Source organism: Aeromonas sp. 95A, from assembly GCF_051919235.1.
In the GTDB taxonomy this organism is placed as follows: domain Bacteria; phylum Pseudomonadota; class Gammaproteobacteria; order Enterobacterales; family Aeromonadaceae; genus Aeromonas; species Aeromonas veronii.
Genome location: NZ_JBQBFC010000001.1, coordinates 1,890,901 through 1,948,571, shown reverse-complemented (window position 1 = coordinate 1,948,571; position 57,671 = coordinate 1,890,901). Strand labels below are relative to the sequence as shown.

The 57,671-nt window shown below is 58.5% G+C and carries 45 protein-coding genes and 2 tRNA genes (2 of these 47 only partly in view); 23 read left to right on the top strand and 24 right to left on the bottom strand.

The features are described from left to right. On the top strand, positions 1-10,577 hold the 3' portion of the coding sequence (locus ACTG2U_RS08615; RefSeq protein WP_439974356.1) for an Ig-like domain-containing protein. Its footprint begins 5,824 nt before the window's first position; only the last 10,577 of its 16,401 coding nucleotides appear in the window; the start codon falls outside the window, past its left edge; its stop codon occupies positions 10,575-10,577. 72 nt (positions 10,578-10,649) lie between these two features. Here ACTG2U_RS08615 and ACTG2U_RS08610 read toward each other — a convergent pair whose 3' ends face one another. Beyond that, positions 10,650-11,144, bottom strand: coding sequence for a hypothetical protein (locus ACTG2U_RS08610; RefSeq protein ID WP_429014204.1), 495 nt, complete (start codon positions 11,142-11,144; stop codon positions 10,650-10,652). A 185-nt stretch (positions 11,145-11,329) separates the two neighbouring features. Between ACTG2U_RS08610 and ACTG2U_RS08605 the strand changes: the two genes are divergently transcribed. After that, positions 11,330-13,285, top strand: a complete 1,956-nt coding sequence (locus ACTG2U_RS08605) for a sensor domain-containing protein (protein ID WP_194495545.1) — start codon at positions 11,330-11,332, stop codon at positions 13,283-13,285. Between the two features lie 63 nt (positions 13,286-13,348). Here the strand turns inward: ACTG2U_RS08605 and rraB are convergent, their stop codons facing one another. Continuing rightward, the gene (gene rraB, locus ACTG2U_RS08600) at positions 13,349-13,684 is read right to left on the bottom strand and encodes a ribonuclease E inhibitor RraB (RefSeq protein WP_026034893.1); all 336 of its coding nucleotides are present in this window, start codon (positions 13,682-13,684) and stop codon (positions 13,349-13,351) included. A gap of 727 nt (positions 13,685-14,411) precedes the next feature. Here rraB and ACTG2U_RS08595 point away from each other — a divergent pair. From ACTG2U_RS08595 to ACTG2U_RS08580, 4 genes are all read left to right on the top strand, one after another. After that, positions 14,412-14,828, top strand: a complete 417-nt coding sequence (locus tag ACTG2U_RS08595; RefSeq protein ID WP_225511056.1) for a hypothetical protein — start codon at positions 14,412-14,414, stop codon at positions 14,826-14,828. Positions 14,829-14,840: 12 nt separating this feature from the next. Next, positions 14,841-15,707 (top strand): glycine zipper domain-containing protein, encoded by an 867-nt coding sequence (locus tag ACTG2U_RS08590; protein ID WP_225511055.1) that lies wholly within the window; start codon positions 14,841-14,843, stop codon positions 15,705-15,707. Positions 15,708-15,955: 248 nt separating this feature from the next. Next, a complete protein-coding gene (locus ACTG2U_RS08585) occupies positions 15,956-16,990 on the top strand; it encodes an IS110 family transposase (protein ID WP_201035198.1) in 1,035 nt (344 codons plus the stop codon). Between the two features lie 296 nt (positions 16,991-17,286). Then, a protein-coding gene (locus tag ACTG2U_RS08580; protein WP_429070639.1) for an IS3 family transposase occupies positions 17,287-18,449 on the top strand; the annotation gives its coding sequence in 2 pieces (ribosomal slippage) (positions 17,287-17,542 and positions 17,542-18,449; 1,164 coding nt in all). A 3-nt stretch (positions 18,450-18,452) separates the two neighbouring features. On the opposite strand, the gene ACTG2U_RS08575 is transcribed toward ACTG2U_RS08580, so the two are convergent. Next, positions 18,453-18,797, bottom strand: coding sequence for a hypothetical protein (locus ACTG2U_RS08575; RefSeq protein ID WP_429012695.1), 345 nt, complete (start codon positions 18,795-18,797; stop codon positions 18,453-18,455). Between the two features lie 725 nt (positions 18,798-19,522). Between ACTG2U_RS08575 and ACTG2U_RS08570 the strand changes: the two genes are divergently transcribed. From ACTG2U_RS08570 to ACTG2U_RS08555, 4 genes are all read left to right on the top strand, one after another. Further along, a tRNA-Phe gene (locus ACTG2U_RS08570) sits at positions 19,523-19,598 on the top strand. A gap of 4 nt (positions 19,599-19,602) precedes the next feature. Continuing rightward, positions 19,603-19,678, top strand: a tRNA-Asn gene (locus ACTG2U_RS08565). Positions 19,679-20,103: 425 nt separating this feature from the next. Beyond that, entirely contained in the window at positions 20,104-21,378 is a 1,275-nt protein-coding gene (locus tag ACTG2U_RS08560; protein WP_439974355.1) for an alpha/beta hydrolase, read from the top strand. A gap of 350 nt (positions 21,379-21,728) precedes the next feature. Further along, positions 21,729-22,454, top strand: coding sequence for a carbonic anhydrase (locus tag ACTG2U_RS08555; protein WP_439975115.1), 726 nt, complete (start codon positions 21,729-21,731; stop codon positions 22,452-22,454). Between the two features lie 86 nt (positions 22,455-22,540). Here the strand turns inward: ACTG2U_RS08555 and ACTG2U_RS08550 are convergent, their stop codons facing one another. Together ACTG2U_RS08550 and ACTG2U_RS08545 are read right to left on the bottom strand one after the other, a co-directional pair. Beyond that, positions 22,541-23,449 carry a pseudouridine-5'-phosphate glycosidase gene (locus tag ACTG2U_RS08550; RefSeq protein WP_139708067.1) on the bottom strand — a complete coding sequence of 303 codons (909 nt, stop codon included), beginning with the start codon at positions 23,447-23,449 and terminating at the stop codon, positions 22,541-22,543. Next, positions 23,443-24,534, bottom strand: a complete 1,092-nt coding sequence (locus ACTG2U_RS08545; RefSeq protein ID WP_335812998.1) for a PfkB family carbohydrate kinase — start codon at positions 24,532-24,534, stop codon at positions 23,443-23,445. Before ACTG2U_RS08545 ends, ACTG2U_RS08550 begins: the two co-directional genes overlap by 7 nt. 204 nt (positions 24,535-24,738) lie before the next feature. Here ACTG2U_RS08545 and ACTG2U_RS08540 point away from each other — a divergent pair, with 204 nt between their 5' ends. Next, the gene (locus tag ACTG2U_RS08540) at positions 24,739-25,191 is read left to right on the top strand and encodes an RNA methyltransferase (protein WP_005335311.1); all 453 of its coding nucleotides are present in this window, start codon (positions 24,739-24,741) and stop codon (positions 25,189-25,191) included. A 119-nt stretch (positions 25,192-25,310) separates the two neighbouring features. Here ACTG2U_RS08540 and ACTG2U_RS08535 read toward each other — a convergent pair whose 3' ends face one another. The 3 genes from ACTG2U_RS08535 to ACTG2U_RS08525 all read right to left on the bottom strand — a co-directional run bounded on the left by ACTG2U_RS08535 (position 25,311) and on the right by ACTG2U_RS08525 (position 27,679). Next, positions 25,311-26,054, bottom strand: a complete 744-nt coding sequence (locus ACTG2U_RS08535; protein ID WP_335813018.1) for a hypothetical protein — start codon at positions 26,052-26,054, stop codon at positions 25,311-25,313. Positions 26,055-26,480: 426 nt separating this feature from the next. Further along, complete coding sequence (locus ACTG2U_RS08530; protein ID WP_255912903.1) at positions 26,481-26,696, bottom strand: SlyX family protein; 216 nt, start codon at positions 26,694-26,696, stop codon at positions 26,481-26,483. 14 nt (positions 26,697-26,710) lie between these two features. Further along, the gene (locus ACTG2U_RS08525; protein ID WP_043820853.1) at positions 26,711-27,679 is read right to left on the bottom strand and encodes a vegetatible incompatibility protein HET-E-1; all 969 of its coding nucleotides are present in this window, start codon (positions 27,677-27,679) and stop codon (positions 26,711-26,713) included. A 118-nt stretch (positions 27,680-27,797) separates the two neighbouring features. On the opposite strand from ACTG2U_RS08525, the gene fkpA reads away from it, so the two are divergent. Together fkpA and ACTG2U_RS08515 are read left to right on the top strand one after the other, a co-directional pair. Beyond that, positions 27,798-28,601 (top strand): FKBP-type peptidyl-prolyl cis-trans isomerase, encoded by an 804-nt coding sequence (fkpA, locus tag ACTG2U_RS08520; protein WP_005335283.1) that lies wholly within the window; start codon positions 27,798-27,800, stop codon positions 28,599-28,601. Positions 28,602-28,752: 151 nt separating this feature from the next. Continuing rightward, entirely contained in the window at positions 28,753-30,159 is a 1,407-nt protein-coding gene (locus ACTG2U_RS08515; RefSeq protein WP_421323027.1) for a sigma-54-dependent transcriptional regulator, read from the top strand. Between the two features lie 54 nt (positions 30,160-30,213). On the opposite strand, the gene ACTG2U_RS08510 is transcribed toward ACTG2U_RS08515, so the two are convergent. The 3 genes from ACTG2U_RS08510 to ACTG2U_RS08500 all read right to left on the bottom strand — a co-directional run bounded on the left by ACTG2U_RS08510 (position 30,214) and on the right by ACTG2U_RS08500 (position 32,020). Continuing rightward, positions 30,214-31,083 carry a hypothetical protein gene (locus ACTG2U_RS08510; RefSeq protein WP_421323026.1) on the bottom strand — a complete coding sequence of 290 codons (870 nt, stop codon included), beginning with the start codon at positions 31,081-31,083 and terminating at the stop codon, positions 30,214-30,216. Positions 31,084-31,196: 113 nt separating this feature from the next. Continuing rightward, positions 31,197-31,532 carry a hypothetical protein gene (locus ACTG2U_RS08505; protein ID WP_005335280.1) on the bottom strand — a complete coding sequence of 112 codons (336 nt, stop codon included), beginning with the start codon at positions 31,530-31,532 and terminating at the stop codon, positions 31,197-31,199. Between the two features lie 143 nt (positions 31,533-31,675). Next, the gene (locus tag ACTG2U_RS08500; protein ID WP_421323025.1) at positions 31,676-32,020 is read right to left on the bottom strand and encodes a DUF2956 domain-containing protein; all 345 of its coding nucleotides are present in this window, start codon (positions 32,018-32,020) and stop codon (positions 31,676-31,678) included. Positions 32,021-32,288: 268 nt separating this feature from the next. On the opposite strand from ACTG2U_RS08500, the gene ushA reads away from it, so the two are divergent. Continuing rightward, entirely contained in the window at positions 32,289-34,013 is a 1,725-nt protein-coding gene (gene ushA / locus ACTG2U_RS08495) for a bifunctional UDP-sugar hydrolase/5'-nucleotidase UshA (protein WP_429012686.1), read from the top strand. Positions 34,014-34,227: 214 nt separating this feature from the next. Here ushA and ACTG2U_RS08490 read toward each other — a convergent pair whose 3' ends face one another. After that, a complete protein-coding gene (locus ACTG2U_RS08490; RefSeq protein WP_005335275.1) occupies positions 34,228-35,088 on the bottom strand; it encodes a Tim44 domain-containing protein in 861 nt (286 codons plus the stop codon). A gap of 363 nt (positions 35,089-35,451) precedes the next feature. Between ACTG2U_RS08490 and dnaB the strand changes: the two genes are divergently transcribed. The 4 genes from dnaB to ACTG2U_RS08470 are packed head-to-tail and all read left to right on the top strand — an operon-like array spanning position 35,452 to position 38,529. After that, on the top strand, positions 35,452-36,846 hold the full coding sequence (dnaB, locus tag ACTG2U_RS08485; protein ID WP_026035132.1) for a replicative DNA helicase: 1,395 nt from the start codon (positions 35,452-35,454) through the stop codon (positions 36,844-36,846). Then, positions 36,830-36,979, top strand: coding sequence for a hypothetical protein (locus tag ACTG2U_RS08480; protein WP_439974354.1), 150 nt, complete (start codon positions 36,830-36,832; stop codon positions 36,977-36,979). Before dnaB ends, ACTG2U_RS08480 begins: the two co-directional genes overlap by 17 nt. Positions 36,980-37,036: 57 nt before the next feature. Then, a complete protein-coding gene (gene alr / locus ACTG2U_RS08475) occupies positions 37,037-38,110 on the top strand; it encodes an alanine racemase (RefSeq protein WP_021230808.1) in 1,074 nt (357 codons plus the stop codon). Next, a complete protein-coding gene (locus ACTG2U_RS08470) occupies positions 38,110-38,529 on the top strand; it encodes a secondary thiamine-phosphate synthase enzyme YjbQ (RefSeq protein WP_033114624.1) in 420 nt (139 codons plus the stop codon). Before alr ends, ACTG2U_RS08470 begins: the two co-directional genes overlap by 1 nt. A 119-nt stretch (positions 38,530-38,648) precedes the next feature. Here the strand turns inward: ACTG2U_RS08470 and pepE are convergent, their stop codons facing one another. From pepE to ACTG2U_RS08445, 5 genes are all read right to left on the bottom strand, one after another. Then, positions 38,649-39,374, bottom strand: a complete 726-nt coding sequence (pepE, locus tag ACTG2U_RS08465; RefSeq protein ID WP_439974353.1) for a dipeptidase PepE — start codon at positions 39,372-39,374, stop codon at positions 38,649-38,651. Between the two features lie 243 nt (positions 39,375-39,617). Further along, a complete protein-coding gene (locus tag ACTG2U_RS08460; protein WP_429012677.1) occupies positions 39,618-40,979 on the bottom strand; it encodes an endonuclease/exonuclease/phosphatase family protein in 1,362 nt (453 codons plus the stop codon). Between the two features lie 230 nt (positions 40,980-41,209). Further along, positions 41,210-42,034: a heme ABC transporter ATP-binding protein gene (locus ACTG2U_RS08455; protein ID WP_439974352.1), complete on the bottom strand. Its 825-nt coding sequence runs from the start codon at positions 42,032-42,034 to the stop codon at positions 41,210-41,212. An 11-nt stretch (positions 42,035-42,045) separates the two neighbouring features. Further along, positions 42,046-43,077, bottom strand: a complete 1,032-nt coding sequence (locus tag ACTG2U_RS08450; protein WP_439974351.1) for a FecCD family ABC transporter permease — start codon at positions 43,075-43,077, stop codon at positions 42,046-42,048. Then, positions 43,074-43,925 carry a heme/hemin ABC transporter substrate-binding protein gene (locus tag ACTG2U_RS08445; RefSeq protein WP_042080088.1) on the bottom strand — a complete coding sequence of 284 codons (852 nt, stop codon included), beginning with the start codon at positions 43,923-43,925 and terminating at the stop codon, positions 43,074-43,076. Before ACTG2U_RS08445 ends, ACTG2U_RS08450 begins: the two co-directional genes overlap by 4 nt. A gap of 170 nt (positions 43,926-44,095) precedes the next feature. On the opposite strand from ACTG2U_RS08445, the gene hutX reads away from it, so the two are divergent. Both hutX and hutZ read left to right on the top strand, forming a co-directional pair. Further along, the gene (gene hutX / locus ACTG2U_RS08440) at positions 44,096-44,608 is read left to right on the top strand and encodes a heme utilization cystosolic carrier protein HutX (protein WP_252657238.1); all 513 of its coding nucleotides are present in this window, start codon (positions 44,096-44,098) and stop codon (positions 44,606-44,608) included. Continuing rightward, the gene (gene hutZ, locus ACTG2U_RS08435; protein WP_005335257.1) at positions 44,605-45,162 is read left to right on the top strand and encodes a heme utilization protein HutZ; all 558 of its coding nucleotides are present in this window, start codon (positions 44,605-44,607) and stop codon (positions 45,160-45,162) included. The genes hutX and hutZ overlap by 4 nt, the downstream gene beginning before the upstream one ends. A gap of 87 nt (positions 45,163-45,249) precedes the next feature. Here the strand turns inward: hutZ and ACTG2U_RS08430 are convergent, their stop codons facing one another. Genes ACTG2U_RS08430 through ACTG2U_RS08420 form a run of 3 tightly spaced genes read right to left on the bottom strand, consistent with a single transcriptional unit; the run spans position 45,250 to position 47,222 of the window. After that, positions 45,250-45,633 (bottom strand): hypothetical protein, encoded by a 384-nt coding sequence (locus ACTG2U_RS08430; protein WP_439974350.1) that lies wholly within the window; start codon positions 45,631-45,633, stop codon positions 45,250-45,252. A gap of 37 nt (positions 45,634-45,670) precedes the next feature. Further along, a complete protein-coding gene (locus ACTG2U_RS08425; RefSeq protein WP_421301559.1) occupies positions 45,671-46,225 on the bottom strand; it encodes a cysteine hydrolase family protein in 555 nt (184 codons plus the stop codon). A gap of 25 nt (positions 46,226-46,250) precedes the next feature. Beyond that, complete coding sequence (locus ACTG2U_RS08420; protein WP_439974349.1) at positions 46,251-47,222, bottom strand: ChaN family lipoprotein; 972 nt, start codon at positions 47,220-47,222, stop codon at positions 46,251-46,253. A 193-nt stretch (positions 47,223-47,415) separates the two neighbouring features. Between ACTG2U_RS08420 and ACTG2U_RS08415 the strand changes: the two genes are divergently transcribed. Further along, entirely contained in the window at positions 47,416-49,521 is a 2,106-nt protein-coding gene (locus tag ACTG2U_RS08415) for a TonB-dependent hemoglobin/transferrin/lactoferrin family receptor (RefSeq protein WP_139442008.1), read from the top strand. 347 nt (positions 49,522-49,868) lie between these two features. On the opposite strand, the gene sppA is transcribed toward ACTG2U_RS08415, so the two are convergent. After that, entirely contained in the window at positions 49,869-51,713 is a 1,845-nt protein-coding gene (gene sppA / locus ACTG2U_RS08410; RefSeq protein ID WP_439974348.1) for a signal peptide peptidase SppA, read from the bottom strand. Between the two features lie 208 nt (positions 51,714-51,921). Here sppA and ACTG2U_RS08405 point away from each other — a divergent pair, with 208 nt between their 5' ends. Next, entirely contained in the window at positions 51,922-53,961 is a 2,040-nt protein-coding gene (locus tag ACTG2U_RS08405; RefSeq protein WP_439974347.1) for an oxidoreductase, read from the top strand. Between the two features lie 114 nt (positions 53,962-54,075). Further along, positions 54,076-54,624, top strand: coding sequence for an NAD(P)H nitroreductase (locus ACTG2U_RS08400; protein WP_439974346.1), 549 nt, complete (start codon positions 54,076-54,078; stop codon positions 54,622-54,624). Positions 54,625-55,004: 380 nt separating this feature from the next. On the opposite strand, the gene ACTG2U_RS08395 is transcribed toward ACTG2U_RS08400, so the two are convergent. From ACTG2U_RS08395 to ACTG2U_RS08385, 3 genes are all read right to left on the bottom strand, one after another. Further along, entirely contained in the window at positions 55,005-55,559 is a 555-nt protein-coding gene (locus ACTG2U_RS08395; protein ID WP_439974345.1) for a sugar O-acetyltransferase, read from the bottom strand. A gap of 163 nt (positions 55,560-55,722) precedes the next feature. Further along, positions 55,723-56,601 (bottom strand): 50S ribosomal protein L11 methyltransferase, encoded by an 879-nt coding sequence (gene prmA, locus ACTG2U_RS08390; protein ID WP_005338919.1) that lies wholly within the window; start codon positions 56,599-56,601, stop codon positions 55,723-55,725. Positions 56,602-57,138: 537 nt separating this feature from the next. Beyond that, positions 57,139-57,671 carry the 3' portion of a zinc-binding alcohol dehydrogenase family protein gene (locus tag ACTG2U_RS08385; protein ID WP_075115402.1) on the bottom strand. The gene runs 484 nt beyond the window's last position, so only the last 533 of its 1,017 coding nucleotides appear in the window; its start codon lies beyond the right edge, outside the window; its stop codon occupies positions 57,139-57,141.

Here is a 57,671-nt window from a genome sequence, read left to right as displayed (position 1 = left end):
TGACGGTGACCGATCCGGATGGCCTGACTGGCAATGGCAGCGATACCCCGGCCATCACCGCGACCAATGACGCGCCCACCATCGACGTGGTGGCCAACGACTTCGTTGAAAATGAGGCTGCGGCTGGTGATGTGGCGGCGACCTACACCACCCGGGATGAAGACGGTGACACCCTCACGGTCGACTTCACGGCGGGTACCAATGACAAGGGCTATTACGCCATCGTCAATGGCGTCGTGGTGCTGACCCAGGCTGGCGCGGACTTCGTCAATAACGGCGGCACCTTGCCGGCGGTCGAACTGACGGTGACCGATCCGGATGGCCTGACTGGCAATGGCAGCGATACGCCGGCCATCACCGCGACCAATGACGCGCCCACCATCGACGTGGTGGCCAACGACTTCGTTGAAAATGAGGCTGCGGCTGGTGATGTGGCGGCGACCTACACCACCCGGGATGAAGACGGTGACACCCTCACGGTCGACTTCACGGCGGGTACCAATGACAAGGGCTATTACGCCATCGTCAATGGCGTCGTGGTGCTGACCCAGGCTGGCGCGGACTTCGTCAATAACGGCGGCACCTTGCCGGCGGTCGAACTGACGGTGACCGATCCGGATGGCCTGACTGGCAATGGCAGCGATACGCCGGCCATCACCGCGACCAATGACGCACCCACCATCGACGTGGTGGCCAACGACTTCGTTGAAAATGAGGCTGCGGCTGGTGATGTGGCGGCGACCTACACCACCCGGGATGAAGACGGTGACACCCTCACGGTCGACTTCACGGCGGGTACCAATGACAAGGGCTATTACGCCATCGTCAATGGCGTCGTGGTGCTGACCCAGGCTGGCGCGGACTTCGTCAATAACGGCGGCACCTTGCCGGCGGTCGAACTGACGGTGACCGATCCGGATGGCCTGACTGGCAATGGCAGCGATACGCCGGCCATCACCGCGACCAATGACGCGCCCACCATCGACGTGGTGGCCAACGACTTCGTTGAAAATGAGGCTGCGGCTGGTGATGTGGCGGCGACCTACACCACCCGGGATGAAGACGGTGACACCCTCACGGTCGACTTCACGGCGGGTACCAATGACAAGGGCTATTACGCCATCGTCAATGGCGTCGTGGTGCTGACCCAGGCTGGCGCGGACTTCGTCAATAACGGCGGCACCTTGCCGGCGGTCGAACTGACGGTGACCGATCCGGATGGCCTGACTGGCAATGGCAGCGATACGCCGGCCATCACCGCGACCAATGACGCGCCCACCATCGACGTGGTGGCCAACGACTTCGTTGAAAATGAGGCTGCGGCTGGTGATGTGGCGGCGACCTACACCACCCGGGATGAAGACGGTGACACCCTCACGGTCGACTTCACGGCGGGTACCAATGACAAGGGCTATTACGCCATCGTCAATGGCGTCGTGGTGCTGACCCAGGCTGGCGCGGACTTCGTCAATAACGGCGGCACCTTGCCGGCGGTCGAACTGACGGTGACCGATCCGGATGGCCTGACTGGCAATGGCAGCGATACCCCGGCCATCACCGCGACCAATGACGCGCCCACCATCGACGTGGTGGCCAACGACTTCGTTGAAAATGAGGCTGCGGCTGGTGATGTGGCGGCGACCTACACCACCCGGGATGAAGACGGTGACACCCTCACGGTCGACTTCACGGCGGGTACCAATGACAAGGGCTATTACGCCATCGTCAATGGCGTCGTGGTGCTGACCCAGGCTGGCGCGGACTTTGTCAATAACGGCGGCACCTTGCCGGCGGTCGAACTGACGGTGACCGATCCGGATGGCCTGACTGGCAATGGCAGCGATACGCCGGCCATCACCGCGACCAATGACGCGCCCACCATCGACGTGGTGGCCAACGACTTCGTTGAAAATGAGGCTGCGGCTGGTGATGTGGCGGCGACCTACACCACCCGGGATGAAGACGGTGACACCCTCACGGTCGACTTCACGGCGGGTACCAATGACAAGGGCTATTACGCCATCGTCAATGGCGTCGTGGTGCTGACCCAGGCTGGCGCGGACTTCGTCAATAACGGCGGCACCTTGCCGGCGGTCGAACTGACGGTGACCGATCCGGATGGCCTGACTGGCAATGGCAGCGATACGCCGGCCATCACCGCGACCAATGACGCGCCCACCATCGACGTGGTGGCCAACGACTTCGTTGAAAATGAGGCTGCGGCTGGTGATGTGGCGGCGACCTACACCACCCGGGATGAAGACGGTGACACCCTCACGGTCGACTTCACGGCGGGTACCAATGACAAGGGCTATTACGCCATCGTCAATGGCGTCGTGGTGCTGACCCAGGCTGGCGCGGACTTCGTCAATAACGGCGGCACCTTGCCGGCGGTCGAACTGACGGTGACCGATCCGGATGGCCTGACTGGCAATGGCAGCGATACGCCGGCCATCACCGCGACCAATGACGCGCCCACCATCGACGTGGTGGCCAACGACTTCGTTGAAAATGAGGCTGCGGCTGGTGATGTGGCGGCGACCTACACCACCCGGGATGAAGACGGTGACACCCTCACGGTCGACTTCACGGCGGGTACCAATGACAAGGGCTATTACGCCATCGTCAATGGCGTCGTGGTGCTGACCCAGGCTGGCGCGGACTTCGTCAATAACGGCGGCACCTTGCCGGCGGTCGAACTGACGGTGACCGATCCGGATGGCCTGACTGGCAATGGCAGCGATACGCCGGCCATCACCGCGACCAATGACGCGCCCACCATCGACGTGGTGGCCAACGACTTCGTTGAAAATGAGGCTGCGGCTGGTGATGTGGCGGCGACCTACACCACCCGGGATGAAGACGGTGACACCCTCACGGTCGACTTCACGGCGGGTACCAATGACAAGGGCTATTACGCCATCGTCAATGGCGTCGTGGTGCTGACCCAGGCTGGCGCGGACTTCGTCAATAACGGCGGCACCTTGCCGGCGGTCGAACTGACGGTGACCGATCCGGATGGCCTGACTGGCAATGGCAGCGATACGCCGGCCATCACCGCGACCAATGACGCGCCCACCATCGACGTGGTGGCCAACGACTTCGTTGAAAATGAGGCTGCGGCTGGTGATGTGGCGGCGACCTACACCACCCGGGATGAAGACGGTGACACCCTCACGGTCGACTTCACGGCGGGTACCAATGACAAGGGCTATTACGCCATCGTCAATGGCGTCGTGGTGCTGACCCAGGCTGGCGCGGACTTCGTCAATAACGGCGGCACCTTGCCGGCGGTCGAACTGACGGTGACCGATCCGGATGGCCTGACTGGCAATGGCAGCGATACCCCGGCCATCACCGCGACCAATGACGCGCCCACCATCGACGTGGTGGCCAACGACTTCGTTGAAAATGAGGCTGCGGCTGGTGATGTGGCGGCGACCTACACCACCCGGGATGAAGACGGTGACACCCTCACGGTCGACTTCACGGCGGGTACCAATGACAAGGGCTATTACGCCATCGTCAATGGCGTCGTGGTGCTGACCCAGGCTGGCGCGGACTTCGTCAATAACGGCGGCACCTTGCCGGCGGTCGAACTGACGGTGACCGATCCGGATGGCCTGACTGGCAATGGCAGCGATACGCCGGCCATCACCGCGACCAATGACGCGCCCACCATCGACGTGGTGGCCAACGACTTCGTTGAAAATGAGGCTGCGGCTGGTGATGTGGCGGCGACCTACACCACCCGGGATGAAGACGGTGACACCCTCACGGTCGACTTCACGGCGGGTACCAATGACAAGGGCTATTACGCCATCGTCAATGGCGTCGTGGTGCTGACCCAGGCTGGCGCGGACTTCGTCAATAACGGCGGCACCTTGCCGGCGGTCGAACTGACGGTGACCGATCCGGATGGCCTGACTGGCAATGGCAGCGATACGCCGGCCATCACCGCGACCAATGACGCACCCACCATCGACGTGGTGGCCAACGACTTCGTTGAAAATGAGGCTGCGGCTGGTGATGTGGCGGCGACCTACACCACCCGGGATGAAGACGGTGACACCCTCACGGTCGACTTCACGGCGGGTACCAATGACAAGGGCTATTACGCCATCGTCAATGGCGTCGTGGTGCTGACCCAGGCTGGCGCGGACTTCGTCAATAACGGCGGCACCTTGCCGGCGGTCGAACTGACGGTGACCGATCCGGATGGCCTGACTGGCAATGGCAGCGATACGCCGGCCATCACCGCGACCAATGACGCGCCCACCATCGACGTGGTGGCCAACGACTTCGTTGAAAATGAGGCTGCGGCTGGTGATGTGGCGGCGACCTACACCACCCGGGATGAAGACGGTGACACCCTCACGGTCGACTTCACGGCGGGTACCAATGACAAGGGCTATTACGCCATCGTCAATGGCGTCGTGGTGCTGACCCAGGCTGGCGCGGACTTCGTCAATAACGGCGGCACCTTGCCGGCGGTCGAACTGACGGTGACCGATCCGGATGGCCTGACTGGCAATGGCAGCGATACGCCGGCCATCACCGCGACCAATGACGCACCCACCATCGACGTGGTGGCCAACGACTTCGTTGAAAATGAGGCTGCGGCTGGTGATGTGGCGGCGACCTACACCACCCGGGATGAAGACGGTGACACCCTCACGGTCGACTTCACGGCGGGTACCAATGACAAGGGCTATTACGCCATCGTCAATGGCGTCGTGGTGCTGACCCAGGCTGGCGCGGACTTCGTCAATAACGGCGGCACCTTGCCGGCGGTCGAACTGACGGTGACCGATCCGGATGGCCTGACTGGCAATGGCAGCGATACGCCGGCCATCACCGCGACCAATGACGCGCCCACCATCGACGTGGTGGCCAACGACTTCGTTGAAAATGAGGCTGCGGCTGGTGATGTGGCGGCGACCTACACCACCCGGGATGAAGACGGTGACACCCTCACGGTCGACTTCACGGCGGGTACCAATGACAAGGGCTATTACGCCATCGTCAATGGCGTCGTGGTGCTGACCCAGGCTGGCGCGGACTTCGTCAATAACGGCGGCACCTTGCCGGCGGTCGAACTGACGGTGACCGATCCGGATGGCCTGACTGGCAATGGCAGCGATACGCCGGCCATCACCGCGACCAATGACGCACCCACCATCGACGTGGTGGCCAACGACTTCGTTGAAAATGAGGCTGCGGCTGGTGATGTGGCGGCGACCTACACCACCCGGGATGAAGACGGTGACACCCTCACGGTCGACTTCACGGCGGGTACCAATGACAAGGGCTATTACGCCATCGTCAATGGCGTCGTGGTGCTGACCCAGGCTGGCGCGGACTTCGTCAATAACGGCGGCACCTTGCCGGCGGTCGAACTGACGGTGACCGATCCGGATGGCCTGACTGGCAATGGCAGCGATACGCCGGCCATCACCGCGACCAATGACGCACCCACCATCGACGTGGTGGCCAACGACTTCGTTGAAAATGAGGCTGCGGCTGGTGATGTGGCGGCGACCTACACCACCCGGGATGAAGACGGTGACACCCTCACGGTCGACTTCACGGCGGGTACCAATGACAAGGGCTATTACGCCATCGTCAATGGCGTCGTGGTGCTGACCCAGGCTGGCGCGGACTTCGTCAATAACGGCGGCACCTTGCCGGCGGTCGAACTGACGGTGACCGATCCGGATGGCCTGACTGGCAATGGCAGCGATACGCCGGCCATCACCGCGACCAATGACGCACCCACCATCGACGTGGTGGCCAACGACTTCGTTGAAAATGAGGCTGCGGCTGGTGATGTGGCGGCGACCTACACCACCCGGGATGAAGACGGTGACACCCTCACGGTCGACTTCACGGCGGGTACCAATGACAAGGGCTATTACGCCATCGTCAATGGCGTCGTGGTGCTGACCCAGGCTGGCGCGGACTTCGTCAATAACGGCGGCACCTTGCCGGCGGTCGAACTGACGGTGACCGATCCGGATGGCCTGACTGGCAATGGCAGCGATACGCCGGCCATCACCGCGACCAATGACGCGCCCACCATCGACGTGGTGGCCAACGACTTCGTTGAAAATGAGGCTGCGGCTGGTGATGTGGCGGCGACCTACACCACCCGGGATGAAGACGGTGACACCCTCACGGTCGACTTCACGGCGGGTACCAATGACAAGGGCTATTACGCCATCGTCAATGGCGTCGTGGTGCTGACCCAGGCTGGCGCGGACTTCGTCAATAACGGCGGCACCTTGCCGGCGGTCGAACTGACGGTGACCGATCCGGATGGCCTGACTGGCAATGGCAGCGATACGCCGGCCATCACCGCGACCAATGACGCGCCCACCATCGACGTGGTGGCCAACGACTTCGTTGAAAATGAGGCTGCGGCTGGTGATGTGGCGGCGACCTACACCACCCGGGATGAAGACGGTGACACCCTCACGGTCGACTTCACGGCGGGTACCAATGACAAGGGCTATTACGCCATCGTCAATGGCGTCGTGGTGCTGACCCAGGCTGGCGCGGACTTCGTCAATAACGGCGGCACCTTGCCGGCGGTCGAACTGACGGTGACCGATCCGGATGGCCTGACTGGCAATGGCAGCGATACGCCGGCCATCACCGCGACCAATGACGCACCCACCATCGACGTGGTGGCCAACGACTTCGTTGAAAATGAGGCTGCGGCTGGTGATGTGGCGGCGACCTACACCACCCGGGATGAAGACGGTGACACCCTCACGGTCGACTTCACGGCGGGTACCAATGACAAGGGCTATTACGCCATCGTCAATGGCGTCGTGGTGCTGACCCAGGCTGGCGCGGACTTCGTCAATAACGGCGGCACCTTGCCGGCGGTCGAACTGACGGTGACCGATCCGGATGGCCTGACTGGCAATGGCAGCGATACGCCGGCCATCACCGCGACCAATGACGCGCCCACCATCGACGTGGTGGCCAACGACTTCGTTGAAAATGAGGCTGCGGCTGGTGATGTGGCGGCGACCTACACCACCCGGGATGAAGACGGTGACACCCTCACGGTCGACTTCACGGCGGGTACCAATGACAAGGGCTATTACGCCATCGTCAATGGCGTCGTGGTGCTGACCCAGGCTGGCGCGGACTTCGTCAATAACGGCGGCACCTTGCCGGCGGTCGAACTGACGGTGACCGATCCGGATGGCCTGACTGGCAATGGCAGCGATACGCCGGATGTTACGTTGGTGGACGACTCCCCCACCACCTCCGGCGGTTACGCGCAGGGTGATGAGGACACACTGCTCACCCTGACGTGGGGCCAGTTCAACGCCAGTGATGCAGATACACCTGAGGAGCAGCTGTCGATCAAGATCACCTCACTGCCGGCGGACGGGGTGCTGCAGTACAAGGATGCCAACGGTAACTGGCAGTCAGTGGTGAAAGATCAGGTATTTACTAAGGCCGATATCGTCGCCGGCAAGCTGCAATTCAAGCCTGATCCGCATGAGGCGAGCGGGTCGGCGGGCAGCGGTGTGAACACGGGTGCGGACGGCAACAAGCTGGGGGATTATGCGTCGTTCGGCTATCAGGTGAGCGACGGGGTAAACAGTAGTGGTAATGCGACCTTTGTGGTCGATATCAAGCCGGTGGTTGACGGCGTGACGCTGAAGGTTGAGCTGGTGAGTGGCGGGTTTGTGCCGGGCGCGGTGAAGGTCGAGCAGATTGAGTCCGACCTGGCTGGCAAGACGCAGTCTGATAAGCCGAGCGCTGGCGATGATTATCTGGTTTCCAAAGATGGCAACTGGGTCCAGGGCGGTGGCGGCAACGACACCATCAAGTACGGCAGTGGCACTGACTTCCAGGCAGATGGCGGTTCTGGCAATGACATTCTGATCGGCGGTGGCAGTGTCAATGACCATCTGATCGGTGGTGACGGGGACGATATTCTGATCGGCGGTAAGGATGCGGCATCCTCGGTCAAGCTACAGGGCGATGCGGGTAACGATACGCTGATATCCCAAAGCCTGAAGGCTACCACGACCTATTACGGTGGGGATGGGCAAGATGTTGCCTATATGCCGGGTTCGATGAAGGACCTTAAGCTGGTGATGACAGGTTTGCCAAAGGACTGTAATTACCGGCTGGTCTATAAGGACCCGGTCACCGGGGCGGAGACCAACCACGACTTCTACAGCGTTGAGACCCTTTACCTGCAAGATGGCAAGTATGAGTTCAAGGATGGCAACCTGAACAAGGTGGCGGATCTGGCGACCTTGAAGGTTGATGTCGACCTGAAAGATATCGACGGCAGCGAGCGCTTCACCGATCTGACCATTACCGGCCTGCCGACTGGGACCGTGGTGCAAGGCGGCAGCCTGCAGGCCGACGGCAGCTGGAAGGTGCCGGCCAGCATGCTGGATCAAGACGGGAAAGTGTCGCTGCAGGTGGAGTTGCCTGTCGGTAGCCAGAATATCAAGGTCACAGTGGTGGCTGGTTCGCAAGAGTATGATATGGATGATCTGCCGATAGCCGGTCAAGTGAAATATACCGAAGCGGATACCGGCTTTATGGTCAAGCCCAGCAATCCGAACGGCGATAACACTGTCGAGGGTGGGCGTGGTGATGATGTATTGCTGGGAGATATAGGTGGTATCAAGACCTCGGTTGATCCGGGCAAAAACTACAATATCGCCCTGATTGTAGATACATCAGGCAGTATGAAATTTGGCCTGGATGGAAGGGAAGACCCGCCTGCAGGTCAGGACAGAATGACCTTGACGATTAACGCCCTGAAAGCGTTGGCCAATCAGCTGGCAGGCCATGATGGTGTCGTTAACGTGACGCTCATTGGCTTTAGTTCCTCGGCGAATTCACTGCTGACGCTTAACAAGCTGACGCAGAGTAATGTGCAGGATTTGATCAAACAGATCAGCTCGCTGAAGGCCGACGGGGCGACCAACTACGAGGATGCCTTTATCAAGGCTGCCGCGTGGTTCAACAGCCAGCCGGGCAGTGGCAGCGGGAAAACGTTCGAGAACTTGACCTACTTCCTGACTGACGGTAACCCGACGGTTTATAACGGGGATACTTCGGGCAGTGGTGGCACAACCAACGATATCGATATGCAGAAGGCCATCGATGCTTTTGCGAATCTGTCCGGCCAGAGCGAGGTCAAGGCGATCGGCATCGGTAATGGCGTGACGCAGGGGAACCTGGCGTATTTCGACAATACCAAGGTGGTCGGTTCTGGCAGTAAATATGAGAACGCTCAGTTGCTGAATGATTTTTCCGGCAATACAGGGCCGTGGAGCGCGAGTAGCTGGAGCAAGACCGGCGATAGCTCGGGCTCGGTTGATATCTCCGGCGGCCGTCTGACGCTGACGGATAAGGGTGATAATGGTGTGTCAGTGTTTAGAAGCGAAAAGCTGACAGTGGCGGCGGGGACCGGTCTGCGCTTCGATCTGAGTACGGGTAATGATTTCGGCCGCGGAGACACTTTCTTGGTGCAACTGCAACGCTGGAATGGCTCTGCCTGGGTGAATGTCGGTGCCGCGGTGACCTCGGCCGGAACAGTCAACAGCGGTGCGTTGGCGGCGGGGGATTACCGCTACGTATTCACCGTAAATGAGGATGATAGCGGGGATTCTGCCACGCTGCTGATCGACGATCTGAACAAGGTGATGGGCGGGCGTCCGCCGGTTGGCCAACCCGACATCATCACCACGGCAGATCAGCTTAAGGCTGTGCTGGTTGGCAGTTCGACCACCAATACACCTGCTGAAGTGGGGGCCGATGTCCTGCACGGGGGGGCGGGTAACGATATCCTGTTCGGGGATGCCATCAATACCGATCACCTGCCGTGGGGCACGGCTGGCAACCCGACCAAGCCGGCAGACTGGGTCAATGGCAAGGGGCTGGATGGTCTGACCCAGTTCCTGACCTTGAAAAATGGTTATGCACCCAGCTCCCTTGAGCTTTACGAGTACATCAAGGGGAATGCCAACTCATTGGATGTGGCGGGCGATACCCGAGGGGGGAACGACAAGCTGCACGGTGGCCTTGGTGACGATATCCTGTTTGGCCAGGGTGGCAACGATGAGCTCTATGGTGATGATGGCAACGATATCCTTTATGGCGGCACTGGCAGTGACAAACTGTATGGTGGTTTGGGTAACGACATTCTGACTGGCGGCGAAGGTAAAGATTTCTTCGTATGGAGTCAGGGAGATGCGAGTGCCAGCAATCCTGCCGTTGATACTGTCACGGACTTCAAACCGAGCCTGAGTGATCCGACGCTGCGCGACAAGCTGGATCTGAGTGACCTGCTGGATCATGATGGGTCTAAAACGGAGTCATTGCTTAAAAGTCTGTTGTCTGTGTCTGCAGATAGCCAAGGTGTGCATCTCAAGGTTAGCGATTCGGTGGGTGGTTCTGTGACCCAGGAGATTGTGTTGTCTGGTCACACTTTTGGCTCTCTGACCGGTAATAGTGGTGCAACGGCTAGCCAGGTGATCGATTACATGTTGGCCAACAACATGCTCGATATTGATAAACAGTAAGCACTAACAACTACGCAATAAAAAAGCGGCAGAGCAATCTGCCGCTTTTTTTATCTTTGCAAGGAAGAGAAATCAGTTGCCGAGGGTGGCGAACAGGCTCTGCTCCAGGGTGCCGCGGGAGACACAGACCGGCTTGATGGACGGGGCCGGTACGCGCTCGCCTGAGGATTCAACGAAGAACAGTTCGGTGTTGCCCTTGACGTTGACGGTGGCCACGCTGCTGTTGCCGCTCTGGGTGATGATTAAGTTGATCTGCAGGTTCGGGTTACCCAGTGCAACTTTGGAACCCATGGTGCCGCAGTCCAGCCACTCCAGCCCGTCGGCTGACTGGTTGACGTTGGCAGTCATCAGGCCGGAGCCACGCTGGCTGTTTTCGATGGTGAGGCCGTGTTCGGTGAACCACTTCTCGGCGCGAGCCCACACCAGATCCACCGGGATCGCCATTTCCTGAGTATTGTTGGTTGCCTTGGCAATTGGCGGGTTGTAGCGATACTCCTCACCGCCGTTATTGTCACCAGCACAACCAACCAGCAGCAGCGCCAATGCGCTCCCCATAATCTTTTTCATCTTGTTTCTCTCGTCCATATCACCAGGCCATTGGCCAACCGGCGCCTATTATCGCCGGAGCGACAATCTCTGTCAGCAACCATCCAGCGTTCGATGTTATGGGGAGGTGATCGGGGTGCTTTACAAAATTGGTTTGCTATCATAGATTTGCTCGAAATTCCTCCATAAGCACCCCTGTGACTAACATGCTCACCCCGGATCTGCTGCAGCAGATCATCGACCAATTGCCAATGAGTATCTTCTGTCGAGATAGTCATGGGCGTTACCTGTTCGCCAATCGTGAGTTCGCCCGTGAAGCCAAGCTGGAGTCGCCTGCCGAGGTAGTCGGCAAGACAGATGCAGATATGCCATGGGGCGATCTCTTTCGCAGTGAGGATGAGCAGCTGCTTGCCGGAGGCGTGCCGATGCTGTATCAGCAGCTCCATTGCAACCGGGGCGGGAATACCTGCTGGATGGAGGTGCACAAGGTGCCTCTTTACACCCCGCAGGGGGAAGCGTGCGCAGTATTCGGGGTGGTTAACGAGATTGCCCAGCGCAAGAGCCTGGAACAGACGGTCAAAAAGCAGCAGTTGTTGCAGCGTTTTCTGCTCGATGCTATTCCTGACCTGATCCGTTTCGATGATCACAACGGGGTGTTGCTGGAGTGCAATCAGGCGTTTCTCGACTTTATCGGCCAGGGGGCGGATGAGGTGCTGGGTCAGCAGCTACCGTTCCGGCTGGCGGCGCCGCAGGGGATGGGTCATGGCGAGTGTTGTCTGCTGGATGCCAGCGGGCAGGGGCGACACATGGAGATCACCCGGGTCGATGTCCCCGATGGTGATGGTCACTCCCTAGGAATCCTGACGCTGGGGCGTGACATCACCGGCCTGCGCACCACTCAGGCGCAGTTGCAGCAGGAGCAGCACTACGACAGTCTGACCGGGCTGCTCAAACTCTCCCGGTTCTTGCAGACCAGCCGCCATCTTGGGGGACGCAGTGCCACGCTGGTGCTGGTCGATCTGCACCATTTTCGTGAAATCAACGATCGCTTCGGGATCCGGATTGCCGATCGCCTGCTGAGCCAGGTGGCCAAGCGGTTGCAGCAGCTGGTACCGCCGCGTTCCCTGCTCTGTCGGGTCGCTGCCGATGACTTCAGCCTGTTGCTGCCGGATTTCAATGAGCCATTGCAGGGGTGGAGCCAGCATCTGCAGCAGCAGTTGATGGAGCACTATCAGGTGGAAGATCATCGCATCCAGATCCCAGTGTTTCTGGGGCTGGCCCAGGGGCGGGCAAGCGATGCCGAGCGGTTGCTCAGCCATGCCGAGGCTGCGCTGGCGCAGGGCAAACGGCAGCAGCAGTACTGCACCCTGTTTGATCCCGAGCTGCATGCCCGGCTCAAGCGGCGTCAGCTGATCGCCGCCCAGTTGCCGCTCGCTATCAAGTCCGCCCAGCTGGTTGCCGTCTATCAGCCTATTATCTGTACCCGCACTCATCGGCTGCACGGCGCCGAGCTGCTCTGTCGATGGCCCCATCCCGAGCTTGGGATGATCTCCCCCGATGAATTCATTCCGTTGGCGGAAGAGATGGGGATCATCGGTCAGCTTGGCCAGTTAATGTTGGAGCAGGGCTGTGCCCAGCTGGCGCAGTGGCAAACTGCGCAGCCGGATATGGTGCTATCCATCAACCTCTCACCGCTACAGTTCCGTGATCCGGCGCTCTGTGAGCGGGTCTCAGCCTGCATCGCCCGCCATGGTCTCAAGGCCAGTCAGCTGGAGCTGGAGATCACCGAAGGGGTACTGATGGAGAACGCCGACGAGATTGAGACCAACCTCGACAACCTGATCGCCGCCGGTTTTCAGTTGGCCATCGACGACTTTGGTACCGGTTACTGTTCACTAGCCTATCTGCCGCGGTTGCAGGTAGCGACCCTCAAGCTGGATCGCAGCTTCACTCAGGGGCTGGCCAGCAATAGCGCGACCACCGCTATCGTGCGTTCGGTCATCGGGTTGGGCCATGAGCTCGGGATCCGCATCACCGCCGAAGGGGTAGAGACACCCGAGCAGCAGTTGTGGCTGACCGAGGCGGGGTGTGATCGGTTACAGGGCTATCTGTTCAGCCGCCCCCTGCCGCCGACGGAGTTTGCTGCCAGCTATCTGGCGTGAGAGATCGTCAGAAACAACAAGGCCACCGCAAGGTGGCCTTGTTGTTTTACGATGGAGGCAGGATCAATCCTGGAAGTAGGTGCCCCAACCATCGTAATCCACCCCGTATTTTTCCAGGATGGGCAGCATCTTGGCGATATCGGCGACGATCGCTTCGACATTCAGCTTGCACTCGATGGTGGCATCGAAGCAGAAGATGGTGGCGCCGTCATCCAGCTCCATCTCTTCGGCATCGGTCACTTCAAAACCGGCCTTGAACAGGTCAACCGCTGCTTTTTCCAGACGGTCGAAATCCTGGCAGGCGAAGTGGTGCTCGATGTCGTAATCCGCATCGGGATTGCTGCCATCGGCCAGCAGTTCGTTGACGATCTCGGTGGTCTCATCACGCCACTCTTGCATATTCAGACTCATGTTGCCTCCAGGCGGTATCATTGCGGCAAAGCATACTCGCAGAGTGGATTCGGCTCAATGCGGCGGACCCACTGAACCTCGAATTTCCATCATATTGGCGCAGCCTGCAGGGCGTGCAGAGGCCAGCAAGTACGGCAAACAGGACTGAAATGGATAATAAATGGTCGCTTCGTTCGGTTGTTGAGCGAACGCGCTTTTTATCGTGCCATCATGGTTGACACTCTGCGCTGGAAAGGGGTTAATGCGCGCCGTTGCCCAGATAGCTCAGTCGGTAGAGCAGGGGATTGAAAATCCTCATGACAGTTTCTACACCACTACGCTGGACAGCACACACTACAAGGCTTCGCTTACAATGCGAGGCCTTTTTGTTATGCGTCTCTGGTCAATCTCTGGCAAGATTGCTCACCGAGATCGGGATTCATAATCGCCACCTCCTGATCCACTGCTTCATCTGACAACAGATAGCAAAATACGCACACCCCATCCCCTGCAATGCCCCCCATTTCCTACGAACAACGCGTGCCCTCCCTACCAACTCTGCGTGATACAGGTTGTATCGTGCGCCAAATCCCGGTTATCGCAGAGGGAATGCTTCCCGGACAGTCATGGAAGATACTGTGGAATCCACGGCCCTCATTGAGTTATGTACCGAATCTTGTTAGCGTTAATCCATTCTATTTACATAGATATAGAGTAGACATAAGGAGCCAATGATATGGCATTTATCAAGATGGCAACTCGTTTTGGTACGCAGAGTTTTTACAGTAATGGCCAATTAATTGGTTTAACTGGTCCGAATGCATATGGTATGGGCAGTATTACTTATGCGCCTTTTGAAGCATCCCCGGTTGAGCGAACAATGGAACATCAGGACGGAACCTCTTCCCATTTTGATGGACAAGGACATATGACAGGTACTAGTTATCAAGATCAACTAGGTAATAGCCATTTTTTGGGGAGCGATGGTCACGCTATACATTCATACGACACTTCACTAGGTGTCAATATGTTTGATGATCATGGATTAGTTAAAAGCATTATTGGTGAAAGTGGGCTAGCACACGAACTTGCAAAGGCTTATATGTCAGGGGAAATTGAATTTAGCCAAGGCTTGTCCGATATCATCATATAGGGAATATATTCTATGGATGTTTTACAACGTATTCATGCATCGACATATACACTATTAACAGAACGCAGCCGTTCCTTTATCGATGAAGCTGATACGGTGAATGTTGCTCGAGCCCCACTTGATTGTATTCAGTTAATATCACATTTTATTGACGATGACAGAGGGGTTTTTTCTGAATTTGAATCTCTCTTTCCAGCCTGTTCGTTCGATGCTGCCGCTATTATTTTTCAAAAAATTATTGATGGTAATGAAATAACAAACGCAGTCAAACATGCTAGCTACGGCTTTAATATGGTGAATAACCCATTGAGGCTGATGGCAAGAGTTGCGGTAAAACAGATTGAGGATTCCAACGAGTACCTGAGGGCTAGACCGATTATACAACGTGACGGCCTTCCGATCGTATTGGCTGCCATCGATGAGATGCTAAATCGTGGTATTAGAGATGAAGCTATCAACAATGCTATTTATTGTGCGCATGCATACACGAATGGTTATATCGATGAGCAAGGCTTGTTATGCAATAATCATGATGAAGAGTCTCTTGAAATATTCTTAGAACAATTTGACTCTTTGGTAGAGTATAACTGGTCATCAGGTGGAGTAGTCGGAAAACTTGATACTACAGAGGCTAGAGTTGGCAAAACTATGGGTGGGGTAGGCGGAGCATTAGCTGGGGCAAAATTGGGGGCGGTAATTGGTTCTGTAGTACCAGGGCCAGGTACAGTGCTTGGTGCCGCAGTCGGAGGAGCCATGGGCAACTATTTAGGAAAATCATTTGGAGAAGGTGCTGGGGTTCAATATAAAGACGAAAATAAGGGTGATGAAGTTAATCTGATGATAAAAGATGTTCGTAGTGCTCTCAAAAAATGGTTTTGAATGGCGAAAGTGCGTTGATAACTAATGCTCCCCCTTCTATGGGTGGGCCTAATATGGGGACTTAATCGTTGTCTGGAGGACCTATTTACGTCTTGCTATAGCTCGGCGTAAACTAGTTAAAGAATTTTTTACTTGCAAATCGGCAACCAGTAGCGAGTACTCAGGGTGTAGTGATGTGATGGACGCCCCCTCCCTGCGCGGTCAGTTTCATACTTAGGCTGACAGCGTTCAACTTGGGGGATCACCACATGAACACGATCAAAGTAGTTGGAATCGATATTGCTAAGTCTGTTTTTCAGGTGTGTGTATGGATGGCTGATGGTTCTGTTGCCTGGAATCGTAAAATATCTCGCCAGAAACTGCTCCACACGTTGCGCCAGTTTCCACCGCAAACACTGATTGCTATGGAAGCTTGCTCAACATCTCATTTCTGGGGACGAGCACTGATATCGATGGGCTATGACGTAAAGCTCATTCCCACACAGCATGTCAAAGCCTTTGCAAGACACCAGAAGAATGATGCCAACGATGCATTAGCTATTTGTGAAACAGCTTGCCGACCAGGGATCCACTTCGTCTCAGTTAAAACTACAGAACAACAAGATATCAAGGCGTTACGTAGTGCTCGCCAGCTCATAGTTGAGCAGCGAACCGCTCTGGCTAACCAACTACGGGCATTACTTGCCGAGTACGGAGTCATTATTCCAGCCGGGTTACAACGCCTGCAACGACAACTGCCAGAAGTGCTTGAAGACGGAGACAATACGATAACCTTCACGCTTCGCCGACTACTGAGCCTGTTACGAGAAGATATGCAGATGCTCACTGAACGGATTGATGTCTTGGATAAGGAACTAGCTGAACTGTCCAGCCAGCAGGTTGCCTATCACCACTTATTGACCATTCCTGGTGTCGGGCCACTGATTGCCGCTGCGGTGGTCAGTGAGGTTGATGCCACCCAGTTTTCCAGCGGCCGTGAGCTTTCTGCTTGGTGTGGCTTAGTCCCTCGACAGCACAGTTCAGGTGGAAAACAACGGCTTTCATCCATGACCAAGAACGGTAATCGTAACTTGAGGACCTTGATCATCCATGGCGCTCGAGCGGTGATGCGTTGTGTGCAAAAACGGGATGACAGTTTAGGGAGATGGGTTAAGGCAATTGAATTGCGGCGTGGCTTCTTGAAAGCCACTGTCGCCCTGGCAAATAAGTTAACTCGGATCATCTGGCGTGTACTAACTGACTCGGTTGATTTCAGTATGAACAGAGCTTTTGCAGGAAGTTAATTTGATATTTGCTTAGAAAATCTACGTTACTGAGTTTGCAGGCACTGATGAAGAAACGGGTACCGTCCTTGTAACAGCCTGAATTAGACCTGGGTATGCATATACCGGTGTAGTGATAAGGAAGCAAGGCTCGGATGACATCATGGCGAGGGAGTTAATCCCATCATAACGCCGGATATATGGTCGCAAACCGTATCAGTTCAGTTCTTGCACAACCCGGGGGCGTCCATATATGGTCTAATCATCCCGGACACCATTTTAGGTGGTACAGTCGCCACCATGACCTGAGGTGTTCAATGACAAGATTACGTCGCTCATTTACTGCCGAATTCAAACTCGAAGCCGCATCCCTGGTGCTCGACCAGGGATATTCTGTCCCTGAAGCCAGCCGTTCACTGGATGTCGGTGAAACCGTACTTCGCCGCTGGGTTCAGCAACTGCAATCCGAACGAACTGGCACAACCCCAATCGGCAAAGCACTGACTCCGGAGCAGCAAAAAATTCAGGAGCTGGAAGCCCGTATCAACCGGCTCGAACGTGAAAAGGACATTCTAAAAAAGGCTACTGCTCTCTTGATGGCGGACGAGTTCACACGTACGCGCTGATAGACCGATTAAGGGAGCAAGCCCCCATCACCTTGGTCTGCTGCGCTTTCGATGTTCCAACATCCTGCTTTTACGACTATCTGGCCCGCAGACGGGCGATTAACCGTGAGCGGATACAGCAACGCAGTGAGTTGCGCCGGTTGTTCAAAGAGAGCAGGAGCTCTGCAGGCAGCCGCGCCTTGATGTCGATGATGCGGGAGTTGGGGTATCAGATTGGTCGATTCAAAGTACGTAACCTGATGAAGGAAGCCGGGCTGGTATCCAAACAGCCGGGCGCTCATCGTTATCAGGTCGCCCAGTCTGAGCGACCGGACATTTCCAATCTGCTGGCTCGCGAATTTGATGTCCAGCAACCCAATCAGGTGTGGTGTGGCGATATCACCTACGTCTGGGCAGGTGGACGCTGGCATTACCTGGCAGCGGTGCTTGACCTGCACACCCGGCGGGTCGTGGGCTGGGCGATGTCTGATAAACCTGATGCAGAATTGGCAATCAAAGCACTGGAGATGGCCTATCAGCAGCGTGGTTGCCCATCTGGTGTGCTGTTTCACTCTGACCAGGGCAGCCAATATGGCAGTAGGGCATTTCGGCAACGACTGTGGCGCTATCGCATGACCCAGAGCATGAGTCGGCGTGGCAACTGCTGGGATAATGCCCCGATGGAGCGATTGTTCAGAAGTCTTAAAACGGAGTGGGTTCCGGCTATGGGATACATGAGCGTGCGGGAGGCAAAGCGGGATATCAGTTATTACCTGATGGATTACTACAACTGGCGGCGTCCACATCAATACAATGACGGGATACCGCCAGCAAAAGCCGAGGTTCGGCCTAACCAAGTGTCCGGATTTAGTTGACCACTACACCTGCACTGCGGGTAGGTAATCATCATAAATGAAGCGCTCTACCGATAAACTAGCGTAATAGGTTTGCTCGAATCCATCTGGATCAATGATGAACTCCGCCAACAGTTTACGTGCTTTGTCGCGTATCACTTTGAGGCTAGCCTCACTGGTGCTCGCAATCCTTTTCCGACGATGCTTTTTTCTGTGCGTATCGAAGTAGCCGACCTTGGTACCAGATTTATAAGTAATCCATATGAGCCTAGGTACGTACTCGTCTTTTACCTCTTTTTGTTTGGAGACGTGTTCTCCACACGACTCCTGCCTACTTTTAGCAGTTGGCGTTGACACTTCGCTGCTCACAACTACCTCTCTAACCATAACCGCCGGGATTGACGGTTATGGGAGGCATTTTGCATTTTCATAGTCAAAGAACGACCGCTTAAAAAATGAGCAGAGCATTGATATTTAATGCATTTTTTTATGTGTGAAGGTTCTGAAGGCCGTCTGGAGAGGCGATTCAGAGGCAAATTTCAGGATCGTCCTCTGGAGACCGACTTTTTGAATCTCGTGAAAAACGCTCCTGATTTGCTGGGGTGATCGTGATTTGCCAACCCGAAAAAGCTTGTCGATTGAGCCCTTTTGTAAGGTGTAACCAAGATTCGTTTTTGTGATTTGAGTCACAATAAATTTTTAGTTCACCCGCCGAAACACCATCAATTCTCTTCTTCACAGGGACGCTGAGGAGCTGACGACCGGAGGTACAGAGGCCGCGACACACCAAACCCTGTTTGGTCAATTTCTGGTAACTTTTCAGCGCACAAAAAACATGCACGTTAGTTCATCCGTTTTTTGACAAAAAATGGGCTCACTTGTTGGAGGCTCGGGATGGGTGAGAGAGCGAAAAGGTAATTCTATAAAGGGAAAAAACCTCGATAGGAGAACCTCCCGACAACCGGATCCCGGTGTGGAGTCAGGGGTTCCTTGCACACTATCTCGCCACTTAGTTCACCCTATGCAAAAACATGCCAGAAACTGGGGCGGCAAGGTTGACACCCCAGTCCAGAAAGGGTTTAATGCGCGCCGTTGCCCAGATAGCTCAGTCGGTAGAGCAGGGGATTGAAAATCCCCGTGTCGGCGGTTCGATTCCGTCTCTGGGCACCACAATTCCTCCTTAGTTCAGTCGGTAGAACGGCGGACTGTTAATCCGTATGTCACTGGTTCAAGTCCAGTAGGAGGAGCCAAATTCGAAAAGCCCGCTCAATCGAGCGGGCTTTTTCATTTTTAGTTGCTGTTGCATGCTGCCAAAAAGAGCGTCGCGCCACAGGTGGCACTGAACAGCAGCATTCCGGTCTGCAGCATGCTGCCAGGGCATGGCTTCTTCTCTTTTTTTCTGGCCCTGATCCACTTCGGTTTCATCACATTCCCTTATCCATTTTGTCGGCCTGAATGGCTGCACTCCTGTGCAGGCGAGCCATCTTTGTTGAATGGCGCCATGGCGTCAATCTCCCCGCAAAACAATTAATTCAGCGCCGTTGAAGAGCTGCTTGTCTGGTGATGTTTCGACCTTTAAGCCATTGTTAACATTTTGGAAAACCGGAGTGACCCTGTGGCTGGGCGGGGATATGATGGGGTCAATGATGTTCCCATCCTGACGGAGAGATCCCAGATGAACAGCCCCTTGAGCTATGTACTGGACGGCATTCATTGCGAGCCGCACTTTTTTACTGTTCCCCTCGATCATGATGAGCCTGATGGCGACAGCATTACCCTGTTTGCCCGCACCCTCTGCCGCAAAGACAAGCTCGATGATAAGTTGCCCTGGCTGCTGTTTCTGCAAGGTGGGCCGGGATTCGATGCGCCGCGCCCGACGGCCAACAGTGGCTGGCTCAAGCGGGCGTTGCAGGAGTTCCGAGTGCTGCTGCTGGATCAGCGTGGCACCGGGATGTCGAGCCCCATTCACGGGCAGATTCTGGCCAAAATGACACCGGCCGAGCAGGCGGAGTATCTCGGCCATTTTCGCGCCGACAGCATAGTGCAAGATGCCGAGTTCATCCGGCAGGAGCTCAGCCCCAAGCATCGCTGGAGCCTGCTTGGTCAGAGCTTTGGCGGTTTTTGCTGCCTGACTTATCTCTCGCTTTTCCCCGACAGTCTGCGGGAGGTCTATATCACCGGCGGCATCGCGCCGATTGGCCGCAGCGCCGAGGAGGTTTACCGCGCCACCTACCAGAGGGTGGCTGACAAGAACCGAGCCTTCTTCGCCCGCTTCCCCCACGCTCAGGGGATTGCCAACCGGTTGGCCAACCATCTGCACCAGCACGATGTGCGGCTGCCCAACGGTCAGCGCCTGACGGTGGAGCAGTTCCAGCAGCAAGGGCTGGATCTCGGTGCTACGGGGGCTTTCGAGGAGCTTTATTACCTGCTGGAAGAGGCCTTTATCGGTGACAAGCTGAGCCCGGCCTTTCTCTATCAGGTGCAGAGCATGCAGCCATTCAATACCAACCCGCTGTTTGCCATTCTGCACGAGGCTATCTACGCCGAAGGGGAGGCGACTCGCTGGGCGGCAGATCGGGTCAGAGGGGAGTTTCCTGCGGTGAACTGGGCACCCGGCAAGGATTTCGCCTTCACCGGCGAGATGGTTTACCCCTGGATGTTCGAGCAGTTCCGCGAGTTGCTGCCCCTGAAAGAGGCGGCTCATCTGCTGGCCAACAAGGCGGACTGGGGGGCGCTCTATGGTCCGGCACAGCTGGCCCGCAACCAGGTGCCGGTCGCCTGCGCCGTCTATGCCGAGGATATGTATGTGGAGTTTGACTACAGTCGCGAAACCCTGCGTGGCCTTGGCAACAGTCGCGCCTGGATCACCAATGAGTATGAGCACAACGGTTTGCGTGCCGATGGTGAAGCGATTCTTGATCGTCTGATCGCGTTGAATCGCGACCGTTAATTGCCGTTATCGTCAACCATCGCGGGAGCCCGGACTCCCGCGATGGTTGTGATGGATGGTTGTTATGAAAGCGTGACTCCCTGAACCTTGCCCCGCGCCTGCCAGAGGATGAGTGGATAGCCGGCTGATTAATTTCCCCCTCTTTCACTGTCTCTGCCGATCCTTCACCATATACTTGCCAAACGACTCTGTATTGAGCCGCGGTCAAACCGATTGACCAACCCGTGCTCGTTACCATTAGAAAGTCGCTCCGATGCTCTGTATTCCGCGTATCTGATATGCCATCTCTGCATGCCCCGCTATCCGGGGGAGGGGATGGTCGTGCTTTTCAATCAAGATAAGGATGTATGATGAGAAAGTCTCTGTTGGCCTGCTCCCTGTTGCTGTGCCCTGTCGTGTTTGCTGCCACCCCCCATTGGGAATATAGCGGTGAGGTGGGGCCTGCCCACTGGGCCAAGCTGACCCCGGAGTTTGGTCAGTGTGCGGGCAGCAATCAGTCGCCGGTTGACCTGAGCGGATTGGTCGAGGCCAAACTGGCCCCGCTGGTACTCCACTATCAGGCGGGTGGCAACACAGTGGTCAACAACGGTCATACCGTGCAGGTCGGTTATGCCCCGGGCAGCACCTTGCAACTCGATGGCACCACGTTTGAACTAAAGCAGTTTCACTTCCACGCCCCGAGTGAGAACCTCATCGAGGGCAAATCCTATCCGCTGGAAGGGCATCTGGTGCATGTCAGTGACAAGGGAGAGATCGCCGTGGTGGCGGTGATGTTCGAGGCTGGCAAGGCCAATCCGGTGCTGGCGGCAGCCTGGAGCGCGTTACCTGCCAAGGTGGGGGAGATCCAGGCCCTCAAGGCGCCGCTCTCTGCTGAGCAACTGCTGCCTGAGAATCGTGACTACTATCGCTTCAGCGGTTCCCTTACTACGCCTCCCTGCTCGGAAGGAGTGCGCTGGCTGGTGATGAAGCAGCCAGTCGAGGTCAGTCAGGCCCAGATCGACGCCTTCAAGGCGGTGATGCACCATCCCAACAACCGGCCAGTGCAACCGCTCAATGGACGCGTGGTACTGCAATAACACTGTGTTGCAATAGCGCAGTAGATAGCAAACACAACAAGAGGGCCGTCAGGCCCTCTTTTACATGGCGAGGTATCGGCGTGCGATCAGAGGCTGGCGGCGATGCGGGCACCGAGGGCCGCGTTGTTCAGTACCAGCTGGATATTGGCCGCCAGCGAGTTGCCGCCAGTCAGCTCACAGACACGGGCCAGCAGGAAGGGAGTTGACGCCTTGCCCTTGATCCCCTGCTCATCGGCTTCATGGAGCGCTTGGGCAATAGCTGCGTCGATATCGGCTTTCGGCATGGCGTGTGCGGTCGGGATGGGGTTGGCCACCACGGCGCCGCCCGCCAGTCCCAGCTCCCACTTGAGGCGTAGCGCCTCGGCGATGGCTGCCGGGGTATCGAGGCGATAATCGACCTTGAAGCCGCTCTCGCGGGTGTAGAAGGCTGGCAGCTCCTCGGTTTGATAGCCGATCACCGGTACGCCCTGGGTCTCCAGATACTCCAGGGTCAGCCCGATATCGAGGATCGACTTGGCTCCGGCGCAGACTACGGCCACCGGCGTTTGTGCCAGCTCCTGCAGATCGGCGGAGATATCGAAGGTCTCCTGCGCGCCGCGATGTACCCCGCCAATGCCACCGGTGGCAAAGACCCGGATCCCCGCCATGGCAGCGATGATCATGGTGGAGGCGACAGTGGTGGCGCCCATTCCCTTGCGCGCCAGTACGAATGGAATGTCGCGGCGGCTGCACTTGGTCACGTCGTGGCCTGCCCGGCCGAGCGCTTCCAGCGCACCCGCATCGAGACCCACCTTGAGGCGGCCATCGAGGATGGCGATGGTGGCCGGAATGGCGCCGTTATCGCGCACTACCTGCTCCACCTGACGGGCCGTCTCCACGTTCTGTGGATAGGGCATGCCGTGGGAAATGATGGTGGATTCGAGGGCAACCACCGGTTTGCCGGCAGCCAGCGCGGCAGCCACTTCCGGTTGGATATCGAGGTAAGCGTTCAGCATGAGTACTCCTCCAGTATGCGGTCAACGGCGGTCTTGCTCAGACCGGAAAAAACGGTATCGGAACAATTGACGGTGAGGGCGGCGCAGCCCAGGGCAAAGCGGGTGGTTTGGGCAATGTCGAGTTCTTGCAGCCAGGCGTGGGCGAGGCCAGCCATAAAGGCATCCCCGCCGCCGGTGACGTTGAGTACCGGACTGCCCAGCACTGGCAGATGGCCCTGCTGCTCGCCATCGCTGTAGAAGATCCCCTGTTCACCCAGACTGAGGAACAGCCGCTTGACCCCGGCGCGGTGGAACCAGGCGGCCACCATGGGCCAGGTTTCGGGCCCGGCGATGGTCATGCCGCACAGCTGCTCGGCTTCGCTGCGATTGGGTTTGAGGGTGTGGATCTTGCCGAGCCAGGGGCGGATCTTCTCCACCTTGGCCACCGAAACGGTATCGACAAAGATGGCGTGATCCCCCTGCCGCTCGAACAGCCAGTCGAGGGTATGGATGGCCAGATTGGTGTCGAGCACCCAAAGCCGGGCACCACCGAGAAAGCCTGCGAGGGGGGTCAGGCGGGCTGGGGTGAGCTGCTCGATGATGGCCATGTCGTTGATGGCGCAGCTCATTTCGCCGCTGCCATCATGCAGGCTGAGATAACAGGAGGTGGCGTGACCATCGAGCACCAGGGTCTGGCGCACATCGACGCCAGCCCGCTGGCTCACTTCCAATAGATGGTGGCCATACTGGTCGTTGCCGACCGCTGTCAGCAGCCGGGTGTCGCTGCCGAGCCGCGCCAGATTCTCGGCGATATTGCGGCCGACACCGCCTGCCGAGGTGCGCACCTTGCCCGGGTTGGAGTCGCCGAGCAGCAGGTTGTCGTGGCTGGTGCCGCAAATATCCATATTGGCACCGCCGATCACCACCACGTAGGGGCCCTCTCGCAGTACATAACCTCTGCCTTGCACATATCCCTGCCGGATCAGGCTGGAGATGTGGCTGGCCAGCGCGGAGCGGCTGATGCCAAGGCGATCGGCCAGCTCCTGCTGGGCAATCATGGGATCCTGACGCAGCAGGGCGAGGATCTCTTGTTCACGCTCAGTCATAGACAAACATCCATTTACAAACGTTTGTCTATTATTGATGGGAAACGTTTGCTGGCTATCAACTTGTACAAAATTTGTCGGACTGCGCACAAAAAATCGACATTCAAAGCTGGGTTGGCAAGCGGTTTAGCCGGGGAGGGGACTTTTAACGGGTCGGTGGCCCTGCAACGGCTTATAATGGCTGCCGCAAGATGAGGAGAGATGATGGAAAAGAGTGCATTCTGCTGCGTGGGGCTGGTCAATCCCAAGTCTCCGGAAAATGTCGGCTCCGTGATGCGGGCTGCGGGTTGTTACGGGGTAGACGAGGTCTACTACACCGGCAACCGCTTCGAGCTGGCGCGCCGCTTTGCCACTGATACCAAGCAGATGGTGGAGAAGATCCCGCTGCTCGGGGTGGATGATCTGATGGCGTTTATCCCGCAGGGATGCGTGCCCGTGGTGGTCGATCTGATCGACGGAGCCACGCCGCTCCCCGACTATGTCCATCCGGAACGCGCTTTTTATATCTTCGGGCCGGAGGATGGCACCCTCGATCCCGCCCTCTATGGCGCGGTGAAAGATGTGGTCTATGTGCCGACTCAGGGCTGCATGAATCTGGCCGCCTCGGTCAATGTGATCCTCTATGACCGCTTGGCGAAGGGGTTCCGGCAACCCTGAGTTGTGGCGTGGCTACGGTGACTCAAACCACAATGGAAAGGTGTTGCTCATGGGCAGGTTGCTGACGGTGGCCGCTGTTGACGGGGCTGCGGCATCCTTCTCTTTCCCCTATGGTGGGATCATTTTTCGCTGGCCTTGACCGCCAGCTCCTCGAGAAAGTCGCGGTAGTATTCATAGAGGTGATAATGGCGATATATCTCGGCCAGCGTGCCGCGACGGATCAGATTCACCATCTCCTGATCCCACAGCAGCAGTAGCCGCTCGCCCTGCTCGGTATCGGCAAAAATGGGGTAAGTCGGGATCCAGCGCACAATGGTGCGGTACATATTGGACGGGGTCTCATCGGTAGAATGGAGCACGCCAGCGGTCAGGTAATAGCGATAGCGCCCCTTGCCAATCAGCTGCAGGGCCATCTCATGACTGTCGATCTCGTGCCACCGCATGGTAACCGGAAGATATTTATCCAGCACCCATCCTCTCCGCCAGAGCACGGTCTCTCCCTCCAGGCTGCGCTCTCCCCGCCATTGTGGCTGCCACTGTTTGAGCATGAAGACGGTCACATCATCGGCGGAGGCTGGCTGACGGGGCTGTTTGACCCCTTTGATCTCGTCCAGATAGACACTCATCGCCATATCCCCCTCTTGCCTGGCTACCATGGCAACGGCGCGTTTGTAGGGCACGATATGGGGCACGATCTGGTAGCCGTGGGGTTGGTAGATGGTTCGCACCAGATCGAGATAGATACCGCGGCCATCCGGTTGGCAGAAACCGGGCCAGCCATCGCAATAGACGTGGATATCGGTTGTGCGAGCGTGGGTGATCGCACACAGAGAGCAAAGCAGCAAACAACCGATGCGCAGCATGGTCAGCATTATCCTCGCAGGGGTGAGGAGAGCATCTATCACCTGATTTATACCATGCATTTATCGCGGCGGGCGGAGAAAACATCCCGCATCTCCATTTTGCTACAGGGTTGAGAGTTATTTACTTTCGAATCGTTCTCATTAATGAGAGGATCAATAGTGGCCAATTGGTTGTCGCTAATAAGATGGTTAACTACAAATATGTAGGGCGGGTCTGACAGCAGGGGGAATATCAACGTCTGTTTGCGTGAAGCGTTGGCACACCTCATGCATACAGGTAAGTGACATATAGTTTTTGATAAACCTCAGCAGTAGCAGCCATACAGCGATATAAAAAGGTGACCCTCATCCGCGTCATGTTATCCCGGCTATGAATCTCTGCTGCCTCACCCGGGGATCAGCTAACTTCTCTATCTTGCGCTGTGTTTAGTAGTGCGGCGGCGGGGTCTCTTCGGCCATGCTGGCAATCTGGCTGGGTTGTACGCTTTGCAGTTTGTCGATCAGCAGCTGGATCTGGTATTTGAGCCGATCGAGTTCACGGCCCTGGGTGGTCACCTCGTCGTTGAGCTGCTCTATGGTGTATTCCGCATAGGCAAGACGGGTTTCCAGGGTTTCGATGCGATCGTTAAGTGGCTGACTCATGGGCCTTCGGGTCCTTACTTGATTGTCCAGATTTCGGCCAGACCACTGGAGCTGGCACTGACAAGGTGGCTATTGTCGCGCAAAGCGACGCCGTAGACCACTGCGCTGGGCGGTTTCACCTTGGGTTGCGGCGAGACGCGCCAGCTCTGCAGCAGGGCACCATCGCTGACTTGCCACAGGGAGAGCTGACGGGAAGGGGCGCCAGTGATGAGCCACTTGCCATCGTTGGCAAAGCGGGCGCTGGTGTAGACCTCGAAGCGGTGATCATATTGCAGCTGACTCACCTCTTTGCCGGTTTTCAGATCCCAGATGCTGGCCCGGCTGCTGTCGGCGGTGAAGGCATATCGGCCGCTCGGCTCCAGTCTGGCCATGATCACCCGGCCACCATGGTTGAAGCGCCAAATTACCTGACCGCTGCGGGTATCCCACAGATAAGCGCTGTAGTCGTTGCCGCCGGTCAGGGCATAGCGACCGTTGGCGGAGAGATCCACCGTATTGACCTGTTCGGTGTGCCCCAGAAACTGCAGGCGACGGCCGCTTCGGGTATCGAGCCACTCGGCCTTGCCATCTTCCCGACCTATCAGCACATAACGACCATCGGCAGAGAGCGCGATGTCCCTCAGCCTAGATTCAGGAAGTGAGTAGTAGCCTTGTGACTGCCCGTCGCTCAGCCGCCAGGTTGCAAAGGTGTCTGGGGTGGCGGTGACGGCATGGCTGTTGCCTTCGGAAAAGCGGGTAATGAATACCAGATCATCCGCCGAGTCGGATTGCTTCCAGCGCCAGCGTTGGCGGTTCTGTTCCAGATCCCAGACGATGATGCCCTGGCTGATGCTGGAGACGATGGCCTGCTTGCCATCACTGGAGAGATCTGCGGTCAGCAGACCCGTGCTGGCGAGGGTCATTTGCTGGTTGGGTTGGGAGCTCTGCTCGCAACCGGTGAGCATTAAACAGAGGCTCACCAGATAAATGGCACTTTTTATCATTTTTGCGGTCTCACGCTTTTGTTACCTGCGATCACGGCGTTAGTATAAGGCGCTTATCACGATAAACCTCTCATTTCACGATGGAACCGAGAGCGGTATTTGGAGTTTGGAGAAACTGATGAACAAATTTCTGAAGGTGTCCCTGTTGGCGGCGGCCGTTGCCGTCGGTCTGACTGCTTGCCAAAAAGACGAGAAGCCTGCTGCGGCCAATACCGCCGAAGTGAAGGCTGAAGCCAGCAAGCCGGCAGAGGCGACCAAGGCCGAAGCCAAGAGCTTTGAAGAGCAATCTGGCTACGCAATTGGCCTCTCCATGGGTCGTTACATCGCCAATACCCTGGAGCGTCAGCAGGAACTGGGCATCAAACTGGACAACGCCGTGATCCTGAAAGGGGTGACTGACGGTCTGGGCAAAGAAGCCAAGATGACTGATGAAGAGATCCAGAAGGTACTGCAGGATTACGACGCCAAGATCAACGAGCTGACCAAGGCCAAGGCCGAGAAAGACGCCGTTGAGAATCTGAAGAAGGGCGAAGAGTTCCTGGCTGCCAACGCCAAGAAAGAGGGTGTGAAGAGCACTGAATCCGGCCTGCAATACGTGGTCGAGAAGATGGGCACTGGCGCCAAGCCGAAATCTACCGATATCGTCAAGGTGCACTACACCGGTACCCTGACTGATGGCACCAAGTTCGACAGCTCCGTCGATCGCGGCGAGCCGGCTACCTTCCCGCTCAACCAGGTTATCCCGGGTTGGACCGAAGGCGTTCAGCTGATGCCGGTTGGCTCCAAGTTCAAGTTCTTCCTGCCGTCCAAGCTGGCCTATGGCGAGCACGGTGCAGGCTCCATTCCGGCGAACGCCGTGTTGGTGTTTGACGTTGAGCTGCTGGCTATCGAGAAGCCGACTGCTGACGACGCCAAGAAGTAATCCCTTCTTGTAGTTAAAAACGGCTCCTTAAGGAGCCGTTTTTACTTGTGTATTCCCTGCAATCGCGGGATAACAGAGCTGTCTTGGCGTTGGGTTTGCGCGCGAAAATAAGGCAAAATAGATCGCAGAATCAAATACAAGGATGAGTCCAGTGGCTGAAAATAAATCGCGTGTCCTGCTGGTGGAAGATACCCGTAGTCTGGCGGTGGTCTATGAACAGTACCTGCGCCAGGAGGGGTACGAGGTGGTGCTGGCCGACTGTGGTCAGCAGGCGTTGGCGCACTTGCTGGCAAGTCCTCCTCCCGTGGTGCTGCTGGATCTGGAGCTGCCGGATATGTCCGGTATGGATATTCTGCAAATGATCACCGAACAGCAGTTGCCCTGCTCTGTGGTGGTGATCACCGCCCATGGTTCGGTGGATGTGGCGGTGGAGGCGATGCGCCTCGGTGCCTTCGATTTTCTGACCAAGCCGTTTGATAGCAAGCGACTCTGCGCCACCGTTCGCAATGCCTTGAAACACCAGCAGTTGAGCTCGCTGGTTGCCCACTATCGGGAGAATTTCGAGCGTAGCTCCTTCTTCGGTTTTATCGGTGCCTCCATGTCGATGCAGGCGGTCTATCGCATCATCGAAAGTGCGGCGCCCAGCAAGGCGACCGTCTTTATCACTGGCGAGAGCGGCACCGGCAAAGAGGTATGTGCCGAGGCGATTCACCAGTGCAGTCCCCGCAGCGAACAGCCCTTTATTGCCCTCAACTGCGCAGCCATTCCCCATGATTTGATGGAGAGCGAGATCTTCGGTCATGTGAAGGGCTCTTTTACTGGCGCCCAGGGGGATCGCAAGGGGGCGGCCAGTCTGGCCGATGGCGGAACCCTGTTTCTCGACGAGATCTGCGAGATGGACCTGGATCTGCAGAGCAAGCTGCTGCGCTTCATCCAGACCGGCACAGTGCAGCGGGTCGGCAGCGGCAAGCTCGAGACGGTGGATGTGCGCTTTATCTGCGCCACCAACCGTGATCCGCTGGTCGAGGTAAAAGCGGGCCGTTTTCGCGAGGATCTCTACTATCGGCTCCATGTCATTCCCCTCACCCTGCCGCCGCTGCGGGAGCGGGGCGAGGATATCCTGCTGCTGGCGCGTACCCTGTTGCAGAGCTACGCCAAGGAGGAGAACAAACGCTTCAAGGATTTCGATGTCGAGGCGGCGCGAGTGCTGCTCGACTACCCCTGGCCTGGCAACGTACGCGAACTGCAAAACGTGGTGCGCAATATCGTGGTGCTCAATGACAAGGAGCTGGTGAGCCCGGATATTCTGCCGCCACCGCTCAATGGAGTTCGTCCCCAGTTGCCGGCTGCGATTGCTTCAGCGGTGACATCGGTTCCGGCCGCCACCGGGGTGGCCAACGGGCCAATTCGTCCGCTCTGGCTGGTGGAGAAAGAGGTGATCGAACAGGCCATCGCCAGCTGTGACGGCAACATTCCCAAGGCGGCGGCACTGCTCGAGATCAGCCCCTCCACCATTTACCGTAAAAAGCAGGGGTGGGAGGAGTCCAATCGGGCCTGAACCATCTTGCCAGCAGAAAGGGCGGCTAGCGTGCCGCCCTTTCTATTTTGGGGATCAGAGTTTGGCGAGGCGCTTGAGGCGGGCCAGTCGCTCCCCCTCGTTGGCGCTGAACCAGCGGTCCTGTGACAGCAGAAACCAGGCGCGGGAGAAGTATTCCGCGGCCAGCGGATCATCCAGTACCAAGGCATTCTCCCCCAGCTCCTCGAACAGATAACCATCCTCAGGTTCGCCTGCCTCGGCCATATCGGTCTTGAGCTGGTGCAGCTCTGCCAGTGCCTGCTGGTGCTGACCTTGGGCCCGGGTCAGGCGAGCCAGACTCCAGCGAGCGATAAACGCCTTGGCCGGCTGGTTATGTTGCAGATGCCAGGCCAGACACTTCTGCTGCTGGATTTTCGCCTCATCAAAGCGGCCCAGTTCGAACAGGGTCCAGCCCTGATTGTTATAAAGGGGGGCCAGCCAGCCGCGCACCTTCTCGTCACAGCTGCGTTCCGCCAGCTCCATCGCCAGTTGATGCCAGCGGCTCTGCTCTTCCAATGGTGCGGCGATGGCGATCATGTGAGCGGCGTCGATGGCGAGATAGGTCTCCTTCTCCTTGAGCCCCCATTGCCAGGCTTGTTCAAACAGCGGTTTGGCACTGGCTTTGTCGCCCGCCGAGTTAAAGGTGCGGCCTCGTTCCAGCAGAGCCCGGATCCGCGCTCTGGGGGTTGTGTCGGTGAGGCGAGGCGCTATCTCGTCGAGCAGCTGGTGGGCTTCGGCAAACTGGCGCTGCAGCGAATGGGTGCGGGCAATTTGGGTCAGCAACTCCAGTTCGAGTTGCAGGTCGGCGGCGGCGCGCGCTTCGGGAAGAAGGGTGTGAAAACGCAGGGCGCTGGCGGCGGGATCCTGATAATCCCACAGCGCCATGAAATCGGGCGGATTGTCCATTTGGCCTCCTTGCTGGTTATCCTGTCACCAAGATGCCTGCAGGCCATTGTTTGTACAAGGGGTGCCCGTCACAGAGCGCCCCTTGCATCATGCTAACTGCTGTGGCCGGTTGGTCAGTAGACCATGGCTAGGCTCATCAGCATCAGACCGAGGGCGGCAAAGGCCCCCTCCTTGATCGCGAGCCGTGGCACCAGCGCCTTGGGTAGGGCCGGAAACAGGCTCAGGGCAAAGCCAAGGCCCGGCATCAACCAGTGGAATGCCGGATCGCGCAGGGTGGGATCGGCGGCTCCATTGATGATGATCAGCAAAATAAACAGGGTGAAGGCGGGGAGGATAAACCAGCGTACCCCACCGGCGGCGACCGCCCGCAGCGGCGAAATGCGATAGAGCAGCATGGTCACAAGGAACAGTACAAAAGGGGCCAGCAGATAGAGCGGAGCGGGGTTCATAACATCTTTCCTGAAAACTGATCGTCAAAAAACAGGGAGTCCGGTGCAAGAGGCGCGGGATTTAATCACTCTTCGCAGGTAATCACCAGCAGCCCGGGTCCGGGCTGTGAAGAGGATCCCGGATAAAGGTTTGCTCGCGCGTCTTAGTGCAACCAGAACCAGGCTGCTGCAAATCCCAGCCAGCTCAGCACCAGCAAGATCCAGGGCAGGGGATGCTGATGGCTTACTTCAACCACTTCAAGCTGATCGTCTTGCTCTTCGGTTTGTGGCGCACCCTGTGGTTGCCTGGCTTTGGCCTGCATTTTTTTCTGGCGGTTCGCTTCGCGGGCCCGCGCCTTCATCTGTTTCTTGTATTCGTCGATGCCTTTCTGGATCCCTTGCGCGATAAGCTGGGTCTGCTCCTTGGTCTGCCCCGGCTTCTGGTTGGCACGGGCAATTTTCATCGCCTCCTGCTGGGTCTCGGGGGAAATCTTGTCGTACTTGGCCATCAAATCATCTCCTCGGGCATGGCTGGCTGGGGAGTATGCCATAAAGGCGCGTCCGGGTGGCGCCTCCTTGGTGCGGGAGGGGAGCAAGTGAGTGACTGCTCAACAAAAAACCTGATAAATCAGCAGGAAGCCGGATGTTGGGCCGAAGATCACAATTAGCAGAATTTGTGAGTCATCGATGAAAAACGGTCATCTGTTGTTTGTTATATTGGCGCCCGACCCGCTGGACAGGGTTGATAAATAACAAAACAATCAAGGTGATATGGAAATGAATAATAACGTTATCAAAGGCGGCGTGGCACTGGCCGTGCTTGCTGCACTGACTGGCTGTAATACCTCGAGCAATGACACCGTTGCACCCTGCACCGAAAATGTCTGCAAACTGACCATCCTGCACACCAACGATACCCACGGCCGTTTCTGGCACAACGCTGAAAATGAGTACGGTATGGCTGCCCAGAAGACTCTGGTCGAGCAGCTGCGTGCCGATGCCAAGGCTGCTGGCAGTGACGTGCTGGTTCTTTCCGGTGGTGATGTGAATACCGGCGTGCCGGAGTCCGATCTGCAGGACGCCGAGCCTGACTTCATGGCGATGAACAACATTCGCTACGATGCCATGGCAGTGGGCAACCATGAATTCGACAACCCCCTCAGCGTGCTGGAGAAGCAGCGCAAGTGGGCCCAGTTCCCCATGCTCTCGGCCAACATCTACGACAAGGCCAGTGGCAAACACTACTTTGACCCCTACAAGGTGTTCAAGTTGGAGAGCGGTCTCAAGGTCGCCGTACTGGGCCTGACCACCGAGGATACCGCCCAGCTGGTGGATCCCAACAACGTGCAGACCCTGGAGTTCCGCGATCCGACCAGCGAGGCGGCCAAACTGGGCCAGCAGATCCGCAGCAACAAGGAGGCCAATCTGGTCTTCGCCATCACTCACATGGGCCATTACGAGAATGGTCAGCACGGCAGCAATGCGCCGGGCGATGTAGAGATGGCTCGTGCACTGCCGGCAGGGACTCTGGATGCCATCATTGGTGGCCACTCCCAGAATCCGGTCTGTATGGAACCGGGTACCACCAACAAGTACGCCAATTTCAAACCGGGTGATAACTGCCAGCCGGATCAGCAAAACGGCACCTGGATCATGCAGGCTCACGAGTGGGGCAAGTATGTGGGCCGTGCCCAGTTTGAGTACCAGAATGGCAAATTGACCCTGACCAGTTATGACCTGATCCCGGTCAACCTGATCAAGCGTAACGCCAAGGGCGAGGCGATCGATGCCAACGGTGCCGTGACCAAGGACCCGGCCAAGATGCAGTTCGTACAGGACGAGATCACCAAGGATCCCGAGCTGTATAACACCCTGCTGGGTTATCAGGAGAAAGGTCAGCAAGAGCTGAATGTCGTCATTGGCTCGGCAGATGGCTTGCTGGTTGGTGATCGCAACTCGGTTCGCAACAAGCAGACCAACCTGGGTCGCCTCATCACCACGGCGACCAGCAGCAAGCTGGGTGTCGACTTTGGTATCGTCAACTCTGGCGGCGTCCGTGACAGCATCCCGGCCGGTGATATCACCTACCGCAGCGTGTTGCTGGTGCACCCGTTTGGCAACACGGTCAACAAGGCTGTCATGAAGGGAAGCGAGCTGGCGACCTATCTGGGCCAAGTGGCAAGCAAGACCCGCAATACCGGTGGTTATGCCCAGTTTGGCGGTATCAACATGGCGGTGGATTGCCAGGCCAAGAGCGTCAATATCACCAGTATCGGTGGCAAGGCGTTTGATCCGGCAGCAACTTACAGCTTCGCGATCCCGAGCTTCAGCGCCTCCGGTGGTGATGGCTATCCGAAGATCGATACCATCAACGCTGGGTTGGTCGATGCTGCCGTGCTGAAGGAGTACATCGAGATCAAGAAGACCATCAACGTGGCCGATTATCAGCCAGGCAATGAGGTGAGCTACCTGAACTCAGCCTCTACCGAAGGGTGCAACTGATTCGTCAGCGGGGCGCATAGCTCCAGATGTGATGCGAAAGGGCAGCCGGTGGCTGCCCTTTGTCGTTATGTGCGTGGTGACATGTCATCTGGGGATTGGTCACAACTCTTCAATTATCAATGACGATAGCCATCGCCTGTAGGAGGTCAGGTGAGGGGATGAAATGAAAAGAGGCGGCCCATGGGCCGCCTCTTGCGTAGTGACAATCTAAACCTTACAGCTGCTCGATACCGACGATATGCCAGGGGGCATTGTTCTTGGCCAGATCGCGCTCGAGGTGCCACACCTCTTTGATGTCTTCTTCGACCTGCTCCTGACGGTCCATGTAACGGCCGCTGAAGCGCACGCTAACCTGGGCCCAGTCGCTGCCGTAGTCGGCGCGTACCAGCTGGGTATCGACGTACATCACTTCGGTATGCTGGTCGCCAGTCAGTTCGGCGCGCTCGGCTTTGAGCTGTTCAAACAGCTCGGGGCTGACGTACTCGCGCACCTTTTCCAGATCGTTCTTGTTCCACGCCTCTTGCAGGGTGCGATAGTGATCGCGGGCACCGGCCAGGAAGCTGTTCATGTCAAAGCCTGGCGGCAGGCGGAACGGCACATCGCTGTCGGCAAAGCCGGTGGCTTGTGGTGCGCTGTTGCTCTGCTCAAACTGCTGCGGGGCAGCGGATTGCGGTGGCTGATAGCCCGCATAGGCCGCCTGTTGTGGCTGTGGCGTCGCGACCTTGCCCTTGCGCAGGGTACGGATCAGGAAGACGGCACCCAGCGCCAGCAGGGCGATCAGCAGGAAGTCCATTCCTTGCAGACCTTCAAAGGCACCGCTGCCCAGCAGGTAGGCAAACAGGCCGCCAGCCAGCAGGCCGCCCAGCAGGCCACCCATCATGCCGCTCTTTTTCGGCGGAGTCTGGGCATTCAGTGTCGGATTCTTGTTGTCGACCGGTTTGGCCGCAGGCTGGGCCGGCGCAGTTTTGTAACTTTTACCAAAGGATTTGCCGCCGCCAAATTTCTTGGCTTCGGCGTGAGGTGCCCCCAGGCCAATGGCCAGGATCACGGCAAACAGGGTCAGCATCTTTTTCATTTTGACTCTTTTCACTCTCGTCTGTGGGTGGGGCATGCTCCGCTTTGGCAAGCTCAGCAAGGCGCATGGCAGGCTGCCTGTCCCTAATTGTGTCGCAGCTTGTATTCATCAATATCACCTCTGGCATGAATTATTCATGAACGAGGTAGCCGCGATGCGGCGTCAAACAAGAGGAGTAAACCGGATGAAAAGCAGAAGATTGAGTCGCAAGGAGCGCAAAATGCGAAGCAAAATCAAAATGGTCAAGGTAGAGCAGACTCTGGTTTGGCCCTTTATGATGGTATGAGCCGCCAGATAGGGCTCGCCGTAGTTGGCTTTCTTTTGTAAAATTCCCGTCCCCTTCCCGCTGCGGTTTTTATGTGTATGGCAGAGCAAGTGACGGCGAAAAAAGACGCCAAGACACAACAGCTGAAAGTTCCTCCCCACTCTTTTGAGGCCGAACAGTCCGTACTGGGCGGCCTGATGCTGGATAACGATGCCTGGGATCGGGTTGCCGAACGGGTGATCGATCAGGATTTCTACAGCCGTCCGCACCGGTTGATCTTCCAGGCCATGACCCGCCTCTCCAACGCGGGCAACCCCATTGACCTCATCACCCTGCAGGAGGAGCTGGAACGCTCCGAACAGCTGGAAGAGGCGGGCGGCTTCGCCTATCTGGTGGAGATCGCCAAGAACACCCCGAGTGCCGCCAACATCAACGCCTACGCCGAAATCGTGCGCGAGCGGGCGGTGGTGCGGGAGATGATCTCGGTCGCCAACGAGATAGTCGAAGCAGGCTACGAGCCACAGGGCCGTACCTCCGGCGATCTGCTGGATCTTGCCGAGAGCAAGGTATTCAAGATTGCCGAGCAGCGCACCAGCGCCAACGAGGGGCCCCAGCCGCTTAAGCTGATCCTCGAGCAGACCGTCGACAAGATTGAAGAGCTGTTCAAGACGCCGCACAACGGGGTGACCGGGGTATCGAGCGGTTACAACGATCTCGACAAGATGACCGCCGGTTTGCAGCGCTCGGACTTGATCATCGTGGCGGCCCGTCCCTCAATGGGCAAGACCACCTTTGCCATGAACCTGTGCGAGCATGCGGCCCTCACGGCCGACAAGCCGGTGCTTATCTTCTCGCTGGAGATGCCCTCCGAGCAGATCATCATGCGTATGCTCGCCTCGGTCGGTCGCATCGATCAGACCAAGGTGCGTACCGGTCAGCTCGATGACGAGGATTGGGCGCGCCTCTCCTCCACCATGGGATTGCTGCTGGAGAAGGGCAAGATGTATATCGATGACGCCTCCGGCCTCACCCCGACCGATGTGCGCTCCCGTGCCCGTCGGGTGGCGCGCGAGCACGGTGGCCTATCCATGATCATGGTGGACTACCTGCAGCTGATGCGGGTGCCGGCGCTCTCTGACAACCGAACCCTGGAGATCGGCGAGATCTCCCGCTCTCTCAAGGCCTTGGCGAAAGAGCTGCAGTGCCCGGTGGTGGCGCTCTCCCAGCTGAACCGAAGCCTGGAACAGCGGGCCGACAAGCGCCCGGTCAACTCGGATCTTCGTGAATCGGGCTCCATCGAGCAGGATGCGGATTTGATCATGTTTATCTATCGTGATGAGGTTTATCACGATGACAGCCCGGACAAGGGGATTGCCGAGATCATTATCGGCAAGCAGCGTAACGGCCCTATCGGAAGAGTGCGTCTCACCTTCCAGGGGCAGTTCTCCCGGTTTGACAACTACGCCGGTCCTGCGTTTGACGACGATTATTGATGTAAACCAAGGTGATGGCGGATTAGCCATTACCACGACTGCCCTGATCGATAGCCAGTCATTGGCTGCCGCTCAGAGCCTGTTTTCCCGGTTCGACAATTATGCCGGTCCGGCCTTCGACGACGATAAGTGAGTGGCGGTCTTCGGCCCGATGAGGGGGAGACCATTTGTGCCCTCGTAAGGGAAAACCATGAAAGCGGCTACTGCCCAAATCAACACTGCGGCCTTGCGCCACAACCTCGCCGTGGTCAAGCGCCACGCTCCCGCTTGCAAGATCATCGCTGTGGTCAAGGCCAACGCCTATGGCCACGGACTGCTGCCGGTCGCCCGCACCCTGGTGGATGCGGATGCCTACGCGGTGGCCCGTATCGAAGAGGCGCTGATGCTGCGCTCCTGCGCCGTGGTCAAACCCATCGTGCTGCTGGAGGGCTTCTTCTCTGCCGACGATCTGCCGGTGCTGGCGGCCAACAACCTGCAGACGGCGGTTCACACCTGGGAGCAGCTCGAAGCGCTGGAGCAAGTCGAGCTGCCAGCGCCCGTGGTGGCCTGGCTCAAGCTTGACACCGGCATGCATCGCCTCGGGGTACGTGCCGACGAGATGCCCGCCTTTATCGAACGCCTCGGCAAGTGCAAGAACGTGGTGCAGCCGTTCAACATCATGACCCACTTCAGTCGCTCCGATGAGCTGGAGCAGCCTACTACCCGCGAGCAGATCGACTTGTTCAGCAAGTTGACCGCACCGCTGGCGGGCGAGCGTGCCATGGCCAACTCGGCGGGCATTCTGGCCTGGCCAGACTCCCACTGCGACTGGGTTCGCCCCGGTGTCATCCTCTATGGCGTGTCGCCCTTCCCCAACACGGTGGCGGCCGATTACGACCTGCAGCCGGTGATGACCTTGAAGACCCAGCTGATTGCGGTGCGGGATCACAAAGCGGGCGAGCCGGTGGGCTATGGCGCCAACTGGGTGTCGGATCGCGATACTCGGCTCGGGGTGATCGCCATCGGCTACGGTGACGGTTATCCGCGCATGGCGCCCAATGGCACTTCCGTGCTGATCAACGGCCGCATTGTGCCGCTGGTGGGGCGTGTCTCCATGGATATGAGCACGGTAGATCTTGGACCCGGCGCAACCGATAAGGCCGGTGACGAGGCGGTACTGTGGGGCGAGGGGTTGCCGGTGGAGCGGGTGGCCGACGAGATTGGCACCATCCCCTACGAGCTCATCACCAAGCTCACCTCCCGCGTCTTTATGGAATACGTCTGATGTGGCAGCAGTGCCTGTTGACCTTAAAGCCCCGCTCGCGGGGCTTTCATCTGGTGACGGACGAGCTGGTGGCCAAGCTGCCGATGCTGGCGGATTACCGGATTGGCATGGCCCACCTGCTGCTGCAACACACCTCCGCCTCGCTCACCCTCAACGAGAATTGCGATCCGAGTGTGCGCAGCGATATGGAGGCCCATCTGCACCGGCTGGCGCCGGAAGATGCCCCCTACTATCGCCACACCTATGAGGGGGCGGATGACATGCCCGCCCACATCAAATCCTCCCTGCTCGGGGTGAGCCTGCTATTGCCGATCCGTGACGGTCAGTTGGCACTTGGCACCTGGCAGGGGATCTGGCTTGGCGAACATCGCGTCGATGGCGGTGCCCGCAAGGTGCTGGTGACCCTGCAGGGTGAGTAATCAGACTACAACTAGCTGAAAGATGAAGATAAAAAGAGGGATGGCGCCGAGCCATCCCTCCTTTGTTTTTACGATTTCGCGAGCTATCTGCTTGCCAGTAGTGAAGCGCTCTGCGTGTCTCAGGCGACCTTGAAGGGGGTCAGCTCGGCCAGCGGGGTGGCGTCCATAAAGGCTTGCGGCTCCTGGCCATGTTTGAAGATCTTGAAGTCCTGCTCGCGGGCGCTCCAGTACTCAACGGTATCGCCGCTGATTTGCAGCAGACTCGCTTCGCGCAGGGCCACCACATATTCGCTCGGGTTGATGGCGCAGAACTCGGCCAGACGCTCGTCGCGGGTCTCGCCCATGTGGCCGCTGATGCTGGCGTCCAGATAGTGCGGGTTGATCTGCAGCGGGAACAGGCCCAGCGCGGGCAGCACGGCGGCGTTGCAGACCGGCATGTCGTTGGTGGTGCGGATGCTCGGGGTCGCCACGTTGCAACCGGCGCTCCAGCCCACATAGGGGACGCCCCGCTCACGCACGGCGCGCTGGATCGGCACGATCAGGCCATTTTCATGCAGCAGCTGATTCAGGCGCCAGGTGTTGCCGCCACTGATAAAGATGGCGTCGGCCTGATTGACGGCATCAACCGGATCATCGAAGTGATGAATGCTGATGGTCTCGATCCCGAGGCTCTCGGTAAGTTCGTTGGCGCGGGCATCCCAGTCGCTGCGGATCACCGCATAGGGGATGAGCAGAATGCGCTTGACCTGTTTGCGAGCCAGCAGGCTTTGAACCCGATCTCGGGCCCAGCCGAGCAGACCCGGAAATTCGTTGGCTTTACCGTTGCTAAGCAGAAGCAGTTCCATCAGATATGTCCTCAAAAAGTGAAAGCGGAGGAGGGAGGGCCACCGGAGCCGCCGTGCGGCCGGATGGCAAGAGGAGGCATGCTACCACCATTGGCGCGGCGGTTCTGTGATCGCGAGGCCCATTCAACGGCTATGGAGGAGTTATGGATGGATAACTCACTGCCAACTGGTGGATTAATAAGCAGTGCTCCGCTCGCTGCCATCGCCAATAAAAGACCCCGCCGCAGCAGGGTCATGGCAGAGTTAGTCGAGTTTGAGATCGACCCACACCATGCGGTGATCCGAACTGACTCCCTTGGCGATGCCGAGTTTCGCATCATAGACCAGGTGATAACCGGCCTCGAAGCTGGCCGGCCAGAAGACACCGCTCTTGACAGCGTTGAGGTTGGCGGAGGGGATGACGTGATCCAGCTGCAGCACGCTGCTATTGGTGATCCGTTCCGGGTTGGGGCGATTGAGGTTGCGTTTGCAGTCGGCCCCTTTGCTGACACACTCCGGTCCCCCTTCGCTGACCGGGATCAGGGTGCCATTGGTGATGGCCTGATTCATCAGCGGGTTGTTTAGCAAATCCTGAATGGCGGTCAGGTCGCCGTCACCGGTGAGCGGATCGGCGTTGAGATCCCCGGCGATGACGAACTTGGCGTTTTTGGCCAGTCCACCCTTGGTGCCCTTGTCATCGGTCATGTAGTTGAGACCCTTGACGTAGTCATTCCAGAAGGCGATCTCGGCGCGGTTGTGCTTGACGGTGTGACGCGCTGCGTTGGCAAATATCGGCGGGGTCGGGTGGGAGATCAGGAAGTGGACCACCTCTTCCCCCTTCTCGGTCTTGATGCGTACCGGCACATCGGCGTGGTTCTTGGAGGAGAGCGGGTACTGCTGCCAGGCTGCGTCTGAATACCAAGCATCACCACACTGGCGGCTGGCCGGGATCTTGACCTTGGGATTGTTGCAGTCATCGATGATGGGGTTCTGCTCGCCCGGCATATCCTTCCACTTGAAGTTCTGGAAGGTGCGGATCTGCTTGGTATCGATGGGGTATTTGGACATCACCGCAAAGGCGTACTGGCCGTGGTAGTTGCCAAAGCCCCAGGCATCGTCGGGGCCGCTGTTGACCTTGCCATCCAGATTGAGGTCATAACCGCTCATCAGGCCGGTGTTGGTGGCGAAGTTCTGCATCACCGGATAGCTGATGGCGGTCACTTCGGCATGCTGGGCGTGGGCCAGATAGTTGTCGTTGAAGGCTTTCAGATCGGCGGTGCTCTCGCCTTTGCCGTCGTTGTCGAACTCGTTGAGCAGGAACACATCCGGACGGGTGCGCTGGATGATCTCCGCCACGTTGCGGATCTGCTGCACGTTCTTGGCTTTGGTTTCAGTGGCGCCGCTCAGGCTCCCTTCGGCGAGGCGGGCCAGCAGGGCATCCTGCTCGGTGCGGGTCAAGGCCAGCTCACCGGTCAGCATACCGGCGGCAGTGCGGTCAAAAGAGAGGTTGAAGGTGGCAAAACGAACCATGGGATCAGCTGCCTTTGAGTCGTTGTCGCTGTTGCAGCCAGCCAGCATCCCGAGAGAGATGGCGGCAGCCAGTAGGGTCTTGTTGATATTTTTCATTGTAATTGTTCCGTAGCATCAATGAGTTATGCCTTCTGTGAGGCGGCGCCATTATAAGTAGACGGCGATGCTGCGGGGATTTTGCCTGAGTAAAGTGTGAGGATATTCACACCACATATCTGGCGATGATGAATGTTAGCAGGGCGATATGGGGTGTGAAAAACCGGTTTATACGCTGCAGTTTCCGGGATGAATAGCGCGCTTCCAGCCGTTACCGCACTCTGAATTTGTCACACCACCATCGGCAGGCCGCTCTCGGGGTGGTGGATCACCTGTGCCGGATAGTCATAGAGACGGGCGATCAGCTCAGGGGTGAGTACTTCGGCAGGCGTGCCATCGGCCATCAGTTTGCCCCGCTCCAGCATCACCAGCCGATCGGCATAGCGCGCCGCCAGATTGAGGTCGTGCAGCACCACCAGCACAGCTGTATTGCGGCTGGCGAGGGCGCGCGCCATGGTGAGCAGCTGATGCTGGTATTTCAGATCCAGCGCCGAGGTGGGTTCGTCGAGCAGCAGCAAGCGGGGTTGCTCGGCCTGCCCGGTCGGAGAGGAGACCTGCCAGATCTGCGCCAGCACCCGGGCAAACTGCACCCGCTGCCGCTCGCCGCCGGAGAGCCCCGGATAGAGCCGCTTGGCCAGATGCTCGACCCCGGCATGGGTCATGGCCGCCGCCACAATCTCGTCACGCCGCGCTGCCGGTTCACTGTGGGGCAAGCGCCCCATGGCGACCACCTCCTCGCAGAGAAAGGGGAAGTTGAGTGAGGAGCTTTGCGGCAATACCCCGAGCCGGTGGGCAAGCTGGCTGCTGTCCCACTGCTGGCGATCTGCGCCAAACAGGGTGATGGAACCCTCATATTCCAGCTCGCCGGTCAGGCACTTGAGCAGCGAGCTCTTGCCCGCCCCGTTGGGGCCGAGCAGCGCGGTCAGGGTGCCGCTCTCGAGGTCGAGATTGAGCCCATCCAGGATCTGGCGCTGGCCACGGCGCAGGCTGAGTCGGGTGCAGCTCAACAGGGGGGAGGAGAGTGAGGATGAGAGTGCGGATGAGAGTGGTTGCATAACAGTCCGTATCACAGGGCGCGGCGGCCTTTTGCCAGCAGCCAGATGAAGAAGGGGGCGCCGAGCAGGGCGGTGATGATGCCCACCGGCAGCTCGGCCGGGGCCAGCAGGGTGCGTGCCAGCATATCGGCCGCCAGCAGCAGGGCGGCGCCAAGCAGGGCCGAGAGCGGCAGCAACCTGACATGGTTGGGGCCTGCCAGCAGGCGCACCAGATGGGGTACTACCAGCCCGACGAAGCCGATCATCCCCGATACCGCCACCGCCACCCCGACGCCCGCGGCGGTGAGCAGAATCAGACGACGTTTGAGGGATTGCACATTGACCCCCAGATGACGAGCCTCCCCTTCACCCAGCAGCAGGGCATTGAGGGGATTGGCATCGCGCATAAAGAGCCACAGCAGGGCCGCCAGGGTGAGCAGGGCCAGCGCCACATCGGCCGGTTTGCCTGCCGCCAGCGTTCCCATCTGCCACAGGCTCAGGTTGCGCAGCATCTGATCGTCCGCCAGATAGGTGAGCAGGCCGATCACAGCACCAGAGAGCGCCGTGATGGCGACCCCGGCCAGCAGCATGACAGTGACCGAGGTGCCCCCCTCACGGGTGCCGAGCAGATAGACCAGGGTGGTGGTGAGCGCGCCGCCGAGAAAGGCGAGCAGCGGCAGCAGACCAACCCCTATGGTGGCTTGCAGCTGCTGGCCGAGGGGGGCCAGCAGCACGATGGCGAGCGCCGCGCCGAGCGCCGCACCGCCGGAGACACCTATGATGCCTGGGTCAGCCAGGGGGTTGCGAAACAGCCCCTGCATCACTGCGCCACATAGCCCGAGGATCCCCCCCACTGCGATGCAGAGCAGGGTACGCGGCAGGCGAATTTCCTGCACGATCAGCAGCTTGTGTGACTCAATCCCGCTCTCCTGCCCGGCAAACAGCGCCCGCAGACTCTCGCCCAGGGTGAGGGTCATGGGGCCGGTTGCCAGCGAACCGAGCAGCAACAGTGCCAGTGCGGCCGTGGTGAAGGCCAGCAGCCAGGAGAGGGGTAACCGCATCATGACCCCTGCTTGATCCACTGGGCGATCTGGTTCGCCTGTTGCAGGGAGTTGAGGCTCAGGCCCCCTTGCAGGGCGTGGCCGTCGATGGCGTGAATGGCGTTACGCTTGCCAGCCGGGGTGGCGGCCAGGGCGGGCACTTCTGCCAGCACCTTGGCCGGATCGGCATATTGCTGCCAGTCACGACCGCTGACCAGTACCAGATCGGGCTGCATCTCGATGAGGGATTCTGCGGATACCGGCTTGTAGTTGCGCAATTCGGCGACCGGATTGATGCCGCCCGCCAGCGAGATCAGCGCGCTGGCGGTGGTGTCACCCCCGGCGATGCTGGTGGGTTGCCCCTTGTGCAGCAGCAGGAAGGCGACCTTGAGCGGTTTGTTCTGTTTGGCTTGCGCAGCCAGCTGATCGGTCTGGGCCTGGATCTCTGCCTTCAGGCGATCGCCAGCGGCTTTATCGCCCAGCAGGCTGGAGAGGGTGTCGATACGCTGATTGAGGTTGGCGAGAGTCGGCGCGGTATCCAGCACCTCCACCTTGACCCCGGCACGACGCAGCTGATCCAGGGTCGGGGCCGGGCCCATCTCGTCGCTGCCCACCAGTCGGGTGGGGGAGAGGCTCAGGATCCCTTCGGCGGCCAGTGCTCGGTGATAACCCACCTTGGGCAACCCTTTTGGCAAGGGGCTGCTGACATCGGTGGCGATCAGGCTCGATTCACCGCCAAGGGCCAGAATGAGTTCTGTGGTGGCCGGGCCGATACTGACGATACGCTCTTTCTGTCCGTCGGCGGCAACGGCAGAGAATGGGGACAGTGAACTGCAGAGCAGGGTGATGGCGAGGGCAAGACGACGGCCCATGCTAACCTCCGAAGGGGTGAATGAAACGGGTGTGCCGCCGAGAATATCAAGGCTTTGGAAAAAATGCACTGATAATGATAGCAATTATCAATTGCATTGATTTCGGTGCTTTATTAGAGTAGCCGCCATGATAAACAGCGGGACAGTATGGTCCCGCAGAGGGAGAAAACATGAGCATTGCACAACGCATTCACGCGCTGCTGGAGCAGGATCCCGGCGCTCATCCGTCCACCCTGGCGGCCCAGCTTGCCATCAGCGAATGGGAGGTGGTTCGCCATCTGCCCGCCGAGCTGGTGACCCTGTTGCCCACCGATCGTGCGCAAGGTCTGCTGGAAGATTTGGCCGACTGGGGCCCGGTGACCACCATCGTCGAATCAGAAGGATCCATCTTCGAGGTAAAAGCCCCCTTCCCGAAAGGCAAGGACGCACGCGGTTACTACAACCTGATGGGCCGCGACGGTGAGCTGCATGGTCATCTCAAGCTCGACAACGTGGCGGGGATTGCGCTGGTCAGCAAGCTGTTCATGGGCAAGGAGGGGCACTCCTTCCAGTTCTTCGGTCACTCCGGCCGCTGCATTTTCAAGGTCTATCTGGGTCGCGACGAGAAACGCCAGCTGCTGGCCGATCAGGTTACCCGTTTCATGGCGCTGCGCCACAACTCTCAAGAGGAAGTCAAAGCATGAGTGAACGTCAGGAGCGTCTGCAGAACCGCCTGCAACCGGAGATCCGCGAGTTTCGTGACAGCTGCCGCACCCTGCAGCTCGCCACCGTCGATGGCGAAGGCAATCCCAACGCCAGCTATGCCCCGTTCGTGCTACAGGAAGATGGCTACTATGTGCTGATCTCCGAGATCGCCCGCCACGCCCGCAACCTGCAACAGGTGCCGCGGGTATCCCTGATGCTGATCGAGGATGAGAGCGGTGCCCGCGAGCTGTTTGCCCGCAAGCGTTTGACCTTCGATGCGGTGGCTGAAGTGGTGGCCCGTGACGACGCTCGCTGGAGCAAGGCGGTGGCGGCGCTGGAGGGGCGTTTTGGCGAGATCATCAAGGGTCTCTCCAACCTCAAGGATTTCAAACTGTTCCGCCTCAAGCCGGAGCAGGGGCTGTTCGTCAAGGGCTTCGGCCAGGCGTTCGCAGTCTCCGGTGACGAGCTGGTGGATTTCGTCCATCTGGTGGAAGGGCACAAGCGCATCGATAACGGTGCCGAGCTTACCAGCCCGGCCGATGCGCCGGTCTGACGCTCCCTGTCGACCACGACAGCCGTCATAACAAAACGGGCAGCCAATTGGCTGCCCGTTTTTATTGCGTTATCTCATCCGGCCTTTTCAATCCTGCCAGCTGGCCTTGTTGGGAAAAGCGCGACGATCGGCATCGGTGGCCGTTTCGTTGCACTCTCCCCGCACCTTCCAGGAGGTCTGGCTCAGTACGATGTAGCCCTGGCGGCAATACTGCTTGGTCGCCAGGGTCTCGGTCAGCAGGTTCTCCTGTAACGCCTCCCGCTGTTCCAGCAGCCGCTGGCTCTGGGCCGCCGAGAGGCCGCGCGGCAAGGTGTCGTTAGGCGCGGCTTCAAAGGTGAACCGCTTGCTCCCCTCCTCGTTGATGTGGGTCAGAAACAGGGGTTCCGGCCCGTCATACTTCTGGCTGGGCAAGCTGGAGCAGGCCGACAGCAGGGGAACAATCAACAACAGGGTGGCAGACAACAGGCGCACGACAGACTCCAGTGAGAAACGAGGCGAGGCTCGCAGATTAGCACGGCTGCAGGGCGGGTGTTACTGCCAGCAGCTCGTCAGTGGTGAGCAGGGTGACACTGCGCCCCTCCGGCAGGCTGAGGTGGCGCCACATCCAGTGATGGTGCTCGGTGATCTGGGCCGCGCTCAGATGGGGGCGATTGGCGGTGGTGTGACCATCGCTCAACACCAGCACCTCGTACCCATGGGAGGCGGCACTGCGCACCGTGGTATCGACGCAAAAATCGGTGGCGCAGCCACAGAGAATGAGTCGATCGACCGGCTGCTCGGCCAGCAGGAAGGCAAGCTCGGTATCGAGAAAGCTGTCACAGGCCGTTTTGCGCACCCGGCTATCTCCTTTGGCCGGTTGCAGCGCACTGTGCAACTGCCAACCCGGTGTGCCCGGTTCCAGTTCGGTACCGGGGGGCGAGTCATGCTGGATATAGATGACCCGTCCCTGTTGCTGCCTGACATGGGCCGCAGCCCGATTGATATTGGCCAGCACCTGCTCCTGGCGGTAACGGGGCTCGTTGAACAAGCCTTGCTGCACATCGATGATCAGTAACACATCCATATTTTACCCGCCGTTTCCTGGAAGATTAGGGTTGCAGCCACTGGCTGCAGTCACGACTGCGGGATTGATGCAGCGCGCCCATATCTTGCTTCATCTCGTCACTGTTTTGCCAGCGCTTAGGCAGCGGCATGATGGTTACCTGCACATCGGCTGCGCGATCTGCAACAGAGGTCTCATCTGTGCGGGGCACGACCAGCGCCAACTTGAGGGCAGGATTGCGGCTGGCGATGCGACTGGCGAGTCCAAGCCCCCCCTCGACGTGGAAATTGCCGGCGATATGCATGATCTGCTGGCCCGGGTGCTTGGCGAGATAATCCACCATGCTCTCGGCCATGGTGTCATCCCAACTGGTCTGAGCAGCGAAGCGGCGGGCGTTGCTGTCGGCATCGCCGTGGTGCATGGAAGCCATAAATTTCTGGCGATAGGGATCATCCCCCAGCGTCAGTTGGCGGGCCAGCTGGCTGCGGCGCGACGCGGGCAGTTTGTCGAGCCACTCAGCCCCCTCCTGACCGACACAGCTCACCAGCGGCTTGGGGGCGTTGGCGGCGATCACCAGCATCTGGTGAGCCTTGGCAAACTCTACCAGCGGGCGGTAGTCGCTCGGATAGTTGGGCCAGGCGTTGCCTTCGCGGATCAAGGCCGCTTCACCAATCTGGTTCGCCAGATAGGCATCCAGCGTCTTCTGATCGGCGCGGCTGAACTGCTCCATGGAGAGAGCCAATGGCCGCCCGTGCTGCTGGCCAGCGGTGTAGAGCCCGCTCAGCAGGCGCGATTGCAACAGATGCACGGCGGGATGGCTGTGCAGCTCACCCACCAGAATGATGTCGGCGTCGGCAATGCGCGCGATCGCCTGCTCCAGCGTCAGGTCTGCTTCTCTTTCGCTGCTTAGCCGGTAGTCATAGAGCGTCTGCAACTGTGATGACTGGGTCGGTTGGGTGGGGGTGGCACAGGCTGCCAGTAGCAGCGGCAGGGCGAGCAGGGGAAGTCGTCTAATCATGGGATCTCACGGCTGATATGCCCGGATGCCGGTGCATCTCGGGGGGCTAATAGAGAATAAGGGCAACACAGGGCGACAGTGTAAAACCAATTTGGTTCAAAACAAATGAGAATGATTTCGTTTCTTGTTGATCTTTGTCGAGAGCCGGGTAATATGCGGCCTGTTTGATAACAGTTCTCAATAAGGATTCGCTGTGACCCATCATAACGCACTCTCTCTGGTTGCCCTCGCCGTGGCGGCCGGTCTCTCCTCCCAGGTCTTTGCTGCCACCCAGAAGGCGGATGAAGTCGTGGTCGTCAGCGGCTCACGGATGGAGCAAAAACTGGAAGATGTCTCCGGCCCCATCTCGGTGATCACCGCCAAGCAGATTGAAGAGCAGGTCGTCACCAATGTCGCCGACCTGTTCCGCTACGAACCCGGTGTGACCGTTCTGGGCGGTCAGGGGGATGCGCAGACCTTTATCATCCGCGGCATGGGGGAAAACCGAGTCAAGGTGGTGCGCGACGGTGTGCGCCAGAACGATGCCTACAGCAAGGGCGGTGTTGGCCAGAGCTACTTCGATACCGACATGATCAAGCAGGTAGAAGTGGCAAAGGGGCCGGCGTCTGCCGCCTACGGCTCCGATGCGCTGGGTGGCGTGATTGCCATCACCACCAAGGATGCCAGCGACTTCCTCAAGGGCAAGGATAGTTATCTGGATGTGACCAGCGGTTACGCCTCCAGCAGCCACCAGAAGATGGCGGGCTTTACCGGCGCCCTGCGCACCGGCGAGGTGGAGAACCTGCTGCGCTACACCTGGCGCGATGGCGGTGTGACCCAGAATTTCGACTCCACCAAGAACGACTTCGATATCGGTACCCACGCCCTGCTGCTCAAGAGCAAGTGGAACCTCTCCGATGAGCAGTTCCTCAAGCTGACCGTTGACTACCTGACCGATGGCGAGGAGCCGGATGCGGTCAAGCTCAACAAGGTCGGTACCGGCACTGCCCGTGTCTTTGATCAGCCCATCACCGACAAGCAGACCGACAACCTCTCAGTGGTGCTGGATCACGGCATCGCGCTGAATCAAGGCTGGGCCGATCGGATGGATAGCAAGGTCTATTTCGCCCGCACCAAGCAGACGCTGGATCAGTACGCCTCATCCAAGTATCCGGTCAGCCCCGGCAACCCCTATGTGACCAAAAACTCGCTGGATCACAACGTGTTCGATCAGAAGAACATCGGCGCCCAGCTGCAGTTCCACAAGGCAGTCGCCAACCACCGCCTGGCTTGGGGGGCTGAATACGAGCACACCGACAACGAACGTACCCGTTACAAGGGGCCGACGACTCCCGGTGATTTTGTCGGCTACAACGAGCTGAGCTTCCCGGCTACCACCAGCGAGCGCAGCGCCCTGTGGGCCTTTGACGAGATCAAGTTTGGCGAGCGCTGGGTGCTGACCCCGGGTGCCCGTTATGACTACTACCGGATGACCCCGGACAACGATCCGGCCTACACAGGCGACAAGCTGCACAAGTTCTCCGAAGGGGAGTTGTCACCCAAGCTGGGTCTGGTGTTCAAGGCCCACGAGGCGGCCAACCTGTTCGCCCAGTACAGCCACGGTTTCAAGGCCCCCATGTATGACAGTGCCTTCTCCACTCTGAACCATCAGGCGTACGGCTATCGCATCGAGCCCAACCCGAACCTCAATCCGGAGAGCAGCGACGGCATCGATCTCGGCGTGCGTGGCAGCAGCAACGGCTTCAGCTATGAAGTAGCCAGCTTCTACAACAAGTTTGAAGACTTCATCGAGATGGTGGAAGTGGGCAAAGAGGGGCGCACCGCCGTCTACCAGTACCAGAACCTGAGCAAGGCGACCACCAAAGGGGTCGAAGCCAAGGCGGATTACTGGCTCAACGACATCGTCAATGTATGGGGCAACCTCGCCTACATCGAAGGCAAGGATGGGGATGGCAACTACATCAACAGCCTGAGCCCGCTGAACGGCTCCGTCGGTGTGCGTCTGGAACAGTCCCAATGGAACTTCAACACCGCGCTGCGCTTTGCTGACGACATGGACAAAGTCCGTAAAGACAGCAAAGGCAACGATTACGTGAAGAGCGCCGGTTGGGGTGTGGTGGATATGTACGCCCAGTTCAACCCGATGACCGACCTGCAGCTCAACGTCGGGGTCTTCAACCTGTTTGACAAGGAGTACACCAGCTACGAGCGCATCGCCGGTCGTGCCGAGGGCTCCGATAACAGCATGATGACCGAACCGGGCCGCAACCTGAGTGCACGGGTCAAATACGTATTCTAAAAAGACAACACACGCAGCCGGGCTAGAAGCATCTCGGCCTACCCAAGGCCCGCACCATATGGTGCGGGCTTTTTGTCATGTGGTATCTGGAAAAGTGCCGGGTATTGTTGGAGTCGATTTTTTTAATGTCTCTCTAGTTTTCATACTGGCCAATAACTCTTGCTGTATTAAGCACTTAATGCCGAGTTTTTTTGATAAATAGTCCGCAATATGGGCCCAGGAAAACAAAACCCCCGGTGCCGTGCACTGGGGGGGTGAGTCGTTCAAATTAGTTGAAAAGATCTGAACCTGTCGTGGGCTCAGATTTTTCTGTTCAACCTTCTTACATTGTGATTTTCAGTTATCCGCTACAGCACGCAGACCGGGCAGAAGGCGTAGGTGCCTTGCGGATCGTTGAAGCGGGTGAGCGGGTCGAGACTGCGGTTCACTTTCACCAATGCCTTGCCAAATCCAGCCGGCAGCCAGCTTTGCAACTGGGGGGCCAGCACTTGGGCACTGCTGTCAAACAGCTGGCGCAGGAACTTGTCCTTGGTGGACTCCTCCTGCTCGATGGGGGTCACCTGCCACTCTTTGAGGTTGGCCAGTTCGGCGGCTGCCTTGATGGCGTCATCCAGATTGCCGAACTCGTCCACCAGCCCCAGGGCCTTGGCATCCTCACCAGTCCAGACTCGGCCTTCGGCCGCTTTTTCGGCCTCTTCCGGGCTCAGACCACGGCCCTTGCTGACCAGACCGATGAAGCGCTGGTAGGTATCCTCCACGCTCAGCTGGATTGCCTGACCTACGTGATCCGGCAAGGCGCGGGTCGGGCCGACGCCAACGTAATCTGTGGTGCCGACCCCGTCGGTATGCACCCCGAACTGGGCCAACGCCTTGTCGATGGTGGCGAACATGCCGAATACCCCGATGGAGCCGGTGAGGGTGGTCGGGGAGGCGAAGATCTTGTCCGCATCGGCGGAGATCCAGTAGCCACCGGATGCGGCATAGCTGCCCATGGAGACCACTACCGGTTTGCCTGCCTGTTTCAGGGCCAGCAGCTCGGCGCGGATCTGCTCGGCGGCGAAGGCGCTGCCGCCCGGGCTGTCGACCCGCAGGACCACGGCTTTAACCTTGTCATCGCGGCGGGCATCGGCCAGCAGGTCGGAGAGGCTATCACCGCCGATGGTTCCGGCAGGCTGTACGCCATCCATGATGGCGCCGCTGGCGACCACCAGACCCACCTCATCCTTGCCGCTCTGGGGATATTGTTCCGGAATGGCAGCCAGATACTCTTTCAGGCCGACCCCTTTCCAGCCGTGGTCGTCCGCTTCACCCACCTCTTTAATGACCGCCTGGGTCATCTCGTCGCGGGTGGCCAGCTGATCCACCAGCCCGTTGTCGAGGGCGTAGTTGGCGGCATTGCCACCGGCCTTGCGCAACAGCTCGAGGAAGCGATCCTTGCCCGGCGCGACCGCCTCGGGTTCGATCTCCCGCTGCTCGGCTACGTCAGCCACATAGGATTGCCACAGCTGATCCAGCCAGCGCTGGTTCGCCTCTTTGCTCTCGGGGGACATCTCGTCGCGGGTATAGGGTTCGACGAAGGATTTGTAGGTGCCGACCTTGAATACATGCGGGGTGATGTTGAGCTTCTCCAGCGCCGACTTGAAGTAGGTCTGGTAGACCCCAAGCCCCTCGATCACCACGGCGCCGCTCTGGTTGAGCAGCACGTGATCGGCGTGGGCCGCCAGCAGGTACTGGCCTTGAGTGTAGAAGTCGGCCATGGCGATCACCGGTTTGCCGCTCTCCCGGAAGGAGTCGATGGCACTCGCCACCTCCTGCAGTTTGGTGAAGTTGGCTCCCTGCAGCCCTTGTGGCTTGATCACCAGCGCCTTGATGCGCTCGTCATCCTTGGCACTCTTGATGGCCCACAGCAGGTCGGAGAGGACGATCTCGCTCGGCTGCTCGTCGCTGCTGTCCATCTGGCGCAGCAGTTGTACGGTGGGATCTGTCTGGGAGCGTTGCTCCACCAGCACGCCGTTGAGATTGAGGGTTAGCGCCCCTTCGATGGGCGCCTTGGGGGCCTCTTTCTGGCTGACGCTGAAGACGATGACCAGCACTACGATGAGAAACAGCAGATTGACCAGCATCAGCCGGGTGAAATTGAGCAGGCGCCACAGGCTGCGGAACAACCAACCCAGACCTTTGAAAATAGACATAGTCGCGTTATCGCCCTGTTAATGGGTAGAGAAGAGCCATTATTAACCAGTTGCGGGCGAAATTGCCATTTCCGACTGGCGGATCCCGCCTATCTTCGTTCAGGGCACGGCTGTTCGCTGAAAAATTGTCCAAACATTTGTTTGAAAAAGAATTTTCGATTCTTTACTCTAGCTTCAGTTTGATAACAAAAAATTAACTGGAGGCATCGTGAGCCGCTATCCGACCCTGCTGACCCCGCTCGACCTTGGTTTTACCCAGCTGCGCAACCGCGTCTTGATGGGCTCCATGCATACCGGCCTCGAAGAGGAGAAGGGCGGTTTTGACAAGCTGGCCGCCTTTTATGCCGAGCGCGCCCGTGGTGGTGTTGGCCTTATCGTCACCGGCGGCATTGCCCCCAACTTGCGCGGTCGGCTGGTACCTCACGGCTCCCAGCTGAGCTTCCCCTGGCAGGTGAGCAAGCACAAGAAGGTGACCAGCGCCGTGCATCAGGAGGGGGGCAAGATAGCGCTGCAGATCCTCCATGCCGGTCGTTACGCCTATCATCCCTTCAGTCTGGCCCCGAGCGCCCTCAAAGCCCCCATCTCCCCGTTCAAGCCACGCGCCATGAGCGAGCGACAGATCCGCGGCACCATTCGCGACTTCGCTGCTACAGCAGCGCTGGCCAAGGCGGCCGGTTATGACGGGGTTGAGGTGATGGGGTCGGAAGGCTATCTCATCAACCAGTTCATCTGCGAGCGCACCAACAAACGCACCGATGGCTGGGGCGGCAGCAGCGAAAACCGGATGCGCTTTCCGGTGGAGATTGTCCGCGCCATTCGCGAGCGGGTCGGCACCGACTTCATCATTATCTTCCGCCTCTCCATGCTGGATCTGGTGGAGCAGGGCTCGACCCTGGAAGAGGTGATTACGCTCGGCAAAGCGCTGGAAGCGGTGGGGGTGACCCTCATCAACACCGGCATCGGTTGGCACGAAGCGCGTATTCCCACCATCGCCACCAGCGTGCCGCGCGGCGCCTTCAGCTGGGTGACCGCCGAGCTGAAAAAACACCTCAAGGTGCCCCTCATAACCACCAACCGTATCAACACCCCCGAGGTGGCCGAGCGGATTCTGGCGGGGGGCGAGGCGGATATGGTCTCCATGGCGCGCCCCTTCCTGGCGGATCCCGAGTTTGTCATCAAGGCGGCCGAGAACCGTGCGGACGAGATCAACACCTGCATCGCCTGCAATCAGGCTTGCCTCGACCATGTGTTCAAGCAGAAGCGCGCCTCCTGTCTGGTCAATCCCCGCGCCTGCTTCGAGACCGAGCTGACATTCGGTCGCGTGCCCCAGCCCAAGAAGCTGGCGGTGGTGGGGGCGGGCCCGGCCGGGCTGGCGTTTGCCTGCTACGCTGCCGAGCGCGGTCATCAGGTGAGCCTGTTCGATCAGGCCAGCGAAATCGGCGGCCAGTTCAACTTCGCCAAGCAGATCCCGGGCAAGGAGGAGTTTCACGAAACCCTGCGCTATTTTGCCAAGCGGCTGGAGAAGTGCGGCGTCGAGCTCTATCTGGGCCAGCGCCAGAGTGCCGAGAGCCTGCTCGGCGGTGGTTTTGACGAGGTGATCCTCGCCACCGGTATCCGTCCGCGCACCCCCAATATCCCGGGGATCGAGCATCCCAAGGTATTGAACTACCTCGATGTATTGCGGGATCACAAGCCGGTCGGCCAGAAGGTGGCGGTGATCGGTGCCGGCGGCATCGGCTTTGATGTGGCCGAATTCCTTGTGGAGAAAAGGGTCGAGAAGAAGGTGGAGACGGATGCCGATGGGTACCGTGATCACTGGCTCAAGGAGTGGGGCATCGACAAACAGCTTGGCGAGCGCGGTGGCCTCACGGTTCCTGAAATCGACGCCCCCGAGCGCCAGATCTGGCTGCTCCAGCGCAAGGAGAGCAAGGTGGGTGACGGCCTTGGCAAAACCACCGGCTGGATCCACCGTACCGTGCTCAAGAACCGCAAGGTGCAGATGCTCTCCGGGGTGCAATATCTGGGGATCGATGACGAGGGCTTGCACATTCAGGTGGGCGAGAGCAAGCAGTGTCTGCCGGTGGATCAGGTGATCGTCTGCGCCGGGCAGGAGCCCCTCAAGGAGCTGCAGGCGGGTTTGCAGGCTGCAGGCAAGCCGGTACACATCATCGGTGGTGCCGACGTGGCAGCCGAGCTGGATGCCAAGCGCGCCATCCGGCAAGGGGCCGAGCTGGCTGCGGTCATCTAGCCAGCTGTGCCCTCTTGTCCTTTATAGTGCGATAAACCCCTGAGCCTCAGGGGTTTTCTTCATTCGGTGCTGTGCTAAGGTAGCGCCATCATTGCCCCAGAGAAGGAATTGCCCATGGATGCCCTCACCCTGTTGCTCAACCGCCACTCCTGTGGCCGTCTCGCCGAGCCCGCCCCGAGCGGTGAGGTGCTCGACAATATCCTCAAAGCGGGCCTGCGCGCGCCGGATCACGGCACCCTGACTCCCTGGCAGTTCATTCTGTTTGAAGGAGAGGGGCGCGAGCGGCTGGGCAAACTGCTGGCCGAGGCGGCCCGTGCCCGCGGTGAAGATGAAGAGAGCATCAAGAAGTGCAGCGAAGCGCCACTGCGGGCGCCCTTGGTCGTCGCCGTGGCAACCCGTTATCAGGATCACCCCAAGGTGCCGAAACTGGAGCAGGAGCTCTCTGCCGGTTGTGCCCTGATGGCGATGCAGATGGCGGCGCAGGCACAGGGCTTCAACGGTATCTGGCGCTCCGGCTGGTTTATCTTCGATGAGCAGATCAACAAGGGATTGGGGCTGGCGGGAGAGGATCAGCTGGTGGGTTTCCTCTATCTCGGTACCCCCATGCTGGAAGCGCGTAAACTGCGCGAGCTGCCGCTTGATGAGTTTGTCCGCCGTTTCTGACTTTTCGGCCACGTTGCGGTTGAGAGAAGCAAAGCCTCGAGAAATCGGGGCTTTTCTGTTTAACCGTGAATAGTAACCAGAGAAATTGGGGAAAATAAATGGGCCAAAGAGGCTTCGCGCGTCATAGCAGGTAATTATTTAAATAGTGCGATGTACCTCGCAATCCTGTTGTATTTCACTATGTAAAACGTTTGCGCATTCGCTAATATCTCCCTGCCAGTTTAGAAGGGCACTCCTTCTAATTTTTCTGCGATGAGAGTCGCAATTCCGTAGCACCTTTTAACAGCCCAACGTCTTCGTGACATTGGGCTTTATTTTTATGGGGTGTCGGGGTTGCTGTGAGCTGATGGCAGCATCGTCATGCAGCCCGGTTGGCAGCCTTATGCCCTGTTTTTGGCTGGCAGGATCCGGGCTGGATTGCCGACTACCCGAGCTCCGGCCGGTACATCTTTGGTGACTACGGCGCCAGCGCCGACGATCGCCTCCCGCCCTATGGTGACGCCGGGCAGCAAGATGGCGCCGCCACCAATCCAGACCTTGTCTTCAATGGTGACCGGCAGCGCCGTCTCTGTGCCCTGAATTCGTTTGTCGGCCTCCAGTGCATGGGCTGCGGTATAGATCTGCACGTTTGGCCCAATCATCACGTTGGCTCCGATGCGGATGGGGGCATTGTCCAGCAGGGTCGCTCCCATATTGATGTAGGAGTCCTTACCAAGCTGAATATCACGGCCATAGGTACAGTAGAGGGGTGGGCAGATAAAGGCGTTCTCTGCCAGTTCGCCAATCAGCTCCGCCAGTAGTGCCCGCTGCTCTGCTTCCTCTTCCGCCTGATTGAAACGGCGATAGCGCCGTGCCGCCTCCCGGCGCAACTGGGCCAGCTCGGGTGCCATGCAGTTGTACGGTTGGCTGCTAATCATCTTCTGGTATTCGCTCATGGCAGGGCCTCAATGATGTGGAAGAACGATGTTAATCCCTCATTGGCCAGAGAAGCGTGAACCGTCCCCCAGAGTGGGAAAGGGGGAGAAACAACAAGAGCACCCGCGGGTGCTCTTGTTTGATAAAGATGCTGACTTTCCGCCTTGAGAGCGGGAGCTATGTTTAGCCGTGCTTGCGGCCGGAGAGGCGGCACCACTCCTCCTTGACGGCGGTCGGGTCCATCTCGAACCACTGGCCGTAGATGGTTTCCAGTTCCGGGGCCTGACTTTCCAGCACGCCGGAGAGGGCCATCAGGCTGCCCGCTTTGCCGTGACCGGCGATCAGCGGTGCCAGTTCGCGCAGCGGGCCGGCCAGGATGTTGGCGACCACCACGTCAGCTTCGACATCTTGCGGCTGGTCGGCTGGCAGATAGAGCTCAATCTGGTCGGCGACGCCGTTACGCGCGGCGTTGTCGCGACTGGCCTGAATGGCTTGCGGGTCGATGTCGATGCCGATAACTCGGGCGGCACCCAGTTTCAGGGCTGCGATGCCGAGAATGCCGGAGCCACAGCCAAAATCGACCACGGTTTTACCGGTCAGATCCAGCCCGTCCAGCCACTGCAGGCAGAGGGCGGTGGTGGGGTGGGTACCGGTACCGAAGGCCAGACCCGGATCCAGCATGACGTTGACCGCATCGGGGTTCGGCACGTCGCGCCAGCTCGGGCAGATCCAGAGGCGCTCGCCAAACTGCATGGGGTGGAAGTGATCCATCCACTCGCGCACCCAGTCCTTGTCTTCCAGCTGCTCGACCTTGTAGCCGACATTTTCGCCGAAGATCTGCTGGAAGAAGGCGATGGTGGGAGCCGGATCGGTTTCGGCATCGAACAGACCCATCACTTCGGTCTCGCCCCAGAGCGGGGTTTCACCGGGCATGGGTTCATAGACGGGCACATCCTTGGCATCCATAAAGGTCACCGCCTGGGCTCCACGCCCCAGCAGCATGTTGCTCACCTTGTCTGCGGTCTTGGCAGTGGCGTTGATTCGAATTTGTATCCAGGGCATGGCGTCGACTCTTCATAAATGTGAAACCGCGAGATTCTACCATCATGGGGCAGTGCTGTCGTGGTTTGCCCATGACGTGGAGGGATTCGGGGGCTTTTGCCGGATTGGCACGGTTCCTGTATTGCTCTATGCAGGCGAAGACGACCGGTTTTCGCTGAACGCTTTGCTCAAGTTCCGTCATCTTTCACTGCCACCCTCGGGTGGCATTTTTTTATCTGCACTTGTTTGCCTGGTAAACAGTCTGCCAGATAAAAAAAGAGCAAGGTTGGCACCTTGCTCAAGGACGGGCTGACGCCGTTTTGGCGCATTCATGCTGCTGTTGGCACGCCAGATGCAGAGACGAATATGTCCTGCATAAGGATATGTGTGTGATTGTTACCCCAATGTTCAGGTATTCAGGCCATTTCTCGCGAAATGGCCTCTTTTTTGGCTGATTGTCGGACGTTGGTCTGCCACAGGCTGTCATGAGTGCAGCTGATTGTGCCCGTTTGGGGCATCTCCTTGGTGAACTTATCCCATCATGGTGCGTTGGAGGGCTTAGTTGGCAAAGCCGCTCATGTCGATCACCAGCTTGCCTACCATGCGGCCCGCCTCCACCTCGGCATGGGCCTGAGCCAGCGTGACCGGGGTCAGCGACGGGATGGTTCTGGTCAGGGTGGTCTGCAATACCCCTTCATCGACCAGTGCAGCCACCCGGCCGAGCAGGCGGTGCTGTTCGATCATGTCCGGCGTCTGGAACAGGGAGCGGGTGAACATGAACTCCTGGCTGAAGGTGACGCTCTTGCTCTTGAGCAGGGAGAGATCCCACGGCTCGCTCGATTCGGCGATGGTGCAGATATGGCCAAACGGGCGGATCAGCCCTGCCATGGTGGCCCAGTGCTCGGCGGTGGCGTTGGTGCAGAAGATGGCATCGACCTGAGTGATGCCAAGGGCGGTCAGCTCCTCCTGCAACTTGTGGTGGTTCACGACCTGATGGGCGCCCATCTCGAGGCACCACTCGCGGCTCTCGGGGCGGGAGGCGGTAGCAATCACCTCCATGTCGGTGAGCTGGCGGGCCAGCTGGATGGCGA

Bases quoted from the DNA above. Each gene is read 5' to 3' on its own strand.
- ACTG2U_RS08610 (WP_429014204.1), bottom strand. From the start codon at position 11,144: ATGAAAAAGATTATGGGGAGCGCATTGGCGCTGCTGCTGGTTGGTTGT.
- ACTG2U_RS08605 (WP_194495545.1), top strand. From the start codon at position 11,330: ATGCTCACCCCGGATCTGCTGCAGCAGATCATCGACCAATTGCCAATG.
- rraB (WP_026034893.1), bottom strand. From the start codon at position 13,684: ATGCAAGAGTGGCGTGATGAGACCACCGAGATCGTCAACGAACTGCTG.
- ACTG2U_RS08595 (WP_225511056.1), top strand. From the start codon at position 14,412: ATGGCATTTATCAAGATGGCAACTCGTTTTGGTACGCAGAGTTTTTAC.
- ACTG2U_RS08590 (WP_225511055.1), top strand. From the start codon at position 14,841: ATGGATGTTTTACAACGTATTCATGCATCGACATATACACTATTAACA.
- ACTG2U_RS08585 (WP_201035198.1), top strand. From the start codon at position 15,956: ATGAACACGATCAAAGTAGTTGGAATCGATATTGCTAAGTCTGTTTTT.
- ACTG2U_RS08560 (WP_439974355.1), top strand. From the start codon at position 20,104: ATGAACAGCCCCTTGAGCTATGTACTGGACGGCATTCATTGCGAGCCG.
- ACTG2U_RS08555 (WP_439975115.1), top strand. From the start codon at position 21,729: ATGAGAAAGTCTCTGTTGGCCTGCTCCCTGTTGCTGTGCCCTGTCGTG.
- ACTG2U_RS08550 (WP_139708067.1), bottom strand. From the start codon at position 23,449: ATGCTGAACGCTTACCTCGATATCCAACCGGAAGTGGCTGCCGCGCTG.
- ACTG2U_RS08545 (WP_335812998.1), bottom strand. From the start codon at position 24,534: ATGACTGAGCGTGAACAAGAGATCCTCGCCCTGCTGCGTCAGGATCCC.
- ACTG2U_RS08540 (WP_005335311.1), top strand. From the start codon at position 24,739: ATGGAAAAGAGTGCATTCTGCTGCGTGGGGCTGGTCAATCCCAAGTCT.
- ACTG2U_RS08535 (WP_335813018.1), bottom strand. From the start codon at position 26,054: ATGCTGCGCATCGGTTGTTTGCTGCTTTGCTCTCTGTGTGCGATCACC.
- ACTG2U_RS08530 (WP_255912903.1), bottom strand. From the start codon at position 26,696: ATGAGTCAGCCACTTAACGATCGCATCGAAACCCTGGAAACCCGTCTT.
- ACTG2U_RS08525 (WP_043820853.1), bottom strand. From the start codon at position 27,679: ATGATAAAAAGTGCCATTTATCTGGTGAGCCTCTGTTTAATGCTCACC.
- fkpA (WP_005335283.1), top strand. From the start codon at position 27,798: ATGAACAAATTTCTGAAGGTGTCCCTGTTGGCGGCGGCCGTTGCCGTC.
- ACTG2U_RS08510 (WP_421323026.1), bottom strand. From the start codon at position 31,083: ATGGACAATCCGCCCGATTTCATGGCGCTGTGGGATTATCAGGATCCC.
- ACTG2U_RS08505 (WP_005335280.1), bottom strand. From the start codon at position 31,532: ATGAACCCCGCTCCGCTCTATCTGCTGGCCCCTTTTGTACTGTTCCTT.
- ACTG2U_RS08500 (WP_421323025.1), bottom strand. From the start codon at position 32,020: ATGGCCAAGTACGACAAGATTTCCCCCGAGACCCAGCAGGAGGCGATG.
- ushA (WP_429012686.1), top strand. From the start codon at position 32,289: ATGAATAATAACGTTATCAAAGGCGGCGTGGCACTGGCCGTGCTTGCT.
- ACTG2U_RS08490 (WP_005335275.1), bottom strand. From the start codon at position 35,088: ATGAAAAAGATGCTGACCCTGTTTGCCGTGATCCTGGCCATTGGCCTG.
- dnaB (WP_026035132.1), top strand. From the start codon at position 35,452: ATGGCAGAGCAAGTGACGGCGAAAAAAGACGCCAAGACACAACAGCTG.
- alr (WP_021230808.1), top strand. From the start codon at position 37,037: ATGAAAGCGGCTACTGCCCAAATCAACACTGCGGCCTTGCGCCACAAC.
- ACTG2U_RS08470 (WP_033114624.1), top strand. From the start codon at position 38,110: ATGTGGCAGCAGTGCCTGTTGACCTTAAAGCCCCGCTCGCGGGGCTTT.
- pepE (WP_439974353.1), bottom strand. From the start codon at position 39,374: ATGGAACTGCTTCTGCTTAGCAACGGTAAAGCCAACGAATTTCCGGGT.
- ACTG2U_RS08460 (WP_429012677.1), bottom strand. From the start codon at position 40,979: ATGAAAAATATCAACAAGACCCTACTGGCTGCCGCCATCTCTCTCGGG.
- ACTG2U_RS08455 (WP_439974352.1), bottom strand. From the start codon at position 42,034: ATGCAACCACTCTCATCCGCACTCTCATCCTCACTCTCCTCCCCCCTG.
- ACTG2U_RS08450 (WP_439974351.1), bottom strand. From the start codon at position 43,077: ATGATGCGGTTACCCCTCTCCTGGCTGCTGGCCTTCACCACGGCCGCA.
- ACTG2U_RS08445 (WP_042080088.1), bottom strand. From the start codon at position 43,925: ATGGGCCGTCGTCTTGCCCTCGCCATCACCCTGCTCTGCAGTTCACTG.
- hutX (WP_252657238.1), top strand. From the start codon at position 44,096: ATGAGCATTGCACAACGCATTCACGCGCTGCTGGAGCAGGATCCCGGC.
- hutZ (WP_005335257.1), top strand. From the start codon at position 44,605: ATGAGTGAACGTCAGGAGCGTCTGCAGAACCGCCTGCAACCGGAGATC.
- ACTG2U_RS08425 (WP_421301559.1), bottom strand. From the start codon at position 46,225: ATGGATGTGTTACTGATCATCGATGTGCAGCAAGGCTTGTTCAACGAG.
- ACTG2U_RS08420 (WP_439974349.1), bottom strand. From the start codon at position 47,222: ATGATTAGACGACTTCCCCTGCTCGCCCTGCCGCTGCTACTGGCAGCC.
- sppA (WP_439974348.1), bottom strand. From the start codon at position 51,713: ATGTCTATTTTCAAAGGTCTGGGTTGGTTGTTCCGCAGCCTGTGGCGC.
- ACTG2U_RS08400 (WP_439974346.1), top strand. From the start codon at position 54,076: ATGGATGCCCTCACCCTGTTGCTCAACCGCCACTCCTGTGGCCGTCTC.
- ACTG2U_RS08395 (WP_439974345.1), bottom strand. From the start codon at position 55,559: ATGAGCGAATACCAGAAGATGATTAGCAGCCAACCGTACAACTGCATG.
- prmA (WP_005338919.1), bottom strand. From the start codon at position 56,601: ATGCCCTGGATACAAATTCGAATCAACGCCACTGCCAAGACCGCAGAC.